Source organism: Streptomyces sp. NPDC002958 (assembly GCF_055563255.1).
This window is the reverse complement of record NZ_JBVHDS010000018.1, coordinates 1-56,569: the sequence shown is the minus strand read 5'-3', so window position 1 is coordinate 56,569 and position 56,569 is coordinate 1. Positions and strand designations below refer to the sequence as shown.

Annotated in this window: 47 protein-coding genes and 5 pseudogenes (1 of these 52 cut by a window edge); 30 read left to right on the top strand and 22 right to left on the bottom strand. The window is 69.8% G+C overall.

The window, feature by feature from the left end; all coding sequences use genetic code 11:
• Positions 1–3,223: the 3' portion of a HelD family protein gene (locus tag ACZ3IC_RS25475; RefSeq protein ID WP_467419583.1), read on the top strand. It extends 347 nt beyond the left edge of the window; only the last 3,223 of its 3,570 coding nucleotides appear in the window; the start codon falls outside the window, past its left edge; it ends in the stop codon at positions 3,221–3,223.
• 76 nt (positions 3,224–3,299) lie between these two features.
• Here ACZ3IC_RS25475 and ACZ3IC_RS25470 read toward each other — a convergent pair whose 3' ends face one another.
• Positions 3,300–3,467 (bottom strand): hypothetical protein, encoded by a 168-nt coding sequence (locus tag ACZ3IC_RS25470; protein ID WP_467419581.1) that lies wholly within the window; start codon positions 3,465–3,467, stop codon positions 3,300–3,302.
• 319 nt (positions 3,468–3,786) lie between these two features.
• Between ACZ3IC_RS25470 and ACZ3IC_RS25465 the strand changes: the two genes are divergently transcribed.
• The 3 genes from ACZ3IC_RS25465 to ACZ3IC_RS25455 all read left to right on the top strand — a co-directional run bounded on the left by ACZ3IC_RS25465 (position 3,787) and on the right by ACZ3IC_RS25455 (position 10,104).
• Complete coding sequence (locus tag ACZ3IC_RS25465) at positions 3,787–7,272, top strand: DNA polymerase III subunit alpha (protein ID WP_467419695.1); 3,486 nt, start codon at positions 3,787–3,789, stop codon at positions 7,270–7,272.
• On the top strand, positions 7,269–8,276 hold the full coding sequence (locus tag ACZ3IC_RS25460; RefSeq protein ID WP_467419579.1) for a DNA polymerase Y family protein: 1,008 nt from the start codon (positions 7,269–7,271) through the stop codon (positions 8,274–8,276). Before ACZ3IC_RS25465 ends, ACZ3IC_RS25460 begins: the two co-directional genes overlap by 4 nt.
• Positions 8,277–8,544: 268 nt before the next feature.
• Complete coding sequence (locus ACZ3IC_RS25455) at positions 8,545–10,104, top strand: methyltransferase domain-containing protein (protein ID WP_467419577.1); 1,560 nt, start codon at positions 8,545–8,547, stop codon at positions 10,102–10,104.
• Between the two features lie 128 nt (positions 10,105–10,232).
• Here ACZ3IC_RS25455 and htpG read toward each other — a convergent pair whose 3' ends face one another.
• Positions 10,233–12,167, bottom strand: a complete 1,935-nt coding sequence (htpG, locus tag ACZ3IC_RS25450) for a molecular chaperone HtpG (RefSeq protein WP_467419574.1) — start codon at positions 12,165–12,167, stop codon at positions 10,233–10,235.
• Between the two features lie 465 nt (positions 12,168–12,632).
• Here htpG and ACZ3IC_RS25445 point away from each other — a divergent pair, with 465 nt between their 5' ends.
• Positions 12,633–14,261, top strand: coding sequence for an IS200/IS605 family accessory protein TnpB-related protein (locus tag ACZ3IC_RS25445; RefSeq protein WP_467419572.1), 1,629 nt, complete (start codon positions 12,633–12,635; stop codon positions 14,259–14,261).
• A 192-nt stretch (positions 14,262–14,453) separates the two neighbouring features.
• On the opposite strand, the gene ACZ3IC_RS25440 is transcribed toward ACZ3IC_RS25445, so the two are convergent.
• Together ACZ3IC_RS25440 and ACZ3IC_RS25435 are read right to left on the bottom strand one after the other, a co-directional pair.
• Positions 14,454–14,981 (bottom strand): ribonuclease FAU-1 family protein, encoded by a 528-nt coding sequence (locus ACZ3IC_RS25440; RefSeq protein WP_467419569.1) that lies wholly within the window; start codon positions 14,979–14,981, stop codon positions 14,454–14,456.
• Positions 14,962–15,882, bottom strand: coding sequence for a GNAT family N-acetyltransferase (locus tag ACZ3IC_RS25435; protein WP_467419567.1), 921 nt, complete (start codon positions 15,880–15,882; stop codon positions 14,962–14,964). The genes ACZ3IC_RS25440 and ACZ3IC_RS25435 overlap by 20 nt, the downstream gene beginning before the upstream one ends.
• Before the next feature lie 69 nt (positions 15,883–15,951).
• Between ACZ3IC_RS25435 and ACZ3IC_RS25430 the strand changes: the two genes are divergently transcribed.
• Entirely contained in the window at positions 15,952–16,329 is a 378-nt protein-coding gene (locus tag ACZ3IC_RS25430) for a GntR family transcriptional regulator (RefSeq protein WP_467419564.1), read from the top strand.
• An 81-nt stretch (positions 16,330–16,410) separates the two neighbouring features.
• Here ACZ3IC_RS25430 and ACZ3IC_RS25425 read toward each other — a convergent pair whose 3' ends face one another.
• Positions 16,411–17,505 (bottom strand): DUF5925 domain-containing protein, encoded by a 1,095-nt coding sequence (locus ACZ3IC_RS25425; protein WP_467419563.1) that lies wholly within the window; start codon positions 17,503–17,505, stop codon positions 16,411–16,413.
• A gap of 215 nt (positions 17,506–17,720) precedes the next feature.
• Between ACZ3IC_RS25425 and ACZ3IC_RS25420 the strand changes: the two genes are divergently transcribed.
• Positions 17,721–18,530, top strand: coding sequence for an SGNH/GDSL hydrolase family protein (locus ACZ3IC_RS25420; RefSeq protein WP_467419560.1), 810 nt, complete (start codon positions 17,721–17,723; stop codon positions 18,528–18,530).
• A 269-nt stretch (positions 18,531–18,799) separates the two neighbouring features.
• The gene (locus tag ACZ3IC_RS25415) at positions 18,800–19,063 is read left to right on the top strand and encodes a hypothetical protein (RefSeq protein ID WP_467419558.1); all 264 of its coding nucleotides are present in this window, start codon (positions 18,800–18,802) and stop codon (positions 19,061–19,063) included.
• Between the two features lie 262 nt (positions 19,064–19,325).
• On the opposite strand, the gene ACZ3IC_RS25410 is transcribed toward ACZ3IC_RS25415, so the two are convergent.
• Both ACZ3IC_RS25410 and ACZ3IC_RS25405 read right to left on the bottom strand, forming a co-directional pair.
• Positions 19,326–20,153 carry an ABC transporter permease gene (locus ACZ3IC_RS25410; RefSeq protein ID WP_467419555.1) on the bottom strand — a complete coding sequence of 276 codons (828 nt, stop codon included), beginning with the start codon at positions 20,151–20,153 and terminating at the stop codon, positions 19,326–19,328.
• Entirely contained in the window at positions 20,150–21,127 is a 978-nt protein-coding gene (locus ACZ3IC_RS25405; RefSeq protein ID WP_467419553.1) for an ATP-binding cassette domain-containing protein, read from the bottom strand. The genes ACZ3IC_RS25410 and ACZ3IC_RS25405 overlap by 4 nt, the downstream gene beginning before the upstream one ends.
• Before the next feature lie 64 nt (positions 21,128–21,191).
• Here ACZ3IC_RS25405 and ACZ3IC_RS25400 point away from each other — a divergent pair, with 64 nt between their 5' ends.
• Complete coding sequence (locus tag ACZ3IC_RS25400) at positions 21,192–21,899, top strand: TetR/AcrR family transcriptional regulator (RefSeq protein ID WP_467419551.1); 708 nt, start codon at positions 21,192–21,194, stop codon at positions 21,897–21,899.
• 296 nt (positions 21,900–22,195) lie between these two features.
• Here the strand turns inward: ACZ3IC_RS25400 and ACZ3IC_RS25395 are convergent, their stop codons facing one another.
• Both ACZ3IC_RS25395 and hmgA read right to left on the bottom strand, forming a co-directional pair.
• Positions 22,196–22,963 (bottom strand): GntR family transcriptional regulator, encoded by a 768-nt coding sequence (locus ACZ3IC_RS25395; RefSeq protein ID WP_467419549.1) that lies wholly within the window; start codon positions 22,961–22,963, stop codon positions 22,196–22,198.
• An 83-nt stretch (positions 22,964–23,046) separates the two neighbouring features.
• Positions 23,047–24,375, bottom strand: coding sequence for a homogentisate 1,2-dioxygenase (gene hmgA / locus ACZ3IC_RS25390; RefSeq protein WP_467419547.1), 1,329 nt, complete (start codon positions 24,373–24,375; stop codon positions 23,047–23,049).
• Positions 24,376–24,497: 122 nt separating this feature from the next.
• On the opposite strand from hmgA, the gene ACZ3IC_RS25385 reads away from it, so the two are divergent.
• From ACZ3IC_RS25385 to ACZ3IC_RS25355, 7 genes and pseudogenes are all read left to right on the top strand, one after another.
• Entirely contained in the window at positions 24,498–26,669 is a 2,172-nt protein-coding gene (locus ACZ3IC_RS25385) for a right-handed parallel beta-helix repeat-containing protein (RefSeq protein WP_467419544.1), read from the top strand.
• Entirely contained in the window at positions 26,666–27,526 is an 861-nt protein-coding gene (locus tag ACZ3IC_RS25380; protein WP_467419542.1) for a cupredoxin domain-containing protein, read from the top strand. Before ACZ3IC_RS25385 ends, ACZ3IC_RS25380 begins: the two co-directional genes overlap by 4 nt.
• Positions 27,523–28,806 (top strand): hypothetical protein, encoded by a 1,284-nt coding sequence (locus tag ACZ3IC_RS25375; protein ID WP_467419539.1) that lies wholly within the window; start codon positions 27,523–27,525, stop codon positions 28,804–28,806. The genes ACZ3IC_RS25380 and ACZ3IC_RS25375 overlap by 4 nt, the downstream gene beginning before the upstream one ends.
• Positions 28,807–28,853: 47 nt before the next feature.
• Complete coding sequence (locus tag ACZ3IC_RS25370) at positions 28,854–29,474, top strand: TetR/AcrR family transcriptional regulator (protein WP_467419536.1); 621 nt, start codon at positions 28,854–28,856, stop codon at positions 29,472–29,474.
• A gap of 130 nt (positions 29,475–29,604) precedes the next feature.
• Positions 29,605–29,759: pseudogene (locus ACZ3IC_RS25365) on the top strand (MFS transporter); the annotation flags it as partial.
• 74 nt (positions 29,760–29,833) lie between these two features.
• A complete protein-coding gene (locus tag ACZ3IC_RS25360; protein ID WP_467419535.1) occupies positions 29,834–31,720 on the top strand; it encodes an ABC transporter ATP-binding protein in 1,887 nt (628 codons plus the stop codon).
• A gap of 416 nt (positions 31,721–32,136) precedes the next feature.
• Positions 32,137–32,601, top strand: coding sequence for a TRADD-N-associated membrane domain-containing protein (locus ACZ3IC_RS25355; RefSeq protein WP_467419532.1), 465 nt, complete (start codon positions 32,137–32,139; stop codon positions 32,599–32,601).
• Positions 32,602–32,646: 45 nt separating this feature from the next.
• On the opposite strand, the gene ACZ3IC_RS25350 is transcribed toward ACZ3IC_RS25355, so the two are convergent.
• Genes ACZ3IC_RS25350 through ACZ3IC_RS25340 form a run of 3 tightly spaced genes read right to left on the bottom strand, consistent with a single transcriptional unit; the run spans position 32,647 to position 35,578 of the window.
• Positions 32,647–34,110 (bottom strand): hypothetical protein, encoded by a 1,464-nt coding sequence (locus tag ACZ3IC_RS25350; protein ID WP_467419530.1) that lies wholly within the window; start codon positions 34,108–34,110, stop codon positions 32,647–32,649.
• Entirely contained in the window at positions 34,107–34,433 is a 327-nt protein-coding gene (locus tag ACZ3IC_RS25345) for a helix-turn-helix domain-containing protein (protein ID WP_109383696.1), read from the bottom strand. The genes ACZ3IC_RS25350 and ACZ3IC_RS25345 overlap by 4 nt, the downstream gene beginning before the upstream one ends.
• Complete coding sequence (locus ACZ3IC_RS25340; RefSeq protein WP_467419526.1) at positions 34,433–35,578, bottom strand: tyrosine-type recombinase/integrase; 1,146 nt, start codon at positions 35,576–35,578, stop codon at positions 34,433–34,435. The genes ACZ3IC_RS25345 and ACZ3IC_RS25340 overlap by 1 nt, the downstream gene beginning before the upstream one ends.
• 340 nt (positions 35,579–35,918) lie before the next feature.
• Between ACZ3IC_RS25340 and ACZ3IC_RS25335 the strand changes: the two genes are divergently transcribed.
• Both ACZ3IC_RS25335 and ACZ3IC_RS25330 read left to right on the top strand, forming a co-directional pair.
• Positions 35,919–37,931, top strand: a complete 2,013-nt coding sequence (locus tag ACZ3IC_RS25335; RefSeq protein WP_467419524.1) for a DUF4158 domain-containing protein — start codon at positions 35,919–35,921, stop codon at positions 37,929–37,931.
• A 10-nt stretch (positions 37,932–37,941) separates the two neighbouring features.
• Complete coding sequence (locus ACZ3IC_RS25330) at positions 37,942–38,388, top strand: Tn3 family transposase (protein ID WP_467419521.1); 447 nt, start codon at positions 37,942–37,944, stop codon at positions 38,386–38,388.
• Between the two features lie 2 nt (positions 38,389–38,390).
• Here the strand turns inward: ACZ3IC_RS25330 and ACZ3IC_RS25325 are convergent, their stop codons facing one another.
• Positions 38,391–39,086, bottom strand: a complete 696-nt coding sequence (locus ACZ3IC_RS25325; RefSeq protein ID WP_467419519.1) for a flavin reductase family protein — start codon at positions 39,084–39,086, stop codon at positions 38,391–38,393.
• Positions 39,087–39,142: 56 nt separating this feature from the next.
• Here ACZ3IC_RS25325 and ACZ3IC_RS25320 point away from each other — a divergent pair, with 56 nt between their 5' ends.
• Positions 39,143–39,871 (top strand): ArsR/SmtB family transcription factor, encoded by a 729-nt coding sequence (locus ACZ3IC_RS25320; RefSeq protein WP_467419516.1) that lies wholly within the window; start codon positions 39,143–39,145, stop codon positions 39,869–39,871.
• A 119-nt stretch (positions 39,872–39,990) separates the two neighbouring features.
• On the top strand, positions 39,991–40,869 hold the full coding sequence (locus ACZ3IC_RS25315; RefSeq protein ID WP_467419515.1) for a recombinase family protein: 879 nt from the start codon (positions 39,991–39,993) through the stop codon (positions 40,867–40,869).
• Positions 40,870–41,130: 261 nt separating this feature from the next.
• Here ACZ3IC_RS25315 and ACZ3IC_RS25310 read toward each other — a convergent pair whose 3' ends face one another.
• Positions 41,131–41,805 carry a TetR/AcrR family transcriptional regulator gene (locus tag ACZ3IC_RS25310; RefSeq protein ID WP_467419513.1) on the bottom strand — a complete coding sequence of 225 codons (675 nt, stop codon included), beginning with the start codon at positions 41,803–41,805 and terminating at the stop codon, positions 41,131–41,133.
• Positions 41,806–42,019: 214 nt separating this feature from the next.
• On the opposite strand from ACZ3IC_RS25310, the gene ACZ3IC_RS25305 reads away from it, so the two are divergent.
• Both ACZ3IC_RS25305 and ACZ3IC_RS25300 read left to right on the top strand, forming a co-directional pair.
• A complete protein-coding gene (locus ACZ3IC_RS25305; protein WP_467419511.1) occupies positions 42,020–42,310 on the top strand; it encodes a YiaA/YiaB family inner membrane protein in 291 nt (96 codons plus the stop codon).
• Between the two features lie 73 nt (positions 42,311–42,383).
• Entirely contained in the window at positions 42,384–43,007 is a 624-nt protein-coding gene (locus ACZ3IC_RS25300) for a TetR/AcrR family transcriptional regulator (protein ID WP_467419509.1), read from the top strand.
• A gap of 36 nt (positions 43,008–43,043) precedes the next feature.
• Here the strand turns inward: ACZ3IC_RS25300 and ACZ3IC_RS25295 are convergent, their stop codons facing one another.
• Positions 43,044–43,505, bottom strand: a complete 462-nt coding sequence (locus tag ACZ3IC_RS25295) for a MaoC family dehydratase (protein WP_467419508.1) — start codon at positions 43,503–43,505, stop codon at positions 43,044–43,046.
• A gap of 133 nt (positions 43,506–43,638) precedes the next feature.
• On the opposite strand from ACZ3IC_RS25295, the pseudogene soxR reads away from it, so the two are divergent.
• Positions 43,639–43,983, top strand: a pseudogene (gene soxR / locus ACZ3IC_RS25290) (redox-sensitive transcriptional activator SoxR); the annotation flags it as partial.
• A 27-nt stretch (positions 43,984–44,010) separates the two neighbouring features.
• On the opposite strand, the gene ACZ3IC_RS25285 reads toward soxR, so the two are convergent.
• Complete coding sequence (locus tag ACZ3IC_RS25285; RefSeq protein WP_467419506.1) at positions 44,011–44,622, bottom strand: hypothetical protein; 612 nt, start codon at positions 44,620–44,622, stop codon at positions 44,011–44,013.
• Between the two features lie 226 nt (positions 44,623–44,848).
• On the opposite strand from ACZ3IC_RS25285, the gene ACZ3IC_RS25280 reads away from it, so the two are divergent.
• Positions 44,849–47,674, top strand: a complete 2,826-nt coding sequence (locus tag ACZ3IC_RS25280) for a penicillin acylase family protein (RefSeq protein WP_467419504.1) — start codon at positions 44,849–44,851, stop codon at positions 47,672–47,674.
• Between the two features lie 81 nt (positions 47,675–47,755).
• Here ACZ3IC_RS25280 and ACZ3IC_RS25275 read toward each other — a convergent pair whose 3' ends face one another.
• Entirely contained in the window at positions 47,756–49,033 is a 1,278-nt protein-coding gene (locus tag ACZ3IC_RS25275) for an exo-beta-N-acetylmuramidase NamZ family protein (RefSeq protein WP_467419501.1), read from the bottom strand.
• 185 nt (positions 49,034–49,218) lie between these two features.
• Here ACZ3IC_RS25275 and ACZ3IC_RS25270 point away from each other — a divergent pair, with 185 nt between their 5' ends.
• The 4 genes and pseudogenes from ACZ3IC_RS25270 (at position 49,219) to ACZ3IC_RS25255 (ending at position 51,157) form a co-directional block, all read left to right on the top strand.
• Positions 49,219–49,983 (top strand): SDR family oxidoreductase, encoded by a 765-nt coding sequence (locus ACZ3IC_RS25270; RefSeq protein ID WP_467419499.1) that lies wholly within the window; start codon positions 49,219–49,221, stop codon positions 49,981–49,983.
• 10 nt (positions 49,984–49,993) lie between these two features.
• Positions 49,994–50,164: pseudogene (locus ACZ3IC_RS25265) on the top strand (AMP-binding enzyme); the annotation flags it as partial.
• Between the two features lie 57 nt (positions 50,165–50,221).
• Positions 50,222–50,815: a TetR/AcrR family transcriptional regulator gene (locus ACZ3IC_RS25260; RefSeq protein WP_467419693.1), complete on the top strand. Its 594-nt coding sequence runs from the start codon at positions 50,222–50,224 to the stop codon at positions 50,813–50,815.
• A 177-nt stretch (positions 50,816–50,992) separates the two neighbouring features.
• Positions 50,993–51,157, top strand: a complete 165-nt coding sequence (locus tag ACZ3IC_RS25255; protein ID WP_467419497.1) for a hypothetical protein — start codon at positions 50,993–50,995, stop codon at positions 51,155–51,157.
• A gap of 331 nt (positions 51,158–51,488) precedes the next feature.
• Here ACZ3IC_RS25255 and ACZ3IC_RS25250 read toward each other — a convergent pair whose 3' ends face one another.
• Positions 51,489–52,703: an acyl-CoA dehydrogenase family protein gene (locus tag ACZ3IC_RS25250; protein ID WP_467419494.1), complete on the bottom strand. Its 1,215-nt coding sequence runs from the start codon at positions 52,701–52,703 to the stop codon at positions 51,489–51,491.
• An 8-nt stretch (positions 52,704–52,711) separates the two neighbouring features.
• The gene (locus ACZ3IC_RS25245; protein ID WP_467419493.1) at positions 52,712–53,734 is read right to left on the bottom strand and encodes a phosphotransferase family protein; all 1,023 of its coding nucleotides are present in this window, start codon (positions 53,732–53,734) and stop codon (positions 52,712–52,714) included.
• Positions 53,735–53,974: 240 nt separating this feature from the next.
• Here ACZ3IC_RS25245 and ACZ3IC_RS25240 point away from each other — a divergent pair.
• Positions 53,975–54,763 (top strand): annotated as a pseudogene (locus ACZ3IC_RS25240) (enolase C-terminal domain-like protein); the annotation flags it as partial.
• Positions 54,764–54,822: 59 nt separating this feature from the next.
• Positions 54,823–54,930: pseudogene (locus ACZ3IC_RS25235) on the top strand (NADP-dependent oxidoreductase); the annotation flags it as partial.
• Positions 54,931–55,067: 137 nt separating this feature from the next.
• Here the strand turns inward: ACZ3IC_RS25235 and ACZ3IC_RS25230 are convergent.
• The 3 genes from ACZ3IC_RS25230 to ACZ3IC_RS25220 all read right to left on the bottom strand — a co-directional run.
• On the bottom strand, positions 55,068–55,382 hold the full coding sequence (locus ACZ3IC_RS25230; RefSeq protein WP_467419492.1) for a DUF202 domain-containing protein: 315 nt from the start codon (positions 55,380–55,382) through the stop codon (positions 55,068–55,070).
• Positions 55,379–55,774 (bottom strand): YidH family protein, encoded by a 396-nt coding sequence (locus tag ACZ3IC_RS25225; protein ID WP_467419489.1) that lies wholly within the window; start codon positions 55,772–55,774, stop codon positions 55,379–55,381. Before ACZ3IC_RS25225 ends, ACZ3IC_RS25230 begins: the two co-directional genes overlap by 4 nt.
• A 174-nt stretch (positions 55,775–55,948) precedes the next feature.
• On the bottom strand, positions 55,949–56,569 hold a 621-nt coding region (locus tag ACZ3IC_RS25220; protein ID WP_467419487.1), incomplete at its 5' end, for a transposase.

The following is a 56,569-nucleotide window of genomic DNA, read 5'->3' as shown; positions in this document are numbered from 1 at the left end:
GGCGCAGCCGCACACGCCGGGCGATGTCGTCCTGCGGCGGCAACTACGCTGCGCACAGCAGGTCGTTGAGGACTACTTCGACGACATCGCCTCGGCGACTCCCGTGCCCGTCGCCCCTGTGCTGGAAACCGTCCCGGAACCGCGGCCCGCCGGGGACGACGCGATCACGGCGGAGCCCGCCACCGCCGACGAGGCCGGGGCGGAAGCACCGCCCCGAGCCGCGAAGCAGCCGGAATCCGGCGAGCACGGAAAACGTACATCGGCCCACACGCCCGCCGACGTGGCCCGGTTCCAGCGCCGCAAGCCCCTGCAACCGGACGACTTCCTGCTCCGCGAGCTCCAGCGCTCGCGCAGCGGCCGCATGCGGGACATCGTCGAGACCATCCGTCGCGACCAGTTGGACCTGGTCACTGGTTCCCCGTCCGACATCCTCGTCGTGCAGGGCGGCCCGGGCACGGGCAAGTCCGCCGTGGGTCTGCACCGCGTGACCTGGCTCGTCAACAACGACCACTTCAAGGCCCAGGACATCCTCGTCATCGGCCCGCACCAGCGGTTTCTCGACTACGTCGGCCAGGTCCTGCCCACTCTCGGTACCCGCGAGGTCAACGCCGTTCAGCTCTCCCGCCTGTGGGACGGCGAGATCCTCGGCACCGACACTCCGCGGGCGCGGCTGGTGAAGTCCGACGAGCGTATGGCGGCCGTCCTGCGGCGCCGCGTCGAGCACGAGTGTCGCCCCGAGGCCCTCGACGGCCACCTCACCCCACCCTCCTTCGAGGACGACGAACCGGCGTTCACCGTCACCGCCGGCAGCACGACCCTGCGCGTCCCGCGCTCGGAGGTCCGCGCGCTCTTCGATGAGGTGCGCGGCGGTGATGGCGCCCACCGCGAGCGCCGCGACCGCTTCCGCAGCCTGCTCGTCGACCGGCTGCTGCGGGAACTCGTCGCCCTCGCCCCGCGTCGCGGCGCGGACGGCACGATCCGCCGCAGTCTGGAACGCAACCGCCGGGTGGAGCGCCTCCTCGAACGTGTCTGGCCCTCGCCGGGCGCCCGGGAGGCCCTGCGCAGCCTCTACGACTCGCCCGACCTCCTGCGCGCTTGTGCCGACGGCCTCCTCGACGAGGAGGAGCAGGCTGCTCTGCACCGTTCTCGGGCCGACAAGGCCGAGGACGAGCTGTGGACCCTGGACGACCGTGTCTGCCTGGAAGAACTCCGCTACCTCATCACGGGCGAGACGACGCGGCGCTACGGCCACATCGTCGTCGACGAGGCCCAGGACCTCACCCCCATGCAGGCCCGCGCCCTGCGCCGTCGCGTCGCGAGGGGCGGCTCGATGACCGTCCTCGGTGACCTCGCCCAGGCCACCGGCCCTTATCCGTACGCCGGGTGGGACCGCCTGGGCACGCTCCTGTCCGACCACGGTGACTGGCGCGTGGAAGAGCTGACCACCAGCTACCGCGTACCCGCCGAGATCATGGAGTTCGTCGCCCCCCTGGCCCATGCGGTCGCCCCCTCGCTGCCCTACCCGCGGGCCGTGCGCGAGGCCGGTGGGGAGGCGGTACGCACGATCGCGACCGAGCCGTGGAAGCTGCTCGGCGACACCGTTTCCCAGGCTGTCCGCCTCGTCGGCACCAGCGACGGGCGTACGTTGCGATCCGTGGCCGTGATCGTTCCCGACGACTCCGGCTGGCTCGACGAGATCGGCCGCCACCTGGAGGCCGACGGCATCAGCGAACAGGAACGCGCGGCGGTGTCCGTCCTGGCCGCTGCCCAGGCCAAGGGCATGGAGTACGACCACGTCCTCGTCGTCGAGCCTGCCACCATCGCCGACCGCGGCCCGTCCGGCCTGCGCCAGCTCTACATCGCGCTGACCCGCAGCACCCAGAGCCTGACCGTCCTGCACACCGCGCCGCTCCCCAAGGCCCTGACGGACACCGCCGACACCACGAAGCAGCCGCTCCGCGCCATCGACGCCGACCCCGGCTTCACCGACCCGGGCTTCACCGACCCCGGCAGCAGCACCGACACCGGTGCTGCCCCGGTGGCGGAGGGAGATATTCCGGAGATCGGCACCGACATCCGGGTCCGGGTGATCGGCCACACCACCGGTGGCAACTACAAGGTCGAGGCCGTCTCGCCCGGCACGGACCGCCCGCTGCTCATGGCCGTGCGCCACGGCTCCACTCCTCCCGCCCCAGGCGCGCAGCTGGATGCCTGGGTGCTCCGCCACGCCTCCAGCGTCAGCTTCGTCACGGTCGACGAACGGGGCCGCCGGCCCATCTCGCCCACGATGGCCACGCGGTACGCGGACGCGCTCGGCGTCGTCGAGGAGCTGGCCGACGGGAACGTCCCCGATGACGTCCGCGCCCGGCTCTCGGAGCTCAAGGGCATGGCCAACCGCTGCCTGCGGCTGGACCAGCACGACTGGCTGGACGTCTGGCGCGTACTCGGCTCCCCGGACAGGCCACGCCTGAACCTGCTGCGGGACCTGGCGGCCAACGCCAACCGCGCGTCGGCCTCCGGCACACCGGACCTGGACCGGTTCCGGGCCGAGCTGGAGCTCAGCGGCTGGGCCGAAGACCTGGCCGAGGCGCGGCGGACCATCGAGCGGCGCATCGGCGCCGCAGCCGACCCTGCGGCCAAGGACGAGCAGGACCGCGCAACTCCCGCGCACCGGTCCGGGACACCCGCTCCGTCCGCACAACTCGGTGCACGCGAGGTGCCCGGGCAGTCCGAGCCGAAGGAATCCGAACCCATGACCACCACCGCAGCCGCCCCCACCACATCGAACGAGGCGGATCCGAGCGCGGGCTTCCGTCACGTCCTGGAGACCTCGGTCGCGGTGGACCGCACCTGCAAGACCCATGAGGCGGTGCGCTTCGAACTGATGGCAGCCCTCCTGCGGGCGGACCGGCAGCCGAAGTCCGACTCCCCGGTGGCCGACGTCGACTGCGTGACCGAGGACGGTCATGTGCTCTACGAAGTACTCGGCGCCGGCCTCTCCACGTACGCCGACCTTCGCTCGGGAGCGGCCCGCCTCCACGAGGTCAACCACACCCTGATCACGCCTGCCGACCGCCTCTGCCTCGTCCTGGCCGGGCCCCCTGCCGAGGACTGGTCGGCCGCCACCGTCCACGACATCTTCGGCGTCCACGTTCTGTGGCGCACCCCGCAGGGCTGGGCCGGCCGGGACGCCGACACCGCCCTGGGTGCCGGCCCCGCTTGAGCGGGAACGACGGGCGCAGTTCCAGCTCGGCCTCGGGGATGTCGATGCCGTCGATCTTGTTGAGTCGCTGAGAAGGTCAGTCGATATTCGAGCCGAAGGGCGCGGTATCACCGGCGACATCATCCGGCTTGCGGCGCATGGCCACCAGGAGTGTGACGAGTGTGCCCGCCACCGCCCACGTGGAGAGCACCAGCAGCGGTCCGGTGACCGCGTTGCCCTTGAAATACGCGATCGAGCGTGCCACCCAGGTGCCCGCCCCGGGCTTGTGCAGTGCCCCGACGTAGGACGCGATGAACAGGAACTACAGCCCGAGCACGCCGATGACGAGCAGTGCGGCCCGTGGAGTGACGGCGTTCTTCACCTCGTCAGCGAAAGTCATGCCCCAACGGTCCGGGGCGTCGGCCGTTCGTGCAGGTGGAGTCGGGCCGAATGGCTGACCGGAACTCCGGTCCGGGGTCGGTTGCATGTACCTGTTCCGCACCCCAGGTATCGTACGAATGTTCGAAACTTGGTCTATGGTGGAGGTGAGGGGTGGTGAGTACGGATCGGTCCAGGAGGTGCAGATGTCAGGGTTCACGCATCTGCATACCGTTTCCGGGTTTTCCCTGCGGTACGGGGCCTCGCACCCGGAGCGGCTGGCGGAGCGTGCCGCGGAGCGGGGGATGGACGCTCTCGCGCTGACCGATCGCGACACGCTCGCGGGGGCGGTCCGTTTCGCCAAGGCCTGCGAGAAGGCCGGGGTGCGGCCGCTCTTCGGGGTGGAGCTCGCGGTGGGTCCCGCGATGGCGGAGCATGCGAGAGAGGGCGGGCGTACGCATCGGCTGCGGGCCCCGGTCCGCGGCGGTGCCTTCGTCGATGAATCGGCGCCCCGGGTCGCTTTCCTCGCCCGGGACGGTGCGCAGGGCTGGGCGGAGCTGTGCCGTCTCGTCACCGCCGCCCACGCCCCCGCCGGTGCCGGACAGCCTCTGGCCGACCGGTCCGAGCTGCCCGCCGAAGGGCTCACCGTGCTGCTCGGCCCCGCCTCCGACGTCGGCAGGGCGCTGGTTGCGGGACGCCCGGACCGGGCCGCCGCGCTGCTCGCTTCCTGGCGGGAGATCTACGGCGACGACCTGCGCCTCGAAGCCGTCCACCACGGACGCGAAGGCACCGGACCCGGATCGTTGCGGCTCGCCGCCCGTACCGTCGGCTTCGCTGCCGATCAGGGGGTACGGGCCGTGCTGACCAATGCCGTCCGGTACGCCGACCCCGGACAGGGCCCGGTCGCCGATGTGCTCGACGCGGCCCGCGGGCTGGTCCCCGTCGACCCCCGCCGCGCCCCGCTCGACAGCGGCGAGCGCTGGCTGAAGGATGCCCGCGCGATGACGGAGACCGCCGAGCGGATCGCCTCCGCCGCCGGACTCGGCCGGGACGCCGGAGCACGGCTGCTCGCGGAGACCCGGCGCACCGCCGACGCCTGCGTCGTCGACCCCGAGGCCGACCTCGGTCTCGGCACCGTCCACTTCCCCGAACCGCATCTCGTCGGTGCCGGGCGGCGCACCGCCCAGCGGGTGCTGGCCTCCCGCGCCGCCGCCGGAATGGTGCTGCGCGGCTACGACCGCAGGCGCGACTACTGGGAGCGGATGCACCAGGAGCTGGACATCATCGCCTACCACGGTTTTGCCTCCTACTTCCTGACGGTCGCTCAAGTCGTGGATGATGTAAGGGCGATGAAGGTACGGGTCGCCGCCCGGGGCTCCGGTGCGGGCTCCCTGGTCAACCATCTCCTCGGAATCGCGCACGCCGACCCGGTCGAGCACGGGCTGCTGATGGAGCGCTTCCTCTCCAAGCGTCGTGCCGTGCTGCCCGACATCGACATCGACGTCGAGTCCGCCCGCCGGCTCGACGTCTACCGCGCGATCATCGGACGCTTCGGCACCGAGCGGGTCGCCACCGTCGCCATGCCCGAGACCTACCGGGTGCGTCATGCCATCCGGGACGTCGGCGCCGCGCTGTCCATGAACCCGGCTGAGACCGACCGGCTCGCCAAGGCCTTCCCGCACATCCGGGCCCGCGACGCCCGCGCGGCCATGGAGGAGCTGCCCGAACTACGAGAAGTGGCACGGGAGAAGGGCCGGTACGGGCGGCTCTGGGAGCTGGTGGAGGCGCTGGACGGCCTGCCGCGCGGCATTGCCATGCACCCGTGCGGGGTGCTCCTCTCGGACGCCTCCCTGCTGCGCCGGGCGCCTGTCGTGCCCACCCGCGGGGAGGGCTTCCCGATGGTGCAGTTCGACAAGGAGGATGTGGAGGATCTGGGGCTGCTCAAGCTCGATGTGCTGGGTGTGCGGATGCAGTCTGCGATGGCCCACGCGGTCACGGAGATCAGGAGGGCCTCGGGGCAGGACGTGGACCTGGACGCCGTACCGCCGGGCGACCCGGAGACGTACCGGCTGATCAGGAGCGCCGAGACGCTGGGCTGCTTCCAGATCGAGTCGCCGGGCCAGCGCGATCTGGTCGGCAGGCTCCAGCCCGCCACCTTCCACGATCTGGTGGTCGACATCTCACTGTTCCGCCCCGGACCGGTCGCCGCCGACATGGTGCGTCCGTTCATCGAGGCCCGGCACGGCCGTGCGCCCGCGCGCTATCCGCATCCCGATCTGGAGGGGCCACTGCGTGAGACGTACGGGGTGGTCGTCTTCCATGAGCAGATCATCGAGATGGTCGACATCATGACCGGCTGCGGCCGGGGCGAGGCCGACCGGGTGCGGCGCGGGCTCTCCGACCCCGGGTCGCAGGGCCGGATCAAGGTGTGGTTCGCACAGCAGGCGGCGGCGAAGAAGTACAGCGCCGAAGTGATCGCCAGGGCCTGGGAGATCATCGAGGCGTTCGGCTCGTACGGCTTCTGCAAGGCGCACGCGGTCGCCTTCGCCGTGCCGACATACCAGTCGGCGTGGCTCAAGGCGCACCACCCGGCGGCCTTCTACGCCGGACTGCTCACCCATGACCCGGGGATGTACCCGAAGCGGCTGCTGCTCGCGGACGCGCGGCGGCGCGGGGTGCCGGTGCTGGGGCTGGATGTGAACCGGTCGGCGGCCACCCATCGAATCGAACTGATGTCTGATCATGAGGGGAGGGGAGAGGTCTGGGGGGTCCGGTTGGCGCTCTCGGACGTCCGCGGCATCAGTGAGGCCGAGGTCGCCCGGATCGAGGCCGGGCAGCCCTACACCTCGCTGCTGGACTTCTGGCAGCGGGCCAGGCCGGGAAGGCCGACCGCCGAACGGCTGGCCCAGGTCGGTGCGTTGGACGCGTTCGGTGCCAACCGGCGTGATCTGCTGCTGCATCTGTCCGAACTGCACCGCGCCCAGCGGGGCGCGGGTTCCTGCGGTACCGGTGCGCAGCTCCCGCTCGGCGGCGGACACCGGACCGGCTCCATCGGGCTGCCCGACCTCAACGAGGCCGAACGCCTCAGCGCCGAGCTGGGCGTCCTGAGCATGGATGTCTCCCGTCACCTGATGGGCGATCATCACGCGTTCCTGAAGGAGCTCGGCGCGGTCTCCGCCAAGCGGCTGCGCGAGGCACGGCACGGGGAGACCGTGCTGGTCGCGGGCGCCAAGGCGGCAACCCAGACCCCGCCGGTCCGCTCCGGCCACCGGGTCATCTTCACCACCCTGGACGACGGTACGGGCCTGGTCGACCTGGCCTTCTTCGACGACAGCCATGCCGCATGCGCGCACACCGTCTTCCACTCCTGGCTGCTGCTGGTGCGCGGAGTGGTGCAGCGGCGCGGACCGCGGAGCCTGAGCGTGGTCGGCGCGGCCGCCTGGAATCTGGCGGAGCTGGCCGAGCTGCGGCGTACCGGCGGACTCGACGCGGTCGCCGCCCGGCTGGCGGAGGAACCCTCGTCGGAGGAGGGCGCTCCCGAGGCTCCCGAGCCTGCTCCCGCCGACAAAGGCCGTCGCATCCAGATGTCCACCGGGTACGAGATGAACCCCTGGTCCGACCTCCAGCCGCCCGGTGAAGGTGTTGCCACCGGAAGGAAGTTGTGGCACCAGAGCCCGGGGAGTGCGGGATGAGCACTGCACGCGAGGAGCCGGGAATCCTGTACCTGCGATTCCGCAAGGTCGGCGGCGGCCTCTTGGACAGCGTCGGTTACGAGGGGCTGCTCGCCCTTCTCGGTGCGTTCACCCCGGTGGTCGAGGCGGTCCCGCCCGACGGGGCGCTCGCCGATGTGCGCGGCGCGCTGCGCTACTTCGGGCAGGACGCGAAGGGGCTGGCCTCGGTGATCCGGATCCGCGCGCTCGCCCTGCACGGCGTGGACTGCGCGATCGGGGCCGCGGAGAACCCGATGCTGGCCCGGATGGCGGCACGGCAGGCCGCGCCCGGAACGACCTTCGTGGTGCCCGGGGGCGGGGGAGCGGGGTTCCTCGCGGCCAAGCCGGCCGCGGCGCTGGACGGAGTCGGGGCGGCGACGGCCCGCACCCTGTGCGGATACGGGCTCGACTCCGTCGGCCGGATCGCGGCGGCCCCGCTCGGTACCCTGCAACGGATCACCGGCGTACGGACCGGGCGCGAACTGTGGGAGCGGGCGCACGGCATCGACCGTACGAAGGTCGTGCCGGGCGCCGCCGCCCGGTCGATCGCCGCCGAACGGTCCTTCCCGCGCGACGAGTTGGACCGGGAGCGGCAGCGCCGCGCGCTCATGTCGCTCACCGAGGAGCTGGGGGGCAGGATGCGCGAGGACGGGCAGGTGTGCCGGGGGCTCGCGGTTTCCGTGCGCTATGCCGACCGGACCGGATACTCGACGCTGACCCGCAGCCGTACGCTCCCGGAACCCACCGCCCACTCCGCGGCGCTCACCGAACTCGCGTACCGGATCCATGACTCGTTCGCTCTGCAGCGGGCCCGGGTGCGGGGGATCGCGCTGCGCGCGGAGGGACTGACGGACGGTGAACGGGCCGCGCACCAGCTGTCGTTCGACCCGGCGGACGAGCGGGCGCGCAGGATCGAGGCGGTGGCGGACCGGCTGCGGGCCAAGTACGGCCCGCGGGCCGTGATGCCGGGGCGGCTCGGGGCCTGACCGGCCAACGGCGCGGCGGTGATGAAGGACAACCGGGCCGCAGGGCGCGTCCATGACGGCCGGCGCGTACACCCGCGGCCCCGGCCTTCCCGCGATCCGGCCGCGCACCGACGTCGACGTCCCGGTGCGGGAGGACCGGAAGCGCTGCCCGCACTGCGGGTACACGCCTGGTGGAGCGGCGCGTGGACGGCGTGTACCACCGTTTCCGCCACCGCGAGTGGCTGACCGGCTGATCGACTCTGTCAGTGGCGGATGGCACGATCGGCTCATGACGACGATCGACTGGGATTCCGCAGCCGACTCCTTCGATGAGGAGCCCGACCACGGACTGCTCGACCCGGCGGTCCGGCACGCCTGGGCGCAGCGCTTGGAGAGCTGGCTGCCCGGCGAGCGCTCCGACGTGCTCGACCTGGGGTGCGGCACCGGAAGCCTCGCACTGCTCGTCGCCGGGCAGGGGCACCGGGTCACCGCCGTCGACCGGTCGCCGCGCATGCTGGAGCAGGCGCGGGCCAAGCTCGCCGGGACCGGTACCGGGGTGTTTCTCGGCGACGCGGCCCAACCACCGGTCGGCAAGCAGAAGTTCGATGTGATCATGGCCCGGCACGTCGTGTTTCTGCTGCCCGATCCGGCGGCGGTCCTGCGCCACTGGTTCACCCTGCTGCGGCCCGGCGGCCGGCTGATCCTGATCGAAGGCGTCTGGGGAGGCGTCGGCCTCTCCGCCGAGCGGCTGACCGGATTTCTCTCGGGACTCACCGAACGCATCCACCACGAGCGGCTCTCCGACGACCCGGCCCTGTGGGGCAGACAGGTCGACGACGAGCGCTACGCCCTGGTGGTCCGTGCCGAACCTCCGCGGCGGCACACCGAGGTCGTCGATGTGCATCTGCTTCTCCGCCGCGGCCCCGACGTCCTGCTCGCCCGCCGGGCCAATACGGGGTACGCGGACGGGCTGTTCCACGGCCCGTCCGGACATGTCGAGGACGGTGAGGACGTCCGCGAGGCAATGATTCGTGAGGCCGCCGAGGAGATCGGCGTCGAACTCGGCCCGGACGAGCTGCGGGTCGCCCTGGTCATGCAGCACCGCGGCCCCGGCGGCAGTCCCAGGACCGGCTGGTTCTTCGAGGCGGAGTACGACCCGGGCCGCCCGCCGTGCAACCGTGAACCGGACAAGTGTTCCGAGCTGGCGTGGTTCCCGCTGGACGCACTCCCGGACGACATCGTCGCCTACTGCCGGGCGGGCCTCGACGGCTACCGAGCGGGGGAGCACTTCCTGATCCACTGGCACGAGGACGGCGACACCGTGGCGTACCAGCCGCACGGCATCCGCCGCGCCGTCCCGCTGCCGGCCGGCGGGGCCCGCACCGGTGGGGTGCACCACATCGAACTGTGGGTGCCCGATCTTCCGGCGGCCGAGCAGGGATGGGGCTGGCTGCTCGGCGAGCTGGGCCATGTTCCGTACCAGAGCTGGGAAAATGGGCGGAGCTGGCGGCGCGGCGACAGCTATGTGGTGGTCGAGCGGTCACCCGACCTGACCGGAGGGACGCACGACCGCCGCCGCCCCGGGCTCAACCACCTGGCGTTCCACGTCCGGGACCGGGCCACCCTCGACGCACTGGTGGCCAGGGCCCCGGAGCACGGCTGGCGGCAGCTCTTCCCGGACCGCTACCCGCACGCGGGCGGGGACGGGCACGTCGCCGCCTACCTGGAGGACGCGGCCGGGTACGAGGTGGAGCTGGTCGCGGGAATCCGGCAGGCCCGACCCGCGCCGGAGGAGCCGGCGCCGCACACCGACATATGGGCGCGGCGCCGGGATCAGGGCCTGTTCTGAGTTGTCCCGCGGCGTCGCGGGACAACTCAGAACACCTGAAGCCGGTCCGCCGGATCAGATCCGGTCCGGCCGGCAGGTACGGTCCTGCGGATCAGGGGCCCAACAAGCCGGGGATTCGTGGCCTTCGCTCACAGAGTGCGCTCAAGGCGGTCGGCCATCAGCCTGACGAAGCGCGACGGGTCGCCCAGTTCGCCGCCTTCGGCCAGCAGTGCCAGGTCGTGGAGGAGTTCAGCCGTCTCCTCCAGTCCCGTGCCGGTGTCCTCACCGCGTTCGACGTGGGCCCGGTTGAGGCCGCTGACCAGCGGGTGCTCCGGGTTGAGTTCGAGGATGCGCTTGACGTGGGGGACGGGCTGGCCCATGGCGCGGTACATGTTCTCCAGGGCCGGTGTCACGTCGTGCGTGTCCGAGACGATGCAGGCGGGCGAGACGGTGAGGCGCGAGGAGAGCCGTACCTCCTTGACTGTCTCGCTCAGCCGGTCCGTCATCCAGCCGAGCAGACCCGCGTACTCCTGCTGCCGGCTCTCGCGCTCGGTCGCGGCCTCCTTCTTCTCCTCCTCGGTGCCGAGGTCGACCTCCCCCTTGGCGACGGACCGCAGCCGCTTGCCGTCGAACTCGGGCTCAGCCTCGACCCACACCTCGTCGACGGGATCGGTCAGCAGCAGCACCTCGACGCCCTTGGCCCGGAATGCCTCCATGTGCGGAGAGTTCTCGATGGCCTGCCGGGACTCACCCGTGAGGTAGAAGATGTGCTCCTGCCCGTCCTTCATCCGCTCCACGTACTGCCGCAGAGTGGTCGGCTCGTCCTTGTCGTGCGTCGTGGCGAAGGAGGAGACACCGAGGATGGCGTCGCGGTTCTCGAAGTCGCTCAGCAGCCCCTCCTTGAGGACGCGGCCGAACTCCCGCCAGAACGTGGCGTAGCGCTCCGGGTCGGCGGACATCATGTCCTTGACCGTCGACAGCACCTTCTTCGCCAGACGCCGGTGCATCAACTGGATCTGGCGGTCCTGCTGGAGGATCTCGCGCGACACATTGAGCGACAGGTCCTGCGCGTCGACGACACCCTTGACGAAGCGCAGGTACGGGGGCATCAGCGCTTCGCAGTCGTCCATGATGAAGACGCGCTTCACATAGAGCTGGACACCGCGTTTGTACCCCTGCCGGAACAGGTCCTGGGGCGCGTGCGACGGGATGAAGAGCAGCGCCTGGTACTCGAACGTGCCCTCCGCCTGCAGACGGATGGTCTCGAGGGGGGCGATCCAGTCGTGGCTGATGTGCTTGTACAGCTCGTGGTACTCGTCGTCCGTGACCTCGTCGCGCGAGCGCGCCCAGAGGGCCTTCATCGAGTTGAGGGTCTCGGGTTCACGCGGGGCGTCGTCGGCGTTCTCCCCTTCCCCGGTGGCCGCGGACGCAGTCTCCGCGGCCATCCTGACGGGCCAGGTGATGAAGTCGGAATACCGCTTGACGATCTCCCTGATCTTCCAGGGAGAGGTGTAGTCGTAGAGCCGGTCATCGGTGTCCTCCGGCTTGAGCCGGAGTGTGACCGTCGTGCCTTGGGGAGCGCTGTCGACGGTTTCGATCGTGTAGGTGCCCTCGCCGGTCGATGTCCAGCGGGTGCCCTGGCTCTCGCCGGCGCGCCGGGTCAGCAGCGTGACCTCGTCGGCCACCATGAAGCTGGAGTAGAACCCGACACCGAACTGGCCGATCAGCCCTTCGGCCGCGGCGCTGTCCTCGGCCTCCTTGAGTTCCCGCAGGAACTTGGCGGTGCCCGAGTTCGCGATGGTCCCGATGAGCTGGACCACTTCGTCGTGGGACATCCCGATGCCGTTGTCCCGCACGGTCAGCGTACGGGCCTGCTTGTCGGTCTCGATGTCGATGTGGAGGTCGGACACGTCCGCGCCGAGCGAGTCGTCGCGGAGTGCTTCGAGCCGCAATTTGTCGAGCGCGTCGGAGGCGTTGGAGACGAGTTCGCGCAGGAACACGTCCTTGTTCGAGTAGATCGAGTGGATCATCATCTGCAGAAGCTGGCGCGCTTCCACCTGAAACTCGAACGTCTCAGTGGGCATAATCCGTGATTCCTTCTCAGGCCACCGGGTGGAGAACTGACCTGAGAACTGTAGATCAACTGGTCATCACGGAAACTGCGTTCCGCCGGTCAGGAGTGTCCTTTGTGCGGCTCGTGCGACAGGGCCGTACCGAACTCAGGGAAATTCAGTACGAATCGGGCGCGCTCTTTCTGGATGCGTCGCCAAGACGGAGCACAGGCTCGCCATCGGGGGTGCAGCTGATGCCTTCGCGGACGAGCAGGGGCTTCGGCCGGTACGCCCAGGATGTCGGCGTCGCTACACGGCGGAGGGGGTTATGAGCTGCTGTCGGTTTACTGAGCTGGAGTGCGCTGTGGTGAGCAGGAGTGAGTCCTGTCGGCGGCTTCGCGGGGCGGGAACGGTAGTTCTGGGGCCGAATGGGTGACCTTGGCGGCTGTTGCTCGTTGGGCTGGGTGGCAGGCGTCCGGCCTGGTGGGGGGTGTTGTGGTGGGTGGTGTGCGGGAGGTGGCCGCGCCCTTTGTGGTGCCGGGGCCTTGCGGGGTGGCGGTCCGGGGCCGTCTGAAGCACCTCACGCCCCGGGACGAGACGGTTCTGCGTGCGGTCGGTGAGCATCAGGGCGCGCTGGCATCCCGTGATCTCAGGGCTCGTTGTGCGGATGGTCTGGAGCACAGCGCGGACACCTGGGCGTCGCGTAAGCGGGGCCTGACGCCGCTGTCGTCGTCGCGGATCGCGGGTGCGATCACCAAGGCCACGCACGATCAGTGGGCGCTGGCGCGCCGTTGTCAGGCCGCGCACATCCAGACGCTGGAATCCGGGATCAGGGCGCTGCGGTACCGCCTGTCCCTCCCGATCGGTGAACCCGGGACGAAGCGGGCTGCGGGCGGCTACCGCTCCAAGGGCGAGTGGTTCCACAAGTCCCGCCGTCTTGCCGCGCTGGAGGCACGGCATGCGGCCGTTGTTGCCGACCGGCAGGCCGGGCGGGTGCGGGTGGTGCGGGGCGGCAGACGTCTCCTCAACACCCGCCACCACCTCACCCAGGCCCAGCTGACCGAAGACCGGTGGCGGGAGCGTTGGGAGGCGGAACGCTGGTTCATCGCCGCCGACGGCGAGTCGGGCAAGCGGTTCGGGAACGAGACGATCCGCGTCACCCCGGACGGTGAAGTGTCGATCAGGCTGCCTGCCCCGCTCGCACACCTGGCCAACGCCCCTCATGGCCGGTACACCCTCACCGTCCGTATCGGCTTCGCGCACCGGGGCGCGGAGTGGGCCGACCGCATCGAAACGAACCGGGCCGTCGCCTACCGCATCCACCTCGACACCGAACGCAGCCGCTGGTACCTCACCGCCTCCTGGCAACGCCCCGTCGTGCACACCATCCCCTTGGAGGCCGCCCGCGCCCGGGGCATGATCGGCGTCGACACCAACGCCGACCACTTCGCCGCCTACCGCCTCGACCCACACGGCAACCCCATCGGCGAGCCCCGGCGGTTCTTCTACGACCTGTCCGGCACCGCCGCTCACCGCGACGCACAGATCCGCCACGCCCTGACCCGCCTGATCAACTGGGCCAAGCAGGCCGGTGCCACCGCGATCGCCATCGAAGACCTCGACTTCACCACCGAGAAGACCCGCGAGAAGCACGGCCGCAAGAAGCGGTTCCGGCAGCTGATCTCCAGCATCCCGACCGGGAAGCTCAAGGCCCGGCTGGTCTCCATGGCCGCCGAACAGGGCCTCGCGATCATCGCGGTCGACCCCGCCTACACCTCCTTGTGGGGTGCCCAGCACTGGCAGAAACCGCTGGCCACCCCCAAGCGAAAGATGTCCCGTCACGATGCCGCCGGTATCGCGATCGGACGACGCGCCCTCGGACACCCGATCCGGCGTCGGACGGCACCGCCCCCACACGACCGGAGCGATCGTGCGAGGCATCGGACCGCCCAGGCCGGACCAGGCACCCAAGGGCGTGAGGGAACCCGCCCACCCGCAACGGACCACGCCCCCGGAGACGTGCCGCCGAACGGGACGAGAAAGCGGCAACCCAGCGCATCCAAAACCGTTCGGGATGCGCCCAGAACGCACCAGTGGGTCCAGGACTCACTTACGCACACTGGCTAGGAACGGTGTTGCCTTCGATCTGCCTTCCTCGATGAAGGAGGTCGAGGCTTCCTTCGAGAACGTCCCGTTCAGCATGCCGAACGCCCTGTTCCGCTGCGGTCATCGCGCCGAGGGTTGACGGACGCGGGTGGACGGGCTCCGGGCGGACCGCACAGGGCCCGGCCGGAACCCGGAACGAATGCCTTTGCGCGGTCAGGCCGAAAGCGCCGCGAGGCCCTCCGTGCGGGCCAGGTGTTCCAGCTCGTCCAGCGCCCGACGGGCTGCCTCGGCCGCCGCCGGATCGCGAGCGGCGAGACCGCTCTCCTCGAACTCGTCCTCGTCCAGCCGGAGTACGGACGAGCCGTCCGCCGACACCCACAGATCGAGGTCCAGGTCCTCGATCAGAAGCTCCCCGTCCCGCAGCTCGGCGGGACAGGTGATGTCGCAGTACCAGCCCTTGAGTTCGCCCGCGCCGGTACGGACCTCCTTCACGGCGAACGAGGGGGCACCTCCCATGCCCTTAAGGCTATGGGGGAGGTCGCGCCAATAGTGCTCGGTGAACACGTCACCGGGCTCGAACCGTACGAAGCCGAAGTCACGGACCCCCGGCGCCGCCCAGGGCGCACGCACCGTCACACGAGTGCCGTCGTCGTGGATCACATCCGCCGGGTAGCGGATCTTGGTCCGCCCGGCCTTCACCAGAGTGACCACCAGTGTCGTCTCAGCCAAGCTTTCGGACATACCGCACCTCCGTCGCACAGATCTCGTAGCCGAACCATCGGTTGACCGCCAGCATCGGACCGTTGTCCGCGTCATTGCCGGTGTACGCGTCCGTGTACCCGGCGGCGCGTGCCCGATGCAGCGAGTCGTTCTTCGCGAGCCTGGCCAGGCCGCGGTTGCGGTACGCCCGGCGGGTGCCGGTCATCCCCGACATGTAGCGGGTCAGACCATCGGTCTGCGCCGCGCTGAACGCCGCCACCTCTCCGTCGACCATCACGACCGAGGTGAGCTCATGGTCGAATCCGGGCCGGTGCCAGATCTCCTTGAGCCAGTCCTCGTAGTCGGACAGTTCGGCCGGGGTGTCGCTCGGCTCGTCGGCCGTGGTCTCGGCGTCCGCCTCGAAGAGCGGGCGCGGGTCGGCCGCGAAGTCCGCGGCGGTACGCAGCTCGACATCCGCCGACAGTTCCTGACGGGGCGGCAGAGAGTCGCCTGCCAGGTCGAGATGGAGGAAGTGCGCCGAGCGGCTCGGCGCGTAGCCGCGCTTCTCGGCGAATGCGCGGTTCGACGGGGTGTCGAGCACCCAGGTGTAGAGCGCGAGCGCGCCCTCCCGCGCCAGGTACTCCTCGGCCGTACTCAGCAGCAACCCACCTGCCCCGTGCCCGGTGCGGTCCGGATGTGTGTACGGATTGCAGAACGCCTGGCCGGGTTCGGGGCTGTCGTGGAGGAGACCGGCCTGTGCGGTCCCGATGAGCTCACCGTCCTCCTCGGCGACCAGCAGCCGGTAGCGCTTGTCGGGATGGGCGGAGGCCAGATCGAAGGTGACCTGCTCGGGAGTCGTCACCATGTAGGGCAGTGCGGCACGCCGGACCTGCACCCAGGCCTCTGCGTCGGCGGGCAGGAAGTCGCGAACGAGGACAGTCATGGGCCGGACGTTACGCGTGGACCCGCACGGGGCGCCGCTGATTTTCCGGCGGTGGGGGACAATCAGCGCGTGACTCTGAAGATCGCCCTTGATCCGGATGCCGGTACCGCCCCGTACGAGCAACTGCGGACGCAGATCTCCGAACTGGCCCGCTCCGGCGCGCTGCCCGTCGGTTTCAGACTTCCGACCGTACGCGGCTTCGCCGAGGAGCTCGGCCTCGCCGCAAACACCGTCGCCAAGGCGTACCGGGCGCTGGAGGCCGACGGGGTGATCGAGACCCGTGGCCGCAATGGCACGTTCATCGCCGCTGCCGGTGATGCGGCGGACCGTCATGCGGCGGCCGCGGCGCAGGAGTATGCGGAGCAGGCCCGTCGGCTGGGCCTGTCCCGGGCCGAGGCGCTGTCCCTGGCCGAGGACGCGGTGCGGGCGGCGTACGCGGCGCGGTGAGTCGGGGCCGGGGCCGTCCGGCGGCCGGTTCGTCCTCCATCGCCGGACGGCCCGGTCTTCCCGCCCGTCCGGCCACCGGGCTCAGAGATACAGGCCCGCGTCCGCACCGGAATCCTGCTTCGGCACCGACGCGGGACCGCTGCCGCGCCGCAGCGCGAACAGCTCGGCGAGCGTGGCACCCTCGCGGCCGAGCCCTTCCTCCGTACCCAGCCAGGCCACCGCCTCCTGGCGGGTCAGTGAGCCCACCTCGATCCTGGCGAGGCAACGGCCCGGCCTGACCACGGCCGGGTGGAGCCGCTCCAGGTCCTCGTTGGTGGTGACGCCCACCAGCACATTGCGGCCCTGGCCCAGCAGCCCGTCGGTGAGGTTCAGCAGCCGGGACAGTGCCTGGCCCGCCGTGTGCTTGGCCTCGCCGCGGATCAACTCGTCGCAGTCCTCCAGGAGCAGCAGCCGCCAACGGCCCTTCGCCGTGCCGTCGTCCTCGCCGATCGCGATGTCCATCAGATAGCCGACGTCGCTGAAGAGTCGCTCCGGATCGAGCACACAGTCGACCTGGCACCAGTCCCGCCACGAGCGCGCGAGCGTGCGCAGCGCGGACGTCTTGCCGGTGCCGGGCGGGCCGTGCAGCAGGAGCAGGCGGCCGGCGATGTCGTCGGGTGTGACCTTCATCAGCCGGTCCATGGCATCGGCCACCGGTGCCGTGTAGTTGTTACGGACCTCGTCCCAGGTGCCGGCGGCGATCTGACGGGTGGTGCGGTGCGGGCCGCGGCGAGGGGACACGTACCAGAAGCCCATCGTCACGTTCTCGGGCTGCGGCTCCGGTTCGTCCCGGGCGCCGTCCGTCGCCTGGTCAAGGATCTTCTGCGCCAGCTCCGGGCCGGTCGCGGTGACCGTGACATCGGCGCCGCGGTTCCACCGGGAGATGAGCAGTGTCCAGCCGTCGCCCTCGGCGAGCGTGGCACTGCGGTCGTCGTCCCGGGCGGCGCGCAGCACCTTGGCGGCCGGGGGCAGCAAAGTGGCCCCGGCCTTGACGCGGTCGAGGGAGGAGCTGTGCGAGTACGGCTGCTCGCCCGTCGCGAAGCGGCCGAGGAACAGCGCGTCGACGACGTCGGACGGGGAATCGCTGTCGTCGACGGTGAGCCGGATCGGCAGAGCGGACTCAGGGTTGGCAGACATGGCGCCCATGATCCGGCAAGGGGCCACCCGGCGCACCCGGGTTTCACCACCTTCCTCCCGGCAGTGGGCCGGGGACATGACGCGACCTCAGGGGGGCGCACAGGCGAACTCATTGAGGCAACTTGGCATGGACACTTCCAGTAGGGGTGTGGGTACTGCTACCACGGACATGGCAGTCCGGCGGACAGCCTGCCGGTCGGTCCAAGGGAGGTTCCATGAAGATGTCCAGACTCGTGGCGTTCTCGTCCTCGCTCCTGCTCGGTGCCTTACTCGCTCTGACCGGAGCGGCGACCGCCAACGCCGCACAGTCTGTCCAGGCCGTCGACTACGTCGCTCTCGGGGACTCGTACTCCTCGGGTGTCGGATCCGGCAGTTACGACAGCGCCAGCGGTGACTGCAAGCGCAGCACCAAGGCCTATCCCGCACTCTGGGCCGCCGCCAACTCGCCCTCGTCCTTCTCCTTCACCGCTTGCTCGGGCGCCCGTACGGGTGACGTCAAGGCCGGTCAGCTCGGACCGCTGACCGCCTCGACCGACCTCGTCTCGATCTCCGTCGGCGGCAACGACGCGGGCTTCGCCGATGTCATGACCACGTGTGTCCTCCAGTCGGAGGCCACCTGCCTCAGCCGGATCGCCACGGCCCGCGGCTATGTCGACACCACGCTGCCCGGCAACCTCGACTCGGTGTACTCGGCGATCCGCACCAAGGTGCCGTCCGCCCATGTCGTCGTCATCGGCTATCCGCGCTTCTACAAGATCGGCGGCAGCTGTGTCGTCGGACTGAGCGACAAGGTGCGCACTGCGATCAACGGCGCCGCCGACTACCTCAACGCGGCGACCGCCAAGCGCGCCGCCGACCACGGCTTCACCTTCGCCGATGTCACGGGGAACTTCACCGGGCACGAGATCTGCTCCGGAAGCGCCTGGCTGCGCAGCCTCAACTGGCTCAACATCGGTGAGTCGTACCACCCCACCGCGGCCGGACAGTCGGGCGGCTATCTGCCCGTCTTCGACTCGGCCGCCTGACCCCTCCCCGTGCATGTGCCGGACCCGTTCAGTCGTCTGACGGGCAGGAGGTCCCGTCCGTAGGGATCTCCGTCCGGCACTCCGGCGATACGTTGCGGGAGGAGTGCTTCCGTTCTGTCCAACTCGCCCTGGAATCGGGTGGATTCGGGGGGCGGTTATCAACCTCCGTATGTGTGTGCTCATCCTGCGACCGGGATACACGGGTGTCGTCGCGGGGGGATAGGGTTAACCTGCCCGGGCCGAGTGCCCTCGTACGGGTGGGGAGTGACATGGAACAGATAACGATGCGCAGCAGGCCGCGTGTGCCTGCCATCACATGCGGGAGCAGTGCGACGAGTTCGCGCCTCGACCGCCATCTCGCGGTGCTGGGCGGCCCTGCCGTCCCGCGGCGGGAGGTCGCGGAGGCGACGCTGCTGATGCGTGAGCTCACCTCGCGCGATGCCGCCCACAGCCATCGGAGCAAGAGTGCGCGGGTCTCGCTCTTCGCGCCGCTACGGCGACTACAACGCTCGCTCTTCGGCAGTCGCCACTGACCCGACGGCCCGTCACGACCGCGCATCAGGTCCACCGCCCGGCTACCCGGCCAGGGACCGTCGCCCAGGCCCCCCGCTCGGGGCCGATCGCACCATCCCTACGCTGCGCTGCTGTCTGCTCTCCTGTCTCCCCAGGGCCCGCAGCAGCGCTTCGGTGTGCTCGCCGAGCGCCGGAACGTCGAGCGCTGGAACGCTCAGCGCCGGAACAAGCCTTTCGGCCGCCGCGACTCGCGCGACGAGCGCGTCCCGGTGAGCGCGGCGGTCACTCGCCGCCGCGCGCGTAACGCCGTACGGACAGCGGCACGAACACCGCGAGGAGCACCACCGACCAGGCGAGCGTCCCGGCCACCGGGTGGGCCACCGGCCAGGCGGCATCGGCGGACGGGGACGCGTTGCCGAACAGCTCGCGGGCGGCCGAGGCCATGGCGCTGATCGGGTTCCACTCCGCAACCGTCCGCAGCCAGCCCGGAAGATTGTTGGTCGGGATGTACGCGCTCGACAGCAGCGGCAGGATGAAGGTGGCGCTGCCCAGCTGGCCGGCCGCCTCCTCGTTGCGGATCAGCAGGCCCAGCCAGCAGCCCATCCAGGACGTGGCGAACCGGAGGAGCAGCAGCAGCCCGAAGGCACCCAGGGCGGCGAGCGGGCCGCCCTCGATCCGCCAGCCGACCGCGAGTGCGACCAGGATCAGCGGGACCATGCCGATGGCGGTGGTGAGCAGATCGGCGGCAGTCTGGCCGAACGGTACGGCGGTCCGGCTCATCGGCAGCGTACGGAACCGGTCCATCACCCCGCGGTGGCAGTCCTGCGCGGACTGGAACATCCCGATCATGAGGCCGTTGGCCGCTGTCGCCGCCAGGAGACCCGGCACCAGGAACGCGCGGTACTCCTGGCCGGGCATGGCCAGGGCGCTGCCGAACACGTACCCGAAGAAAAGCAGCATCGTGATCGGCATGGTCTGGGTCAGGATCATGACGCCCGGGGCTGCTTTGATCCGCTGCAGATGGCGGCCCAGCACGGCCAGGGCGTCGGCGACCGGCGCGTGCGTGGCGGGCACGGTGTGCTGCTCGTGGACCAGTGCGGTGCTGCTCATGCTGCCGTCTCCTTCAGGGGCGGGGAGGTGCGGCCGTCGCCGCGGTCGGTCAGGCGGAGGAAGACCTCGTCGAGCGTCGGCGGGCGCAGGCTGGCGTCGATCACCGGTACGCCCGCCGCGTCGAGTTCGCGGACGATACGGGGCAGGGTGAGCGTGGCGTCGGTCGCGACGGCGCCCACGGTGCGGCGCTCGTGGTCGAGCACCGGTTCGGTGCCGGTGAGCTGATCGAGGACGCCTGCCGCCGGGACCAGCGCCGATTCATGGGAGACGACCACTTCGGCGTAGCTGCCGATGCGGGCCTTCAGCTCGGTGGGGGTGCCGCGATGGGCGGCCCGGCCGTGATCGATCAGCACGATGTCGTCGGCCAGCTGATCGGCCTCCTCCAGATACTGCGTGGTGAGCAGGACGGTCGTGCCCCGGCCGGCCAGTTCCCGTACCGCCGCCCAGATCTGGTTGCGGCTGTGCGGGTCGAGTCCGGTGGTCGGCTCGTCCAGGAAGAGCACCCGCGGGCGGGTCAGCAGGCTGGCGGCGAGGTCGAGGCGGCGGCGCATGCCGCCCGAGTAGGTGCGGGCCGGACGGTCGGCGGCCTCCGTCAGCTCGAAGCGTTCCAGCAGTTCGTCGGCGCGGGCGCGCACGGCCTCGCCGCGGAACCGGAGCAGCTTCGCGAAGAGGCGCAGGTTCTGCCGGCCGGACAGCTCGCCGTCGACCGAGGCGTTCTGCCCCGTGACACCGATCGCCGCGCGCACCGCGCCCGCCTCGCGCACCACGTCGTGGCCCGCCACCCGGGCGCTTCCGCCGTCCGGGGCCGTCAGCGTGGTGAGGACCCGGACGGCGGTGGTCTTGCCCGCGCCGTTCGGACCCAGCACTCCGCAGACGGTGCCCTCGGCGACCGCGAGATCGAGTCCGCGCAGCGCGTGGACGTCGCCGTATCGCTTCTCCAGACCTTCACTAAGTACAGCGTACGTAGTTGTCATGCGACCTACCGTATCGCACTACGTACGGCGTACGTAACTACGATGGTGGGAGAGGTGGTGATCAATGGTGGGGCGACCCGCTGTACCCGAAGTGATCTGGGCGCGCCCCGAGCGTGCGGGCCGCGGCCCCAAGCCCGCGTTCAACCGCGCCGACATCGCGGCAGCCGCTGTCCGTATCGCTGATGCGGAGGGCTTCGACGCGGTGTCCATGCGGAAGGTCGCGGCGGAGCTGGGCTGCGGCACGATGTCGCTCTACAACTACGTGCCGCGCAAGGAGGACCTGTACGAGCTGATGCTCGACGCGGTCAGCGGCGGGTACGACTTCCCGGAGCCCTCCGGCGACTGGCGCGCCGATCTCATCGCACTGGCCCGTCAGGCCCGGGCGATGATGCACCGGCACCCCTGGGTGCCCCGGCTGATGTCACCCGTGTACGGCTTCAGCCCGAACTCCCTGCGGTATCTGGAGTACTCGCTCAGCTGTCTGGACGGGGTCGACGCACGGTTCGGCGAGAAGATGGAGCTCATCGCCATGGTCAATGGTGTGGTCACCACCTATGTGGCCAATGAGATCGCCACGGCGGAGCGCAGCCGGTCGCTGCCCTGGTCCGAGGAGCAGGAGCACGCCGCGCGCACCGGCTATCTGATCAGCCAGATCGCGACCGGGAAGTATCCGCGGATGGCGGCGGGCTTCGCCGAGGACCCCGGGCCGATCGATCTGGACGGGGTCTTCGACCGGGCGCTGCACAGGGTGCTGGACTCCTTCGATCGGTAGCGCGTAGTCCCCGCTACCAGGCGCTGCACAGGGTGCCGGTCGCTCGCGGTCGTCGTTCGGGCCCGCATCAGTCGCTCCCGGCGCGCTTTCGGTGAGGCGGCATCAGGGGCGATCACCCAGGGGCGTCCGGGGCGCAACGGCCGTACGGGCCAGGGCACCAGGTCGTCGAGGAGCGGAGCGCCCCCGGCCCGGGTGTCGCCGGAGCCGCCCACCGCCCGCGCTGCCACCGTGCCGTCCTCCACATCGCCACGTCCGCCCGCTTCCTGGGCATCGTGGCCGCGCGCAGCGAGCGGAAGTCAGTGCGCTTCCACGGTGACGGAGAAGGAGAACCGGTCGCCCCGGTAGCGGATTTGTGCCACGTCCACCACCCGGCCGCTCTCGTCGTACGTCACGCCCGTGTAGAACAGGATCGGGCTCAGCAGCGGGACCTGGAGGAGTTCGGTGGTAAGCGGGTCGGCGAGGCGCGCCTCGACCGTGTCGGTGATGCGCGCGATCCGGACACCGACGCGGTCGCGCAGCACCTTGGTCATCGGCCAGCGTTCGAGATCGGCGACATCGAGCCGGACCGCGACCTCGGGATGCACCGTGTTCTGCGCCCAGTTGGTGGGCTCGTCGCTCTCCCCGTCGCGGCGCAGCCTGCGGTAGCTGACCACCTCCGCGCAGTGAGGGAAGTGCTCGGTGAGGTCGCCCGGCACGGCGACCGGACCATGGCCGAGGACCACGGTCCGCTCGCCCGACTGCTGGGCGACGATCGCGTCGATCGAGCCCAGCAGCCGGACCGGTGACACCCGGCGGGCGCGTGGCTCGATGAAGGTGCCGCGGCGCCGGTGCCTGCTGATCAGCCCTTCCGTCTCCAACTCCTTGAGCGCCTGGCGCATCGTGAGGACGCTGACGCCGTAGTGCGCGGCGAGCTGTTCCTCGGTCGGCAGCCGCGCCGAGGCGTCCTTGGTACGGCCCAGTATCGAGGCGCGCAACGACTGCGAAACCTGGTACCACAGCGGCAGTTTGCGGTTCAGGACCAGCGAATCGGGGGCGAAGGCCGGTCCCTGGGGCAGCTTGGGCATCTGAGGCACCTGGGTCACCTGGTCTCTCCGTACTGCGACACAGCGGACGCGACGACGCGGGGGCCGAGAAGCGGCGTCGTTGCCTACGGCCTGAAGTTGCGGCTCAGACCCTGCCACACGTCGTCGTAGCCGCGCTGCAGATGGTCGGCGCCCGCCGCCTGCCCGGTCGCCGTCACCGGCCAGCGGGTCTCGAACATGAAGGCGAGACCGTCGTCGATCTTCTGCGGTTTCAGCTCCGCCTCGCTCGCCCGGTCGAAGGTCTCCCGGTCCGGGCCGTGCGCCGACATCATGTTGTGGAGCGAGCCGCCGCCCGGGACGAAGCCGCCCTTGCCGGCCGTCTTCGCGTCGTACGCGCCCTCGATCAGGCCCATGTACTCGCTCATCACATTGCGGTGGAAGTACGGCGGCCGGAAGGTGTCCTCGCCGACCAGCCAGCGCGGCGCGAAGACGACGAAGTCGACGCCGGCCAGTCCGGGGGTGTCGGACGGCGAGGTCAGCACCGTGAAGATCGACGGGTCGGGGTGGTCGTAGCTGATCGAGCCGATGACATTGAAACGGTGCAGGTCGTAGACGTACGGGACGTGGTTGCCGTGCCAGGCGACCACATCGAGCGGCGAGTGGTCATAGGTCGCGGACCAGAGGTTTCCGCAGAACTTGTTGACGACTTCCACCGGGCGTTCGTCGTCCTCGTACGCGGCGACGGGGGCGAGGAAGTCCCGGGCGTTCGCCAGGCCGTTGGCGCCGATCGGGCCGAGGTCGGGGAGGGTGAACGGCTGGCCGTAGTTCTCGCAGACATAGCCGCGGACGGTGGCGTCGAGCAGCTCCACGCGGAAACGGATGCCGCGCGGGATCAGTGCGATGTGTCCCGGTTCGGCGCGCAGCAGGCCCAGTTCGGTACGGAGCAGCAGGCCGCCCCGCTCGGGGACGATCAGCAGTTCGCCGTCGGAATTGCTGAACACCCGGTCGGTCATGGACGCGTTGGCGTGGTAGAGGTGTACGGCCATGCCGGTGCGCTGCGTCGCGTCGCCGTTGCCGCCGAGGGTCCACAGGCCGGTCAGGAAGTCCGTCCCGGCCGCAGGCTCGGGGAGCGGATCCCAGCGCAGCCGGTTGGGGTCGGGCACGGATTCGGTGAACGGGGCGGTTCGGATCGCGCCGTTGTCGATACGGACGAACGGGGGATGCGCGGCGGACGGGCGGATCCGGTAGAGCCAGGAACGGCGGTTGTGCACCCGTGGTTCGGTGAAGGCCGAGCCGCTCAACTGCTCCGCGTAGAGCCCGAGGGGTGGGCGCTGGGGCGAGTTGCGGCCGTGCGGCAGTGCCCACGGCACCGCCTCCGAGCTGTGTTGATTGCCGAAACCGGCGGAATGCGCAAGCCCTTCCGCCGTCTTCCTCGCCTGCTCGATGCCGCTCATGTGCGCTCCCGGTGCCGAAGGAATCCTATGGGTAACCGTAGGAATCGAATCGCGGTGCGTCAACGGCATCCGTGACGCACAAGGGGGTTCCAAAAGCTGAACAATGCTCTACTCTCGCGCACATGTCGTGGACACGAAGACTTCTGGTGGTCCTGGCGGCGCTCGCCGTCGCCCTCCTCGCGGCTCCGGCCGCCCAGGCGCACGAGGAACGTCCGGTCACCCTGCCCGACGGAACCGGCAGTGTCCCCGAATACCGCACCGGCGAACCGGATCTGCTGGTCTGCAAGAGCGACCGGGCGGACTTCGAGCGCCGCATATCCGGCTTCCCGAACGGGCTGAAGGACCGGAACCTGAAGCTGTTCGACCGGTGCCGGCAGTCCGGCTACCGCCATCTGCAGCAGGCCGTCGAAGCGGTCGGCAGGCCCGGCATGACCATCGCGATTCTGCCCGGCCTGTACGAGGAGGAGCCCTCACTGCCTGAGCCGACGGGCAAGTGCGCCCGGCTGAAGGCGCCCAACTCCCAGCTCGGCTACCAGATCCTGTCCTACGCGCAGCAGACGCAGTGCCCGCACAACCAGAACCTGGTGGCGATCCTCGGCAAGAAGAACCTCCAGATCGAGGGGACGGGCGCCGAGCGTACGGATGTCGTCATCGACGCCAAGTACCAGAAGCTCAACGCGATCCGCGCGGACGGATCCGACGGCGTCTACTTCAAGAACTTCACCGCGCAGCGCACCACCTTCAACTCCCTCTACATCCTGGCGCAGGACGGCTTCGTCATCGACGACGTCCTCACCCGGTGGAACGACGAGTACGGCTTTTTGACCTTCGCCAGCGACCACGGGCTGTACAAGAACTGCGAGTCGTACGGAAACGGCGACTCCGGCATCTACCCCGGCAGCGCGTCTGACATCAACGACGCGTACGGCTACGAGGTCCCGCGCTACTCGATCGAGATCACCGGCTGCCGCAGCCATCACAACATGGTCGGCTACTCCGGCACCGCGGGCGACTCTGTCTATGTCCACGACAACGAGTTCGACCACAACATGGGCGGCGCCTCGATGGACAGCGCCTTCCCCGGCCACCCCGGACTGCCGCAGAATCATGCCCGCTTCGAGCGCAACCTGATCCACGACAACAACGCCGACTACTACCCGTACGTCGCCGACGGCACCTGCGCCAAGCCGCCCGTGGACCGCGGCTACGAGCAAGGGGTCGTCTGCCCGCAGATCTCCATGCCTCCGGGCACCGGCATCATCACCGCGGGCGGCAATTGGAACCTGTACGAGAACAACTGGATCTACGGGCAGAAGCGCGCCGCCTTCTTCCTGAGCGCCGTCCCCGCCTTCATCCGCGGCGAAAGCGCGCTTTCGAAGCAGACCGACACCTCCCACCACAACCGGTACGCGGGCAACCACCTCGGTACGGACAAGGCGGGCAACTCCCGGCCCAATCGCACCGATGTGTGGTGGGACGGCCAGGGTGAAGGCAACTGCTGGCAGTCGGACGCCGGGCCGTCCTCCCCACGCGCCCTGCCCATCTGCGGGTCCGAGCGCGGCGCCGTGTCCGGACGCACCGACCGGCTCGTCGGAGAACCGGTCAAACTTGCCCACCTGCTGGTCTGCGCCGACTACAACGTGCAGGCGCGGCGGCTGCCGGCCGGTTGCGACTGGTACGGGGCGCGGGGCATCGAGCGCATCGAGGTACAGATGGTGCTGGCGGTCGCGGTGGTGCTCGCGCTGGTCGGCGGGGTGCTGTGGTGGCGCAGACTGCGCGGCAGCGGGCTCGCCACCGCGGCCACGGTGCTCGGTGCGATCGGCCTCGGGCTGGATGTGGCCGGATCGACGATGGGGCTGGCCTCCACCTATGTGCCCGCGCTGGCACTGCTGCTCATCGGGGTGTGGTGGACCGGAATCGGGCTGGTGCTGCGCGGCGAACGGCCCTGGCTGGGCTGGACCACGGTCGTCCTGGGCGCCCTCACCCTGCTCGACGCCGTCGACAAGGCCGTGTTCATGATCCCGTGGATCCCGCTCAGCCCGGCATGGGTGCGTGGACTGCTCGGCGTGATCTGGGTGCTGTGGGCCGTGGTCGCCGCCGCCCGCCACGGCGAACGGGGCGCGCCGGGTGAACGGGATGCGTCGGGTGAACGGGATGCGTCGGGTGAGGAAGGTGCGTCGGAGGAGGGCCCTGCCCCGGACGCGGGCGTGGACGCCATTGTCACCCCGGCACCCGCCCCCGCACCCGCTCCCGCACCGGCACCCGCCCCCGCTCCGGAAGGAGACGGATCGTGAAGCGGTCCCGTAAGCAGCCGCAGCCGCAGCCGAGGCCTGCCCGGTCGGTCGTCGCAGCACTCACCGTGCTCACCGCAGGCGCTCTCGTGTTCGGTGCGAGCGCCTGCGGCGGGCGGGCCACCACCCACCACAAACCCGGCACCAGCCACGAGCAGGCCGGCGGCAGCGTCGGCCGGCTCCTCGCCGCCGACGACGGCTCCGGCCACCGGCTGCGCCAGGTCGACGCGAAGGGTGCCCCCGCGGTGACGGTCGTCGTGCGGCCGGACTCCGAGGACGGGTGGAACGTCCATCTCTCCGTGCAGAACTTCCGGTTCACCCCGGACAGCGTGGGCGGCGCCGCTCTCCTCGGGCGCGGCCACGCCCGACTGTTCCTCGACGGGCACCCCCTCGCCCGGGTCTACGGCTCCTGGTACCACCTTCCCGGCTCCCTCGTCCGCAGCGCCGACGGCGGCACCCGCCTCACCGCCCGGCTCTATGCCGACGACCACACCGCCTGGGCCGTCAACTCCGCCCCGATCCAGGCCACCACCTCCCTCACCACTGCCTCCGCACAGCCCACCGTCCCCGAGGAGCGCCAACCCGAAGCGCCCCGGCCCGACGCGACGCTCGAGATCGTCGTCTCCCACGGCAAGGTCAGCCCGGCCCCCGGCCGCACCGAGATCAAGAAGGGCCGGCCCGTCGAGCTCCGGGTCCGCAGCGACCGAGCCGACACCCTCCACGTCCATGGCTACGACAAGGAGGCCCGGCTGCCCGCAGGGAAGACCGTCACCCTCACCTTCACCGCCGACCGCAGCGGGCTCTTCGAGGTCGAGACACATGAGTCCGACCTGCTCCTGACCCAACTCGTCGTACGGTGAGCGTCCTCGCCCATGGCGTCGGAGCCCAGCACGACCTTCCGCTGTCGCCCTTCTACGCCTTCGCCGGAGCCTTCGCCGCGCTCTTCGCCTCCTTTCTCGCGCTCGGCCTGCTCTGGTCCGCCTCCCGATTCCGCGGCGACCGGGCGGGCCGCCCGCTCCCGGTCGCCGTCCAGCGCCTCGCCGACGCCCGCACCACCCGTATCGCCGTGCGGGCACTCGCCCTGGCCGCCACACTGTTCGTCACGCTTCACCTCCTCCTCGGTCCGGACGACGCGGACCGCAACCCGGCCCCCGGAGCCGTCTACGTACTCCTCTGGGTCGGGCTCGTCCCCGCCTCACTCCTTCTCGGCCCCGTCTGGCGACTGCTCAACCCGCTGCGCACCATCCATCTCCTCGTCTGCCGTGCGCTCGGCCGCGACCCCGCCGCAGGCCGCCCGCTTCCCGTACGCCTCGGTCTGTGGCCCGCCGCGGCGGGGCTCCTCGCCTTCACCTGGCTCGAACTCGTCGCCCCAGACCCCGCATCGACCACCGCCCTTCTGCTCTTCCTCTCCCTCCATGCCGCCGTCCACCTCGCGGGCGCCGCCCGCCACGGCGCCGGATGGTTCGAACGGGCGGACGCCTTCGAGGTCTACTCGGGGCTGCTCGCCCGGCTCTCCCCGCTCGGCCGCCGCCCAGCCGACCGCCGCCTCGTACTCCGCTCCCCGTTCAACGGACTCGACGCCACCCCGCAGACCCCCGGGCTCGTCGCCACCGTCTGCGTCATGCTCGGCTCCACCGCCTACGACGGCTTCTCCGACGCCCCCTCCTGGATCACCGCCGTCCAGACCTCACCCCTGGGCCGCACCACCGCGGCCACGCTCGGACTCCTGGGAGCCGTCGCCCTCGTCGCCACCCTCTATGCCCTGTGCACCGGCGCCACCCGGCTGATCTCCGGTCAACTCCGCCACCCCCTCACCTCCTTCGCGCACTCGCTCGTCCCGATCGCCCTCGGCTATCTCATCGCCCACTACTTCACGCTCTTCGTCACCGAAGGGCCACGCACAGTAATGGTGGCATCCGGCACTGACAGTCCCGCCCCGCCCGAGCCGCCCCTGGGTCCGGGCGGCGTCGCCACGCTCCAGGTCACCGCGATCGTCCTCGGTCACGTACTCGGCGTCATCGCCGCCCACGACCGGTCCGTACGCCTCTTTCCGCCCGGCCGCGCCGTCGCGGGGCAACTCCCGCTGCTGGTCCTGATGATCGCGTACACCATCGGTGGGCTGTCCCTGCTCATCGCCTGAGGGCCACATCAAACACCCGCCCGCCCGCAGAGGAGACCCACGGCATCATGGAGCCCGTGCCTCATGCGAACACCAACCTCCGCCGCGCACCCGTGCAGCAGCGCAGTGCCGAACGCCTCGTCCGGATACTCGATGCCTGCGCCGAACTCCTCGACGAGACCGGCTACGAGCAGCTCTCCACCCGGGCCGTCGCCGTCCGCGCCGAGGTTCCCATCGGCTCCGTCTACCGGTTCTTCTCCAACAAGCGCGCGCTGACCGACGCACTCGCCCGGCGCAACCTGGACAGCTACGCCGAACGCATCACCGCCCGCCTCGCCGCCATCCCAGCCGCCGACTGGCGCAGCGCCATCGATGCCGTCCTGGACGAGTACCTGGCGATGAAGCGCTCCGTACCCGGCTTCGCCCTCGTCGACTTCGGCGCACCGGCCCCCGACGACGACCCGGCCGGTGATGCCAACCGCCGGGTCGCGGGCCGGCTCACCGAACTACTCTCCGGGCATCTCGGCCGCGCCCCCGACGGGGATCTGCTCCGGACGGTCCTGGTCTGCGTCGAGGCCGCCGACGCCCTCCTCCAACTCGCCTTCCGCACTGACCCGTCGGGCGATGGGGCCATCGTCGCCGAGACCCGTGTCCTGCTCCGGGCCTACCTCGCACACGTGCTGGAGTGACCGCGAGGGCCGCGTTCCGCGCACGAGTTCTGGGCCAGACCGTGAGGTCCCCCGTCCCCCGTCCCGCGGCTGTGAGGCGCGCCCCGGCGTCATCCGCGCCGCCGACTCCGGTGGGAGTTCAAGGGTGAGCGGGCTGCTGCTCAGTCTGCGTGCCGCCGCCACCATCGCCTGCCGCCTGGTGATGACCCGATGCTTCGCGTCCTCGGCCGCACGGCGCTGCTCACCACCACCTGTCTGCCGCCCGGATTGCTCTGCGCGGGCATCTCTCTGCCCAAGGACATCCCGGGCCGCGACGTCCAGGAGCACCGATTGAGGCCGGGCGTTGACCTCAAGCCCGCTGGAGGTCGTACGTTCCTCCCATGAGCATGGAAACCACCGCGTGGACGCAACTCCACAACGTCATGAACGCGCAAGCGGACCGACGCCCCTTCGACCGGGCCACCCTGCGGCGCATCGCCGCGTTCGCCCGCCCGCACCTGCGCCGGGTCGCCCTGTACCTGATGCTGAGCGTGGCGACGGCGCTGCTCGCGGTCGCCACCCCCGTCCTGGCCGGCCGGGTCGTGAACGAGATCGTGGCGGGCGAGGACGAGGGCACCGTCATCCGGCTGTCCCTGCTCATTGCCGTGATCGCCGTCGCGGAGGCGGCACTCGGCCTGGTCAGCCGTTGGCTCTCGGCGAATCTCGGCGAAGGGCTGATTCTCGACCTGCGCACCGCCGTCTTCGACCATGTGCAGCGCATGCCGGTCGCGTTCTTCACCCGCACCCGCACCGGCGCGCTCGTCAGCCGCCTCAACAACGACGTGATCGGGGCCCAGCGCGCCTTCAGCAACACCCTCTCCGGCGTCGTCAGCAACGTGGTGATGCTGCTCCTCACCCTCGCCGTGATGCTCTCCATCTCCTGGCAGATCACCGCGCTCGCCCTGGTGCTGCTGCCGGTGTTCGTGCTGCCCGCGCGGCGCATGGGTGCACGGATGGCGAGGCTCCAGCGGGAAGCCGCGGCCCACAACGCCGCGATGGGGACCCGGATGACCGAGCGCTTCTCCGCACCCGGCGCCACCCTGATCAAGCTCTTCGGCCGGCCCGCCGACGAGTCCGCGGAATTCGCCGCCAGAGCGATCAGGGTGCGCGACATCGGGGTACGCACGGCCATGGCCCAGTCCGCGTTCATCACCGCCCTCACCCTCGTGTCCGCGCTGGCGCTCGCTCTGGTCTACGGGCTCGGCGGGTTCTACGCGCTGCGCGGACAGCTGGACGCCGGCGCCGTCGTCTCCCTGGCCATGCTGCTGACCCGGCTGTACGCACCGCTCACCGCTCTCGCCGGGGCGCGCGTCGAGGTGATGAGCGCCCTCGTCAGCTTCGAGCGGGTCTTCGAGGTCCTCGACCTCAAGCCGCTCATTGCCCAGAAGACGGACGCGCGGGCGGTCCCCCCGGGCCCCGTGTCCGTGGAATTCGACCAGGTCCGGTTCGGCTACCCCTCCGCCGACAAGGTCTCCCTCGCCTCGCTCGAGGATGTCGCGACCCTCGACACCCGCGGCGGCGGCGAAGTGCTGCGCGGAGTCTCCTTCCGCGCCGAGCCCGGCCAGACCGTCGCGCTCGTCGGCTCGTCCGGCGCGGGCAAGTCGACCATCGCGCAACTGCTGCCGCGCCTGTACGACACGGACGAGGGCTCGGTACGCATCGGCGGCATCGACGTACGCGACCTGTCCGCCGAGACCCTGCGCGACACCCTCGGCATGGTCACGCAGGACGGTCACCTCTTCCACGAATCGGTCCGCGCCAACCTCTTGCTCGCCCGCCCGGAAGCCACCGAGGAGGACCTCTGGGACGCACTGCGCCGCTCACGCCTGGATGATCTGGTCGCCTCGCTGCCCGACGGGCTCGACACCGTCGTCGGCGAACGCGGCTACCGGCTCTCCGGCGGCGAACGACAGCGGCTGACCATCGCCCGGTTGCTCCTGGCCCGCCAGCGCGTCGTCATCCTCGACGAGGCCACCGCCCATCTGGACAACACCTCCGAGGCGGCCGTCCAGGAGGCGCTCACTGAAGCGCTCGCGGGACGCACCGCCGTGGTGATCGCGCACCGGCTCTCCACCGTACGGGCGGCCGGCCTCATCCTGGTCGTGGAGAACGGGCAGATCGTGGAGCGGGGCACGCACGAAGAACTCCTCGCGGCCGGCGGCCGGTACGAGGAGCTGTACCGCACCCAGTTCGAGAGCCCCGGCACGGAACCCGCACCGCTCGGCTGACAACGGCCGCCGCCACGGCGACGGAACGACAGTCAGCCGGGGAATCCGGAAGGGGTATCGAACTGGCGACCTCGCGTAATCGAGAGTCGTGTATTCCTCGACTGTTGGGCGGCTATGATCACCGTGAGTAGTCATGGCGACAGGTCCTCGGGATTGGCGGGTCATGCCTGGACTTCTGTCTTGGGGCACGCGGCCGACCGGTAGCCTGTCAGCTCGACTGACGAACGGGGGCGGTAGTGGCGGATCCCTTCACGGCGATTGCGGCAGCAGCGGCGAGCACTCTTGCGTCGGCGGCGGGCACTGAGGCTTGGACAGCGGCGGTCAACCGTCTGCGAGCCAGGACCCAAGCTGAGACAGGTGTTCCTGAACCAGGAGCAACGGAGGCACCACCCGAGGGGACACAAGCCCCAGCGCAGGTGGCTCTCTCGCAGCTTCTGGAGACCTACTACGTCAAGGTCGGCCGACGAGCCGATGTCAGCTTCTTCGCTGCGATCGGCGCAGCGCTCCTAGGATATGTGATCATCGCGGCTGGGGTTTTGGTCGGCATCTATCGTTCGGATGACCTGGTGTTGGCTGTGGTCATGACTGCTGCTGGAGCCCTCTCCCAGGTCTTGTCGTTCTTCTTCTTCCGTAACCGTGCGGAGGAGCGAAGGATGATGATTCAAGTACTGGCTGACCTTCGTGAGGACGCAGAGCAGAATGCTCGGGCAGTACGGGCCCTAGACCTCATCGAGCAGGTCCAGCAGCCACTACTCAGGGATAACCTGACGGCAGCCGTTGCTCTGGAACTTAGCGGCGCCGCAGCAGATCTCAAAAGCATTCACGCCTCACTGAAGCTCTTTGAGGCCAACGGGGACCAGAATCGGCCCGGTTCTGCTTGAGCGTTGCGGCGACCGCCGCCGGAACGCAATGAGGTGGCATGAGAGTCACCGTGAGTGGTCGCCAGGGGCGTAGTGACGCCAGGTTCCTCCGGCCTCGGCGGCAAGCTGGGCGGTGGTGTCGTCGTGGTAGCCGAGCATCCGGGCGACCACCGGAGCGGGGGCCTGGAGGACGAGGTGGCGGATCGCCGCGGTGCGTCCCCGCTGGGTCGGGAAAGCCAGGTGACGGAGTCGGAGCTCCAGAGTTTCCGGGGTCATGGGCTGTCCAGCCTGGCGGCCGGGGAAGAGCCATCGGGCGTCCGGATTGGTCGCGGTCATGGTATTCGGCCGCTGCCCCAGGTAGTCCAGCAGCATTCCGGCGAAGGGGGTCGGGACGGGCGACGGCGGGTTGCCGAGCCGGACCAGGACCTCGCCGTCCCCGTGCAAGACGTCGTCGATGCCGAGCCGGGCGATCCGGGTGAGCGGCTGTGCGTAGAGAAGGACGAGCACGGCGGCGACGCGGTCCTGGAGCGGCACGTCGTCGTGGTTTACGAGTTGTCGCAGCAGTGCGAGCCGCTGGTGCTGGGCGAGCGGAGCGGGATTGCTTGTGGAGCGGTGCGGGACGGCGACCTTCGGCATGTGTTTGCACCGCATCGCCCACCGCAGGAAGGCGTGAGTGAGGCGCCGGGCGGTATAGCCGCCGGCGTACCAGGCATCGACATCGGCCTGCGTGCAATCGGCGAGAGATCGTCCACGCTCGGCAAGGTGATCAAGGAAGGCGGTTGCGAGGCGGATCTCGTCGCGGGCTTGCTGGACCTGTTTGCCGGTGAGCGGGCCGCGGCTGGCCAGGGTGTGCAGGCGGTGCTGGACGTGCCAGGCGGCGAAGAGCTCCAGCAATTTCCGGTGCCCGGCATCGTCGATGGCGGGCAGCTTCTCCGTGAGCCATCGCTGGAACAGCAGCAGTTGCCGGTCAGCCGGTGGCAGGATCCCGGCCTGGATGAGCAGATCACGCAGGTAGGTCACGGAACGCCAGGGGGTGAGCCGGCTCAGGCCCTCGTGGGTGAGCGGGACTTCGTCGCGGGCCAGGGCCCGCAGGTTCCGCTGGACGTGGGGCTTGCTGGTCCAGGTCAGGGCGCCCTTCGGGCGGCGCGTCTGCCCCAGGGCGTCGAAGAGCGGGAGGAGTTCGGCCCGGATGGAGCCGGTGCCGTTGTCGAGGAGTTCGCCAAGGCGCTCAGCCAGCACGCATTGGCCGCAGACTCCGCGCCGGTAGCGCCTGGCTTCGCGTCCGCACCGTTCACAGGTGAAGTCGCCGAGGCCACCGGCGCAGTCGGTGCAGAGCTTGCCGCCGTCCGGCGCGAGGCCGGGCGTCAGCCGCTCGGTGCCGCAGCCGGTGCAGGTCCCGTAGGTCTCCAGCGCGTGGTCGTAGCAGCGCGGGCAGAGGTAGCCCTCGGGCCAGTGCGCCGCCCCGAGACGCACCGCCCGACAGCATCGCGCGCAGAACAGGTCTTCGGCGCGGACGCGGGTGCGGCTCATCCTTCGGGCCGGATGCGGGCGCGCTTGGGACGGACCGCCGACAAGTCGACCACCGCATCGCCGGTGGCGACCTTGCGGACGGCGGCGTTCTCCGCCTTGGTGGCGATCAGGTCGGCCGGGGTGCACTCGAAGATGTCGCAGAGCGCGGCCAGCACCGGCAGCGACAGTCGCTCGGGGGTGCCGGTGACCAGGCGGTGGACCTGGGAGAGGGAGAGGTTGATGCCGCGCTCGGCGAGCGGTGGGGCGAGCTCGCTGGTGGTGAACATCCCTGCGGCGGCCATCCGCTCGCGCAGCCGCCACTGGTAGCTGACCTGGCGTTTCATCACGCCCTCCTGACGGGTTTGAGCGCGGCCTCGACTGTGGCGTCCAGCGCCCGTCGCAGCGTGCGGGTGCGGAAGTCGGAGGAGACGCAGGTGTAGATCGAGGTCGTGCTGGCATGGTCGTGGCCGGCTTGCTGCTGGACAAATAGGGCGTCCCAGCCGTCTTCGATCAGGTGGGTGACGTAGGACCTTCGTAGCGAGTGAAAGTCCAGGACCGGGTCCAGGCCGAGGTCGTCGCGGTAGGCGGCGAAGCGGGAGTCCAGCCGTTGCAGGCCAACGCGCCGACCGCGTTCGGACGGCCACAGGGCGGTCCCGTCCGCGTGCCGCATGGTGGGTCTCACCTCGCTGACCCACTGGTCGAGGATCTCGGCCGACCAGTCGAAGACGGTCAGCACGCTGCGGCGCTTGGGAGGTGAGCCCTTCTTGGCCTTGCCGTGGCGCACGTAGCAGATGCCGTACTCGCCGAACTCCGCCCCCTCGGGGTTGCGGCCGAAGTCGGCTGTGTCCAGCATCCGCGTCTCGTTGCGCCGCAGCCCGTAGGCGTACGCGGTCTTGAACAGCATCGCGTCACGGAAGGCGGGGAGCCATCCCTTGCGGCCTCTGCCTCGAACCCGGCTCACCTCGTCGTCGGCGTGGTCGAAGAACGCCTGCAATTCCTCCCGGGTGAAGGCCCGCTTCGGCGACTCGGCCTCGCACTCCTGCATGTGCATGGCGGTGTTCCACTCGTGGCATACCTGGATCGGGTGGGTGCCGAAGCGTCGCTCACACTCGGCGGCCCAGCCGTAGGCGGGATCGGTGGCGTAGTCGCAGAACAGCCGCACCGCCTCCTGGTAGCCGCGCAGCGTCGAGCGGACGCAGCCGCGGACTGCCCGCAGGTCGCCGAACCACTCGTCTGCCAGCTGCGAGGACCAGGTCCACGGAAAGGCGTCCGCGTGCGTGGCGAACGCCCGCACCTTCCGCTCACGGCCGTTGATGGTCGACAGCGCCAAGTTCCGGGCCAGTTGCTGGTTGCGCCAGCTGTCCAGCATCGCCTCGAAGACCTGCTCTTCCGGCCGCAGCAGCGGCACCCCGTCGGCCAGGTGCAGCCGCACAGCCCCCGGTGCCGTCCTCTCCTTGCCCGCCAATTCGTCACGCTCCGTAGATCGCATCCAGCGCGAGAATCTCGCATCAGATGCGAAGGCCGGAAGGGAACGGCAGGTCAGCCATCCGATCGAGTGAAGCGGGACGACACCGGCCCGGCCATCGGCTACCGTCTCAACGGCCCACGGCAGACCCTGTATCTGCTGATCAGCGGCTTCCCGATGCCCGCCCAGACAATGCGGCGCAAGATGGCGCCAGTTCGCATCAGATGCGATTCGCGCCGGTTCCGAGGTAAGCCCAAAAGGGGCCATGGGATGATCTTGGACCCCTGAGGACCCGGCCCGTCACCCGTTCGGCTCAGTGTCGTTGGTGGTGATGTTGAGTGTCGTCTGGGGCCTGGGGTGGGTTGTGACCTCGATCGAGCGGACCGCGTATCCGCGGTTCAAGCGGCTGATCACCGCGCATGAGCTGCACCTGTTCTTCTCGCCGACTCGCGATGAGCTGAAGTGGGCCGCCGACCGTACGGACAGCGATGAGCATCTGCTGGCCCTGCTGCTGACGCTGAAGTCGTATCAGCGCATGGGGTGCTTCCCGAAGGTGGAGGACATTCCGGAGGCGGTGGCGGATTTCGTGCGGCGGGCGGTGGAGCTGCCGGAGGGCACGTTGCCGGTGTACCGGGCGGCGAAGACGATGAAGAATCACCGGGGGCTGGTACGGCAGTGGGTTGGCGTGGCCTACGACCAGGGCAGGGCTCGGCGGATCGCCGAGGAGTCGATCCGCAAGGAGGCGGCGTCGAAGAACCGGCCTGCGGATCTGATCAACATCGCGCTGGAGAAGGTGGTGGAGGCCGGGCTGGAGCTGCCGGCGTTCTCCACCTTCGACGCGATGGCCTCGACCATCCGCAAGGAGGTGAACGCCGCGATCTGCGGGGGCATCCACGACCGGATGAGCGTGCCGGAGCGGGCGGGCCTGCTGCGGCTGCTGGAGGAGCGCGAGAGTGACGGCACGACGCTGTTCACCCGGCTGAAGAAGCCCACCCAGGGCCCGACCTGGTCGCATTTCAAGAGCCTGGCCAAGCGGCTGGAATGGGTGGACGGGCTCGGCGACACGGGCGTGTGGATGGACGACGTCGCGGCCGGGAAGATCACGGACTTCGCCGGGGAGGCGGACGCGGCCGACGTGGCGGAGCTGCGGGACTACAAGCCCGTCAAGCGCCTCGCGCTGGTGGCGTGCCTGACGCACAAGGCGCGGATGCGGGTCCGCGACGACCTGGCGACGATGTTCTGCAAGCGCGTGGCGATGAAGATCAAGAAGGCGAAGGTGGAGCTGGAGGAGATCCGGCTGGCCGAGCGGGAGATCGTCGAGGCCCTGATCGGGAACTACCGCACCGTTCTCAAGAACATCGACGAGGGAGGACCCGCCCAGGCAGCGCTGGAGAAGGCCGCAGCCATGACCGCCGAGGTCCGGGCGGCCCTGGACGGCCTGGACGAGCAGGCGCCCGCCGACGAGGTCGCGCGGCGGCTGGAGGGCAAGGTCTCCCCGGCGGTCCTGGCCCTTGCCAGGGCCCAGGCGGTGCAGGCGGGCGGGCTCGGCGCGGTCACGAAGGCGGTGGAGGGCTTCGGCGGGTTCGCCAAGCAGTACGAGCAGATCGAGAAGGTCTCCGCCCACCACGGCAACTTCTGGGAGGTGCTGCTGTACGGGCAGATTGGCAGGGATCGGGCGGTGATGTTCGACCTGGCCGAGAAGCTGGAGTTCACCGCCACGTCGGAGGACGGGCGGGTGCTGAACGCGCTCGCGCACGCCCAGCGGCACCAGGCGGCGCGCGGCGAGCACATCAGCGCCCTCGGCTGGGACGGCCGCGCGGTGGATATCTCCTTCGCCACGCAGAACTGGCAGAAGGCCGTGGTCGACAAGACCCGTCCGGGGCAGTTCGTCCGCAAACACTTCGAGGCGATGGTCTTCACCGCGCTCGCGGAGGAACTGCGCACCGGGGATGTGGCGGTGGTGGGCTCGGAGGAGTACGCGGACTGGTCCAAGCAGTTGCTGGCCTGGGAGGCCGTGCAGGAGAAGCTGGGCGCCTACCTGGTGGAGGTCGGCCTATGCGAGGAGGGCGAGACGGGAGAGTTCGACGCTGCCTTCTTCCGCCGGCAGCTAGAGGACAAGCTACGGAATGCCGCCGCGGCGGCGGATGCCGGCTACCCGGACAACGAGGGCCTGTTCATCGACCCGGAGACGGGCATCCCGTCACTCAAGGCGCACCGGGCGGAGGGGCAGCGGCCGTCCGCTAAGCGGCTGGAGGAGGAGATCAAGGCCCGGATGCCGGAGCGCTCCCTGATGGGGATTCTGGCCCGGACCGCGTACTGGGTGGAGTGGTGGCGCCGGTTCGGCCCGGCCTCCGGCAACGAGCCCCGCCTTCCGTGAGGTGGGCCGTGTGATCCGCACCGTGCAGTTGCTGCGCTACCTCTCGGACGCGCCGCTGCGTCGGCGGGTGACGGCGGCGACGAACAAGGTGGAGTCGTTCAACCGGTTCTCCCAGTGGATCGGCTTCGGCAACCGCGGCGTCATCGCCGACAACGACCCCATCGAGCAGGAGAAGGCGATGAAGTTCAACGCTCTGCTCACGAACGCGGTGATCTTCCATAACGCCCTGGACATCGCGGAGATCGTGCGGCAACTGTTGGAGGAAGGGTGGGAGATCGATCCGGAGGAGCTGGCGCACATCTCTCCGTACCTGACCGAGCACATCAACCGGTTCGGCGAGTACTCCACGCACGAGCTCGGCATCCAGCCCGACGCGTACGAGACGAAACTCGATGTCGACTTCACCCCGCTGCGCGAGCAGGACCTGACCGCCTCCGGCCTCGGCCAGGCCGCCTGAACTCAGTTGGGCGCGGTGCCAACGAGCGCGTGCTTTGCGGCAAGGCCCTCGGAGCTACGGGGTGTCTGGGTGCGGTAGGAATGGCCGCGTTCCGGGCCGAGTCCAAAGTAGTGGCGGAAGTTGTAGATGAGGGGGCTCCAAGCGGCGGGGTCGATGTGGTCGGTGCCGGGAACGACGATGCGGGAGTCGGCGTGGACCTTGTATACGACCGCCTCGACGATGACGAATCCTCCGGAGACGTCCGGCTGCACCCGCTCCGCGCGGGCCTCCAGCTGGATCGGACATTCGGCGACGCGAGGCGGCCGGACCAGGTGGGACGGTTTGCCGGTCAGGCCGGCTGCGGCGAACTTGTCCGGCTCGAAGCGACAGCCCTTGGCCTTGGTCGGGGGCACTGGATTCCGGCCGGTCAGTGGCGCCAGTCTCTCTACCGCCGGCCACTGAGCGGGGGCCGGCAGGCTGATCACCAGGTCGGGTCGGCTGCAGAGGTTATGCGCGGTCTGCCCCTCGCGGCCCAGTCCGATCACGACCGTCTGTCCGAGTGCCCATGCGGAGGATATCGGGGCAAGGTTGAACGAGCCGTCTTGATTCTCTGTCGACAGGAGTACCACTGGCGTCCCGAAGTACAAGATGCTCGGCTCGATCTCCAGGTGAGTGACGACAGTGTCTGCGGGCAGGGTGCTGGGAGGTGTTGTGTGCATGGTGGGCAGCCTAAGATCGGGTCGTTTCGGCAGGGGCCGAAGTGTCACGGGTGACAATGGACCGCATGGACATGCGGCGCGCACACGAGATCGGCCCTGATCTGGCCTCCGTGGCCAGGCTGCTGGCCGATGGCACACGGGCAACCTTCTGCCTGGCCCTGCTTGACGGCCGGGCATGGACGGCAACGGAACTGGCGCGTCATGCGGGGGTGGCGCCCTCGACCGCGACCGAGCACTTGCACGCGCTCGTGCGCGGAAACCTGCTTGCCGAGGAACGGCAGGGCCGCCACCGCTACGTGCGTCTGGCCAGTCCGCACGTAGCCGAGCTGATCGAGAGCCTCGCTGCGATGGCACCCGACCGCGCCCCGGCACCCCGTTCCCTGTCGGCGGCTGGCCGCCGACAGGCCCTCGCTCACGCCCGCACCTGCTACGACCACCTTGCCGGGACCGTCGGGGTCGCAATCACCGATGCCATGACCGAGGGACGGCTACTGGACCTCGAGCGCGGACTCAGACTCACCAGCGCCGGGGAGGCCTGGCTCGAAGAGCTCAGCATCACCGTCCCGACAGGCACGCGCCGACCGTCAGTGCGGTCGTGCCTGGACTGGACCGAACGCCGCCCACACCTGGCCGGCGCTGTCGGTGCCGCCCTGTGCCGCCACGCGTTCGACGCAGGCTGGATCACTCCCATCGGCACCACGCGCGCCGTGGCCGTCACAGCCGTCGGCCGACAGGCACTCCGCTGCCATCTCGGCTTGTCCGATGATCTCTTTTCGCAGAAATGAGTAGTTCTGAGAGACCTCGGAGCCTCGCCGAGCCGTGTCCGGTTTGCCCCCGATCCTCGTTCTCATAACTTCTCGCAAAACAGTCTTCGCACAATGCCCCTCGCGATAGGTTCTGCGACATGCCAGAGCTCGCCGAGCCGGCCGCCACCGTCGAACAGTTCGACTGCCCCACCTGCGAGGTGCCCGCCGGAAGCACCTGCCGCACCCGCGGCGGCAAGGTCGCCCCGAAGTACCACACCCCGCGCTTCATGCTCGTACCCCAGCTCCGCGCCGAGCTGGAGGTGAAGACCCCCGCCGACCGCGGACCCGGCCGCGCGTGGGAGAGGGGCCCGGCCATCGACGCCGCGACGCCGGAGGCCATCTCGAAGCCCACGAGAGTGGGATACGCCCGTTGCAGTACCGCCCAGCAAGAGCTCCAGAGCCAGCTCGACGCCCTCGCCGAAGCCGGGTGTAACCCGGTCTTCTCGGAGAAGATCAGCACCCGGATCAAAGTCCGCCCGGAGTTCGTCAAGGCGATGGACTTCGCCCGCACCATCAAGAAAGCTGTCCCGCACCAACGGGTGATCCTCACGGTGCACGAGATGAAGCGCCTGGGACGCGGCGCCGCCGAGCTCCTGGCCATCGCGGAGGACCTGCGCCACCACGACATCGAACTCGAACTCCTCACTGGCCCCCTCCAGGGGGTCTACGACCCGTCCGGGCACGGCGCCGCCCTGTTCGCGTTCTTCGCCGGCATGGCCGAATCCGAGCGCGAGTACATCCGTGAGAAGTCCCTGGAGGGCCAGGCGTCCGCCCGAGAGCGCGGCCGACACGGTGGGCGCCCCAAGGTCGTCGACGACGACATGGCCGACTACGCCCGCGCCCTGCGTGCCCAGGGCGTCACTGTTCCGCAGATCGCCCGCAAGCTGGTCATTCCCTCGGGCAAGAACAAAGGCGAGCACCCCTCGGTCGCCACCGTCTACCGCCTCCTCGCCGAACCCGACCGTACCGACGAGTGAGTTGGTGGCCACTCAGGGGTTCAAGATCATCCCATGACCCCTTTTGGGCTTACCTCGGCGATACCCCCGGAACGGGCGGCGGTCCAGTCCGCCCCAGCGGCCTCGTCCACCGCGAACGCCCCTGCGGGACAGGGGAGTTCACTCGCCAGGGCCGCCGCCCGCCCGACGGGCTGTTCGCACGGCGAGGAGCGCGGCCAGGGCGGCGAGCCGGGGCGCGGCCGGGTCAGGGTGTGCCAGGCGTGCCATGTGACCCAGGATGCGTCAGGAACGCTTCGGCGCCGGCCGAACGGTCCCGGCGGGCGCCAGCAGCTCGTACTGAAGGGAGAGGCCGTCGACCAGGGCCCGCAGCCCGGTCTCGAACGCCCCCTCGTCGACCTTCTGGCGGCGGTCGGCCAGCAGATGGGCCTGGCGGAGGTGCGGATAGTCGACGGGGTCGTACGCCGTCTCGTCGTCCACGAAGCCACGGGCGAACGAACCGAGGGCGGAGCCGGTGATGAAGTAGCGCATCAAAGCCCCGATGTACGTCGCCTGAGCGGGCGGCCAGCCGGCCCTGATCATCGCGCCGAAGACCGCGTCGGCGACCCGCAGACCGGCCGGGCGGCGGCCCGGGCCCTGGGCGAGCACCGGGACGATGTGCGGGTGCTCGGTGAGCGCCGCACGATAGGAAACGGCCCAGTCGTACAGGGCGGAGCGCCAGTCGCGGGTGTCCGACTCGTCGAACATCGACAGATCGACCTGGGCGGACACGGCGTCCGCGACCGCTTCCAGGATCTCGTCCTTGTTGCGGAAGTGGTTGTAGAGCGAGGGTCCGCTGACCCCGAGTTCGGCGGCGAGTCGGCGGGTGGAGACGGCGCCGAGCCCCTCGGAGTCCACGAGCGTGCTCGCCGTCTCGACGATGCGGTCTCTGCTGAGGAGGGGCTTGCGCGGTCGGGCCATGCGGCACATGGTAGGGCCTCCAGGCAAAAAACTAGCGGTGCTAATTAAAAGTGGAGAGTCGAAGGATGAAAGATCCAGAACCTCATCATCGGCCGCGCGCTGACGGGGGTCTCTGTCTTCTGACCGCTTTGCCGCTGCTCGAACAGGAGTCTGAGTACCGGACTGAGTACCGGGACGGATGCGGGGCACACCGCGCCGCCCGATGCTGGGCACCATGAGTGAGACAACATCCGTCAAGCAGCAGGGCACCGCGGCCTTCTACGGTCAGGCCGTCGCCTCGTTCGCGGTGGCACTGGGCGCGGTCGCCCTCGGTATTTACTTCCTGGACGCCGACTCCTGGGTCCGCGGATTCCTCGCGATCGGCGTCCTCTATCTCGTCACCTCCTGCTTCACCCTGGCCAAGGTCATCCGTGACCGTCAGGAGGCGGGGCGGATCGTGAGCCGGGTCGACCAGGCCCGGTTGGAGAAGATCCTCGCCGAGCACGACCCCTTCCAGAAGCTCTGACGAAACACGCCCTAAGCGCTTGCTCAGGTTCGGGGTATGGTGTTCGTCCTGCTGACGAGAGGGGCGAGTGACGATGAGCACGGCGGAGGAGACCGACGGCGACAGTGCGCCGTGGGCCGAGGTGACGCCCGAGGCTGCCAGACGGCTCCTCGTCGCCGCCGTCGACGCCTTCGCCGAGCGCGGGTACCACGCCACCACCACCCGCGACATCGCCGGCCGGGCAGGGATGAGCCCCGCCGCTCTCTACATCCACTACAAGACGAAGGAAGAGCTGCTCCACCGGATCAGCAGGATCGGTCACGACCGCGTCCTGTTCGTCCTGGAGGCAGCCGCCGACGGCGGGGGCACGGCCGCCGAGCGGCTGGCCGAGGCCGTGGGGTCCTTCGTCCGCTGGCACGCCGAACGGCACACCACGGCCCGTGTGGTCCAGTACGAACTCGACGCCCTCGGCGAGGAGCACCGCACCGAGATCGTCGAGCTGCGCCGCAAGAGCGACGCGGTGGTGCGCCGGATCATCAGCGAGGGCGTGCAGGCCGGGGAGTTCGACGTCCCCGACGTCCCGGGCACCACGCTCGCGGTGCTCTCCCTCTGTATCGATGTGGCGCGCTGGTTCAACGCGCAGGGCAGTCGGACGCCGGACGAGGTCGGCGAGCTGTACGCCGACCTCGTGCTGCGTATGGTCGCTGCCAAGCGGTAGCCGTAGTCGTATCGGGAGCGACGGACGGCCGTGCCGTCAGAAGTAGTAGCGCGACACCGACTCGGCCACGCACACCGGCTTGTCGCCGCCCTCGCGCTCGACCGTGACGACGGCGGTGACCTGCACGCCGCCCCCGGCCTCCTCGACGCTCTTCAGGACGGCCGTCGCGCGCAGCCGTGAGCCCACGGGCACGGTGGACGGGAAGCGGACCTTGTTCGCCCCGTAGTTGATGCCCATCTTCATGCCCTCGACCCGCATGATCTGCGGTACGAGCGCCGGCAGCAGCGAGAGTGTGAGGTAGCCGTGCGCGATCGTCGTGCCGAACGGCCCGGCCGCGGCCCGCTCCGGGTCCACATGGATCCACTGGTGGTCACCGGTGGCCTCGGCGAAGAGGTCGATCCTCTTCTGCTCGATCTCCAGCCACTCGCTGTGACCCAGCTGCTCGCCCACCCCGTCGCGCAGTTCCTGCGCGGACGTGAAGATCCTCGGCTCTGCCATGTCCCTGGTCCCTGCCCTTCCAGCTTCGGCCATCCGTCACCGCCTAGTGTCCAAGCGCTTGCTCAGCATGGTTGGCGGGTGCGTTCCTGTCAACGACAGACCGGCCGGGGGGCGGACACGTAGGGTTGGAGGGGTGCCCCAGATCCCGCAGACACTCCATGAACTCACGGTCGGCCAGCTCTCCGCGCGCAGCGGCGCCGCTGTTTCGGCCCTGCACTTCTACGAGGCCAAGGGCCTGATCAGCAGCCGCCGCACCAGCGGCAATCAGCGTCGCTACACCAGGGACGCGCTGCGCAGGGTCGCGTTCGTCCGTGCGGCCCAGCGGGTCGGAATCCCGCTCGCCACCATCCGGGACGCCCTCGCCGAACTCCCCGAGGGGCGCACCCCGAACCGCGACGACTGGGCTCGGCTCTCCGCGGCATGGCGCTCCGAACTGGACGAGCGCATCGAGCAGTTGGGGCGGCTGCGGGACCATCTCGGGCCCGCCGGACGTACTCGCCGCCCCTCATGCCGCCGACGCCAGATCCAGGCGCGATGCGCTCCGGGCCTTCGCCAGCGTTCCCGGTGTGAGTACCGGCTGCGGCACCACGATTCCGCACCCCGTGCAGAGCGGGCCCGACCGCGGCTCGCACTCCAGATCCGGCCGCCAGACGATTTCGGCGCCCGCGCACACCGGGCAGGCCGTGCCCGGTTCCGACTCCAGGGCGGCGATCAGCCGCCCGAGGACCTCGGCGAGCGGCGCCGAGGGATGAACCGCCGGGTTCTCGCAGCGGGCGACCCCGTGGCCGCCCCAGGTGCGCCGGTGCCAGTCGTCGAACGCGCCGGGCCTGCGTAGTCCGTCGTGCTTCTCCCGCCTGCGGCGCTCGGCGAACCCCGCCTCGTATCCGAGCCAGACGGCACGTGCCGCCTCCAGTTCGTCCAGTGCGCGCATCAGCCGCACCGGATCGGGGGACCGGTCCTCGGGCTCGATCCCGTGCCGGGCGCACAGATGATCCCAGGTCGCCCGATGCCCGTAAGGGGCGAACCTCTCCAGGCACTTGCGCAGCGAATACCGCCGCAGCGCCAGGTCACCCCGTGGATCGCGGACCTGTCTCGCAAGACTCCGGAATCCGGCCATTGCACCGCCACCTCCGTCGCTCGTACTTCGGCGTCAAGTAAGGGACGTACGGCTGCCCGATTTGGATCCCTCGCCACGAGGTGGCGTCCACCATTCGAGATGACTCGTCGTCATGAGGCTGCGTGTGGCGGCATGTGATGATTCGGCAAATGTGACTGTTGTTCACCTTACCGACGGGTCGTACCGCCAGTAACCTCCGGCGCATCGGTCTCTCGGAGGAGTACGCATGCCCCCACGCCCCGTCAAGTTCAGAGCCGTCAACGTCGCGGTGGTTCTCGCGCTCGGCGCCACCCTGACGGCGGCTGCGCCGCAGTCCGGCGCCGCGGCGGAACCCGCACCCGTCACCGACTACTGCCAGGGTCAGTGCGACGACATCCTGCCACCCGGCGAGAACGGCAACGCCACGCTCGTCGACATCCTCGGCAACAAGGCGTTCGGTACGCACCCCGCCCACAGTGACGACCAACTCGACCGCTACAACGGCCTGGTGGCCGGGCACACCGGTCTCACCGACCAGAAGCTGACCGAGTTCTTCAACGACGCCTCGTTCGGTGTCACCGAGGACCAGGTCGAGTCCGTCATCTCCCCGCGCGACGACGTCACCATCACCCGCGACAAGGCTTCCGGCGTCCCGCACATCAAAGGAACCACCCGTTACGGCACCGAGTTCGGCGCCGGATTCGCGGCCGGGCAGGACCGGCTCTGGCTGATGGACCTCTTCCGGCACATCGGACGAGGCGAACTGACCTCGTTCGCCGGCGGCGCGCTGGCCAACCAGGGCCTGGAGCAGCAGTTCTGGCCGCAGGCCCCGTACACCGAGGCCGATCTCGAAGCCCAGGTCGAGTACATCAGGACCCATGAGGGTGCCCGTGGCGAACAGGCCATGGCGGATGCCCAGGCGTATGTCGACGGCATCAACGCGTACCGCGAGAAGTCCAAGAAGGGCCGCTACTTCCCCGGTGAGTACGTCCTCACCGGCAAGATCGACGCCATCACCAACATCGGCGAGATCCAGCCGTTCAAGCTGACCGACCTGATCTCGATCGCCTCTGTGGTGGGCGGTCAGTTCGGCGGCGGTGGTGGCGGCGAGGTGCAGGCGGCGCTCTCGCTGCTGTCCGCCCAGCAGAAGTACGGTGTCGCCGAAGGCACCAAGGTTTGGGAGTCGTTCCGGCAGCGCGACGACCCCGAGGCCGTGCTGACGATCCATGACGGCACATCGTTCCCGTACGCCAGCAAGCCCGCCACGGCGCGCGGCACCGCGCTGCCCGATGCCGGCTCCGTCACACCCGAACCCCTGATCCATGACCGCACCGGCTCCGCGGGCACCGACAGGAAGGCCCCCGCCAAGGCACCGGCCACGCTCAAGAAGGCCCAGGGCATCTACGACGGCGGCGTCGTCCCCGAGGGCTCGCTGCCCGGCTCCGGCCCCGGCGCCCAGAAGCGTGGCATGTCCAACGCTCTGCTGGTCTCCGGAAAGCACACCGCGAGCGGAAATCCGATCGCCGTTTTCGGACCTCAGACCGGCTACTTCGCCCCGCAGTTGATGATGCTCCAGGAGCTCCAGGGCCCCGGCATCAGCGCCCGAGGTGTCTCCTTCGCCGGTGTCGGCATGTACATCCAGATGGGCCGCGGCCAGGACTACGCCTGGAGCGCCACCTCGGCCGGCCAGGACATCACCGACACCTACGCCATCGACCTGTGCGAGCCCGACGGCTCCACGCCCACCAAGGACTCCACGCACTACCTCCATCACGGCACCTGTACTGCCATGGAGACCCTGGAGCGCACCAACTCCTGGAAGCCGACCGTCGCCGACTCCACGGCGCAGGGCTCCTACCGGATGCAGGTCAGGCGCACCGACTACGGCATTGTCACCCACCGCGCGACCGTGGGCGGCAAGCCCGTCGCGTACACCTCGCTGCGCACCACCTACCGCCACGAGGCCGACTCGATCATCGGCTTCCAGATGCTGAACGATCCGGCGTACGTCAAGGACGCCGCCTCGTTCCAGCGGGCGGCGAGCAACATCGACTACGCCTTCAACTGGTTCTACGCCGACTCCCGCACCGCCGCGTACTACAACAGCGGCATGAACCCGGTGCGCGCGGCGGGCGTCGACCCGGCCCTGCCCGTCAAGGCCGAGAAGGCGTACGAATGGCGGGGATACGACCCGGTCGCGAATACCGCCGCCTACATCCCGTTTGCCGCGCACCCGCACTCCAGCGGCCAGGACTACTACGTCTCCTGGAACAACAAGCAGGCCGAGGGGTACGCCTCCGCGGGCTTCGGCCTCAGTGCGGTGCACCGGGCCGATCTGCTGGACGACCGGGTGGCGGAGCTGGTCGAGGAGGGCGGCGTGACCCGTGCGTCCCTCACCCGGGCGATGGCTGAGGCTGCGGTCACCGATCTGCGCGGCGAGCAGCTGCTGCCCGAACTGCTGAAGGTGATCCGCTCCCGGCCGGTCACCGATCCGGAACTGAACGGCGTCGTCCAACAGTTGGAGTCCTGGCGGGCTGGCGGATCGCAGCGCAGGGAAAGCAGCCCCGGATCGCATGTGTACACCCACGCCGACGCGATACGGATCACGGACGCATGGTGGCCGAAGCTGGTCGAGGCCGAGTTCAAGCCAGGTCTCGGCGACGGCCTGTACGGGGCGCTGACCGCGAACCTCGCCACCGACGAGTCCCCGGCGGCCAGTCACGGGCCGAGCGGGGCACACAGTGGTTCGGCGTTCCAGTACGGCTGGTGGGGCTTCGTGGACAAGGACCTGCGTCGGGTCCTGGGACAGCCGGTCAAAGGTCCGCTGGCCAAGACCTACTGCGGGAACGGCGATCTGGCCGGTTGTCGTGACGTGCTGCTGGCGTCCCTGAGGGCGGCTGCGGCGGAGCCGGCCGCGAAGGTCTACCCGGGTGACGACAGCTGCAAGGCCGGTGACCAGTGGTGCTCGGACTCGATCGTCCACCGGCCGCTGGGCGGGATCGCCCAGAAGTCCATCCACTGGCAGAACCGCCCGACATACCAGCAGGTGGTGGAGTTCCCCGCCCACCGGTAGGGCATTTCCAGCCCGTCCGGTGAGCGGGGACGGAACCGGTGCGCCGGGCGGGCCCGAACTCTCGGGCCCGCCCGGCCCGTCTCACCGGTACTGGAGATACCTCTTCCGCACGGTCCGGAACGCGGCGAGATCCTCCGCCCACGCCCCCACCACCTCATCCGTGTCCGCCCCCGCGTCGATCAACGTGCGGACCCGCGTGTTGCCGGTCAGCTTGTCGATCCAGTTGTCCGAGCGCCACGCGAACCCGCTCCACGTCCGCTTCGCCGTCACCAGCAGCGCGATCCCCGTGCGTACCGGATCGAAGGCATCACGGTCCTGGACGTGCAGCTGCACCCCGCCGACCGTCTTGCCCTGGAATTTGGAGAACGTCGGCGCGAAGTACGCCTCGCGGAAGGCCACCCCCGGCAGATCGAGCGCGTTCGCGGCCGCCGCCCACCGATGGTCGATGCCCTCCGCGCCGAGCAGTTCGAACGGCCGGGTCGTGCCGCGCCCCTCGGAGAGGTTCGTTCCCTCGAACAGACAGGTCCCCGGGTAGACCAGGGCCGTGTCCGGCGTCGGCATGTTGGGGCTCGGCGGCACCCACGGCAGCCCGGTCGCGTCGAAGAAGTCCGAGCGCTGCCACCCCGACATCTTGACGATGCGCAGGTCCACCGGCCGCTCGGCCAAAAACTCCGCGTTGAACAGCAGTGCCAGCTCGGTGACCGTCATGCCGTGCGCCTGGGCGATCTCGCGGCGGCCCACGAACGTGGAGAACGCCGGGTCGAGCACAGGACCGAGCGCCGCCCGCCCGGTCACCGGGTTCGGGCGGTCCAGGACGACGAACCGCTTGCCCGCGAGCGCCGCCGCCTCCATGCAGTCGTACAGCGTCCAGATGTAGGTGTAGAAGCGGGCGCCCGCGTCCTGGATGTCGAAGACGACCGTGTCCACACCGGACGCGGTGAAGACGTCGGCGAGCGGCTGTCCGCTCTTCAGATACGTGTCGTAGACCGGGAGGCCGGTCGCCGGGTCGTCGTACCGCCCCTCCGAGCCGCCCGCCTGGGCGGTGCCGCGAAAACCGTGCTCGGGCCCGAAGACCGCGATCAGGTTCACGCGCTCGTCCGGGTGCATCACATCGACGATGTGGCGGACGTCGGAGGTGATCCCCGTCGGGTTGGTGACGACCCCGACCTTCTGGCCCTCGAGCAGCGCGTAGCCGTCCGCCGCCAGTCGGTCGAAGCCGGTACGGACCCGGCCGTGCCCTTTGCCCCGCCCTGTGCCGGGCGCGGGGGCGGCGGTGGCGACCCCGGTACCGGTGGCCGTCGCCGCAAGGGCCCCCACCGCACCGCCGGCGGCCAGCAAACCACGTCTGGTCAGGCTCATTCAGCTACCTCCATGATCGCGACGTCTGTCATGGTCACGCACGCTAGCGCGCGTTCAGGCCATAAGGAATGAGCCGGAGGTGTCAGTTGTGACAGGAGTGCCGCCCGAGCGACGTCAACCCCTTTCACTCGGACATACCGACTGGTTAGTCTGCTCGTGCAGTCGGCTGAGAGAGGCGGGACCCGATGAGTACGGTGCAGGGCGCGGGCGTAGTGGTCACAGGGGCTGGAGGCGGCATCGGAGCCGCTCTGGCCCGCCGATTCGCCGCGGAAGGCGCGCGGGTCGTGGTCAACGACCTCGACGAGGCCAGGATCAAGCCGCTCGCCGAGGAGATCGGCGGCACCGCGGTCGCCGGTGACGCCTCGCAGATCGTGGACGCCGCCCGGGACGCGCTGGACGGCACCGTCGACATCTACTGTGCCAACGCGGGCCTGGCCTCGCCCGGCGACGTCTTCACCGACGAGGAGGTCTGGGCCGCCGCCTGGGACGTCAACGTGATGGCCCACGTCCGCGCGGCCAAGGCGCTGCTGCCGGACTGGCTGGAGCGCGGCAGCGGACGCTTCGTCTCGACCGCCTCCGCCGCCGGACTGCTGACGATGATCGGCGCCGCGCCGTACAGCGTGACCAAGCACGGCGTCGTCGCTTTCGCCGAATGGCTCTCGCTCACCTACCGTCACCGCGGCATCCAGGTCCACGCGATCTGCCCGCAGGGCGTGCGTACGGACATGCTCACCGCCGCCGGATCGGTCGGCGAGCTCGTCCTCACCCCCGGTGCCATCGAGCCCGAGGCCGTTGCCGACGCGCTCTTCGATGCCATGGCCGCGGACCGCTTCCTCGTTCTGCCGCACCCCGAGGTCGCCGGGTACTACCGGGCCCGCACCAAGGACACCGACCACTGGCTCGGCAATATGAACCACCTCCAGCAGAAATGGGAGGAGTTCGGCGCATGACCGGGTGGCCCGCGCCTACGTCAGCCCGCGGCCGGTCACCACGGTCGAACCCGAGGAACTGGGTGCGTACTGCAAGGAACGGCTGGCCGCGTACGAGTATCCGCGGGAAGTCGAGATCCTGGCAGAACTCCCGAAGACGGCGAGTGGGAAGATCCTCAGGCGGGAACTGCGTTCCCCTCGAGAGACCGTTTCACGCACAGCACGGATTCACGCACAACACGGAAGGAAGGTGGCGGCAATGGCCAAGGCGACGGACGGGGACACGGCCCCCGTCCCTCGGCGGCTGCTGGCCGCCGCCACCCGACTCTTCGCCGAGCAGGGCTACGACCGCACCTCGGTCCAGGAGATCGTCGAGGCGGCGGGCGTCACCAAGGGCGCGCTCTACCACTACTTCGGCTCCAAGGAGGACCTCCTCCAGGAGGTCTACGCCCGGGTGCTCCGGCTCCAGCAGGAGCGCCTCGACGCCTTCGCCGACGCCGAGGCCCCCGTCGAGCAGCGACTGCGCGCCGCCGCCGCCGACGTGGTCGTCACCACCATCGAGAACCTCGACGACGCCTCGATCTTCTTCCGGTCCATGCACCACCTCAGCCCGGAGAAGAACAAGCAGGTACGGGTGGAACGGCGCCGCTACCACGAGCGCTTTCGGGCCCTGGTGGAGGAGGGCCAGCAGAGCGGAGTGTTCTCCACGGCCACCCCGGCGGACCTGATCGTCGACTACCACTTCGGCTCGGTCCACCACCTGTCCACCTGGTACCGGCCCGACGGCCCGCTCAGCCAGCAGGAGGTCGCCGACCACCTGGCCGACCTGCTGCTGCGCGCCCTGCGTCCCTAGGGTGCGTATCGGGCGTGATCAATCTGCGGTGATCAATCTGCGGGTTCCCGTCCCCGCCCGCCGGGGGAGCGCCGTCGGTCAGCCGGTCGAGGAGGGCCTCCGCCGCCGCCGGGTTACGGGGGCGGGGCCCCGCCCCGCCGGTTGGACCGGCTGCCGGTACGGGGCGAAGCTGAATGTATGGCTCACATCCAGCCGTCCGCGCACGTCCCCGCACTCTGGGCCGCGGCGTACGGCCCGCGCCACACACCGGCCGTCCGCTTCGTCGCCCGGTGCCTGGTGCGGGTGAGGGCTTTCGTTCGCGACCTGGCGCTGGCGGATCATGTGCCGTTCGGCGGCTACTGAGGCGGCTACTCAGCTTGTGGTTCGACGTCCGTTGACGTCAAACCACAAGCTGAGAGGGAGGGGCGAATCCTGTTGGTGGAGCCTGACAGACCCCAGTTGGCATCCGACGGTGAAGACGCCGGCCGACGCACAGATCCACGATGCCCTGCGCCGGGGCGACACCGGCCGACTGTCCGGGCTGCTGGACGCGCAGGACTGTCCACCTGCGGTCCTCGGACGTCCGATCCGGCAGCCGGCCCGGCAACCATCGAGCCCGTCCGACGATCGAGGACAAAACGGCGACCGGGCGGGCCCCCGCACCCACCCCAGCCCGTCCTGCCCAGGCCGCCGACTACATGTACCGCTTCATCTCCCGCCGCGCCAACGACCGCTGATGTACCTCGTCCGGCCCGTCCGCCAGCTGCAACGTCCGTGCCGCCGCCCACAGTTCGGCCAGCGGGAAGTCCTGGCTGACGCCTCCCGCACCGTGCAGCTGCACCGCCCGGTCGAGGATGTCGACCACCGCGCGCGGGGTGGCGATCTTGATGGACTGGATCTCCGTGTGCGCGCCCCGGTTGCCCACCGTGTCCATCAGCCACGCCGTCTTCAGCACCAGCAGCCGCAGCTGCTCCACCGTGACCCGCGCGTCCGCGATCCAGTTCTGTACGACGCCCTGCTGGGCGAGCGGCTTACCGAAGGCCGTACGGGACACCGCCCGCCTGCACATCAGCTCGATCGCCCGCTCGGCCATGCCGATCAGCCGCATGCAGTGGTGGATCCGGCCCGGTCCCAGACGTGCCTGGGCGATGGCGAAGCCGCCGCCCTCCTCGCCGATCAGGTTCGCGGTGGGCACCCGTACATCCGTGAAGACGACCTCGGCGTGACCGCCGTGGTAGTGGTCCTCGTAGCCGTACACCTGCATGGCGCGCTTCACTTCGAGGCCGGGGGTGTCGCGCGGGACGAGGATCATCGACTGCCGGCGGCGGATGTCGGCGCCTTCGGGGTCGGTCTTGCCCATCACGATGAAGATCTGACAGTCCGGGTTCATCGCTCCGGAGATGTACCACTTGCGGCCGGTGATGACGTACTCATCACCATCGCGCGCGATCCTGGTCTCGATGTTCGTCGCGTCCGACGAAGCCACCTCGGGCTCCGTCATCGCGAACGCCGAGCGGATCTCCCCGGCGAGCAGCGGCTCCAGCCACTGCTTCTTCTGCTCGTCCGTGGCGAACTGGAAGAGCACCTCCATGTTCCCGGTGTCCGGGGCCGCGCAGTTGAGTGCGGTCGGCGCCAACTGCGGGGAGCGACCGGTGATTTCGGCGAGCGGAGCGTACTGGAGATTGGTCAGCCCGGCACCGTACTCGGCATCGGGAAGGAACAGGTTCCACAGTCCCTGCCGCCGCGCCTCGGCCTTCAGGTCCTCGACGATCTGCGGGGTGTCCCACGGCGAGTCCAGGAGCGCGCGCTGTTCGTCCGCGGTTTTCTCGGCCGGGTGGACGTGCTCGTCCATGAAGGTGAGCAGCTTGCCGCGCAGCTGTTCGGTACGGGCGTCGAATGCGAAGTCCATGGGGGTGATCAGCCTTCCTGGAGGGTGGTGAGGCCGTGCTCGATGAAGACGGGGACGAGATCGCCGATGCGGTCGAAGCCTGCGCCGACGGTCCGGCCCAGGGTGTAGCGGTAGTGGATGCCCTCCAGGATCACGGCGAGCTTGAACCAGGCGAACGCCGTGTACCAGGAGATGGCGGAGGTGTCCCGGCCGGAGCGGGCGGCATAGCGCCCGATCAGTTCGGCGGGGGTGGGGTGGCCGGCCGCGCCACTGGTGGTGGAGACCGGGGACTTCGCCAGGCCGAGGTCGGAGCTGTACATCACCAGCAGGCCCAGATCGGTCAGCGGGTCGCCGAGCGTCGACATCTCCCAGTCCAGGACGGCCTTGATCCGGTCGTCGGAGCCGATCAGGACGTTGTCCAGGCGGTAGTCGCCGTGTACGACGGTGGGCGCGGGGGAGGCGGGCAGGTCACGGCCGAGCGCGGCATGCAGTTCGGCGATGCCGGGCAGCTCGCGGTTGCGGGAGGCGTCCAGCTGCTTGCCCCAGCGGCGCAGCTGCCGGTTGAGGAAGCCCTCGGGGTGCCCGAAGTCGCCGAGCCCGACGGACTCGGGGTCCACGGCGTGCAGTTCGACGAGCGTGTCGACAAGACCGAGCACGGCCTTCCTCGTGCGCTCGGCGCCCAGTGGGGCGAGTTGCTCGGCCGTGCGGTACGGCGTGCCCTCGACGTACTCCATCACGTAGAAGGGCGAACCGATCACGGAGTCGTCCTCGCAGAGCAGTACCGGTTCGGGTACGGGAACGGCCGTCGGGTGCAGGGCACTGATCACCCGGTGCTCGCGCTTCATGTCGTGCGCCGTCGCCAGCACATGGCCCAGCGGAGGCCTGCGGACGACCCGGCGGCCGGTGCCGTCCGTGACGATGTACGTCAGATTTGAACGGCCGCCCTCGATGAGCCGGGCTTCGAGCGGTCCGTTCACCAAGCCCGGCCGCTCGCGGTCGAGATGTCCGCGCAGCCGGTCGAGGTCGAGACCTGGCGGGTGAACTGGGCCCATCGTGCGCACCTCCGGTGTGAAAGACAGTTCCGGTGTGAAAGACAGTCGGTGTTCATGATGCCGACCAGTCGGTATGTCGTCCAGAGAACTCCCGGAATCCGGCGTGCGGACTCCCGTCCGAGGTGGTTCGGAGTCTGGCATTCAGTCGTATCGCTGAATAAGGTTCATGTATGAATACAGACTGCTGATCGACGAAGTCCGGCTGACCCCGATCCTGATAGCCGACCCGCCCCTGTTCAACGGGACGACTGGGGCGCCGCCGTCGAGCCGGCCGGAGTCGTCGCCCAGGCCCGGCGCTTCGCCCGCGAGCACGGCTTCTCGTCCTTCAAGCTCAAGGGCGGCGTCTTCGAACCCGACCAGGAGATCGCCGCGATCCGCGCGCTGGCCGAGGAGTTCCCCGGCCGGCCGCTGCGCCTCGACCCCAACGGCGCCTGGTCCGTCGAGACCTTGCTGTACGTCGCCGAGCAGCTGAAGGGCGTACTCGAATATCTGGAGGACCCGGTGAGCGGCACGGATCTGATGGCCCAGGTTGCCGCCACCGACGTACCGCTCGCCACCAACATGTGTGTGACGACCCTCGCCGAGGTCCCGGAGGCTTTCGCCCACGGTGCCGTCCAGGTGGTCCTCTCCGACCACCACTACTGGGGCGGCCTGCACCGCACCCGCGAACTGGCCGGGATCTGCCGCACCTTCGGCCTCGGACTCTCCATGCACTCCAACACCCATCTCGGCATCAGCCTCGCCGCGATGACCCACGTCGCGGCCACGGTCCCCAACCTCGACCACGCCTGCGACAGCCACTACCCCTGGCAGACGGAGGACGTCATCACCACCCGCCATGTCTTCCGGGACGGCCGGCTCACTGTCTTCGACGCCCCAGGGCTCGGCGTCGAACTCGACCGCGCACGCCTGGCCGTACTGCACCGCCGCTGGCTCGACGACGACGGCACGATGCGCGAGCGCGACGACGCGGCCGCGATGCGCAAGGCCGAGCCCGGGTGGCGGACGCCTGCGATCCCGCGCTGGTGACGGGTTCCCCGGAGCCGCCACGACCTGAGTTGCGGGTGCCCCGCCCCGAGGGCCGGTACATGAAGGCGAGCAGCTACAGCCGCTACGGCGGGGCCGACGTCCTGAAGTACGGGCAACGGCCCGACCCCGAGGTCGGCCCCGACACCGTACTGGTGAAGGGGCGGGCCTTCCGGCCGAGGATCCGGGACGGCGAGACGGTCCTCGTCCACGCGGCGGCGGGCGGCGCGGGGACGCACCCGCGGAAAGATCGTCGTCACCGTCCCCTGGGGAACCCCCGACGCCTGACAGCCCCGACGCAAAGCCCTCAGAACACCATGGCCGCGGCGAACACCGCGAGAGCGATCGTGCACGCCCCCGCCGCCAGCGCGCCGTGCGCCGAGAGCGGCTGCGGTCGCGCGGTCCCCATCCCGATCACCCGCCGGTGCGCCACGAGCAGGAAACCCAGCCAGGCGAGCGCGCTCAGCGCCACGGCGAGGACCGCGGCCGGGCCCGTCCCGCGGTGCAGCGCCTGTTTGACCGCCAGTAGCGCCACCACCGTGCAGGACAGGGTCGAACGCCGCCACGCCAGCCTCGTCCGCTCGGGCTGCAGCCCGGGGTCGCGCTCGTCGGCCGTGGTCACCGGCCCTCCCACCCGAAGAGGACCACCACCACCATCACCACGGCGACGACGGCGACGGCGAGACCGAGCAGCGTCGGGAACCGGGAGGCCGGCAGGTCCTCCCCACGCCGCATCGCCCGCTCGCACCGCACCCAGTGATTGATCGCCCGCAGCGCGCACAGCACACCGGCCGCGAGCAGCGCCAGCGCCAGACCCGTGCGGACGCCCCACACCAGCTCCGGGAGGAACTGATCGACCGCGAAGCCACCGCCGATCAGCGCGAGAGCCGTCCGGATCCAGGCGAGGAAGGTGCGCTCATTGGCGAGCGAGAACCGGTAGTCGGGGGTCTCGCCCTCTTCACGGATTCGCTGCGGCGCGAACCACAGGCGCAGGCTCTGTACGAATTCGTTCACGCGTGAACCTTAGCCTCGATCCGCCGACGTGGTCTGGAAGTGATCTTCTGACGGGCTTCTGAGCCGGTTTTGGGTCGACCGATGGGCATGGGCGTGCTGCATCCGCTGGTCTGCCCAGCTTTCCCACGGTTTTGGTTCCGGTCGGGCCCTGGCGGGCGGGGTGGGCAGAGACTGTCAGGCGGGTTCGGGTGGGCGGTGGATGGTGTCGAACAGGTGCGTCCAGGCTTTTTGCCAGCGCCAGTTGCGCGGAAGGTGCAGGGTGACGCGCCGTGCGGAGCGGGCGATCCGGGCCGGGACCTGGACCAGGTGGGCGCGGAGGGTGGCGGTGGTGGCTTTGGCGTGGAAGGCGGAGGCCAGGGCGCCGGTGGCCCGCAGCAGGTTGTAGGTCATCGCCCACAGGGTGAGCCAGGCCGCGTTGGCGTGGAAGTGCCCGGAGGGCAGGTGGGCCAGGGCGGAGGCTTTGCTGTCCGCGATGACCTGCTCGATGACCGCATGGTGGCGGTGCTCGCGTTCGGCCTGGAGGGTCGGGGCGGGCTGGTCGGTGAAGAACGGGTGGTAGCGCCAGACGGGAAACAGTTCGCCCTGCTCACCCACAACGGCGGGTTTGGCCAGGTCACGGACTCGGCGCACGATCAGCCGGGCGGTGACCCGCTCGCTCTTTTTGCGGCTCGCGAACGCGGTGTAGGCGGGTATCTCGGCAACCTCGGCGTCCGAGATGAGTTCTCCGGTGGTGGGGTCGGGCATCGCGGTCGGGTAGCTGATGTGCTGCCAGGCGTGGTCGGGAATGCTGTGGAC

Coding starts and splice junctions, on each gene's coding strand:
- ACZ3IC_RS25340 (WP_467419526.1), bottom strand. CDS start 35,578: ATGCGATCTACGGAGCGTGACGAATTGGCGGGCAAGGAGAGGACGGCA.
- ACZ3IC_RS25260 (WP_467419693.1), top strand. CDS start 50,222: ATGGCCAAGGCGACGGACGGGGACACGGCCCCCGTCCCTCGGCGGCTG.
- ACZ3IC_RS25455 (WP_467419577.1), top strand. CDS start 8,545: ATGACGACGATCGACTGGGATTCCGCAGCCGACTCCTTCGATGAGGAG.
- ACZ3IC_RS25305 (WP_467419511.1), top strand. CDS start 42,020: ATGAGTGAGACAACATCCGTCAAGCAGCAGGGCACCGCGGCCTTCTAC.
- ACZ3IC_RS25275 (WP_467419501.1), bottom strand. CDS start 49,033: ATGAGCCTGACCAGACGTGGTTTGCTGGCCGCCGGCGGTGCGGTGGGG.
- ACZ3IC_RS25270 (WP_467419499.1), top strand. CDS start 49,219: ATGAGTACGGTGCAGGGCGCGGGCGTAGTGGTCACAGGGGCTGGAGGC.
- ACZ3IC_RS25400 (WP_467419551.1), top strand. CDS start 21,192: ATGGTGGGGCGACCCGCTGTACCCGAAGTGATCTGGGCGCGCCCCGAG.
- ACZ3IC_RS25435 (WP_467419567.1), bottom strand. CDS start 15,882: ATGACTGTCCTCGTTCGCGACTTCCTGCCCGCCGACGCAGAGGCCTGG.
- ACZ3IC_RS25295 (WP_467419508.1), bottom strand. CDS start 43,505: ATGGCAGAGCCGAGGATCTTCACGTCCGCGCAGGAACTGCGCGACGGG.
- ACZ3IC_RS25285 (WP_467419506.1), bottom strand. CDS start 44,622: ATGGCCGGATTCCGGAGTCTTGCGAGACAGGTCCGCGATCCACGGGGT.
- ACZ3IC_RS25425 (WP_467419563.1), bottom strand. CDS start 17,505: ATGTCTGCCAACCCTGAGTCCGCTCTGCCGATCCGGCTCACCGTCGAC.
- ACZ3IC_RS25280 (WP_467419504.1), top strand. CDS start 44,849: ATGCCCCCACGCCCCGTCAAGTTCAGAGCCGTCAACGTCGCGGTGGTT.
- ACZ3IC_RS25410 (WP_467419555.1), bottom strand. CDS start 20,153: ATGAGCAGCACCGCACTGGTCCACGAGCAGCACACCGTGCCCGCCACG.
- ACZ3IC_RS25440 (WP_467419569.1), bottom strand. CDS start 14,981: ATGTCCGAAAGCTTGGCTGAGACGACACTGGTGGTCACTCTGGTGAAG.
- ACZ3IC_RS25385 (WP_467419544.1), top strand. CDS start 24,498: ATGTCGTGGACACGAAGACTTCTGGTGGTCCTGGCGGCGCTCGCCGTC.
- ACZ3IC_RS25345 (WP_109383696.1), bottom strand. CDS start 34,433: ATGAAACGCCAGGTCAGCTACCAGTGGCGGCTGCGCGAGCGGATGGCC.
- ACZ3IC_RS25460 (WP_467419579.1), top strand. CDS start 7,269: ATGAGCACTGCACGCGAGGAGCCGGGAATCCTGTACCTGCGATTCCGC.
- ACZ3IC_RS25300 (WP_467419509.1), top strand. CDS start 42,384: ATGAGCACGGCGGAGGAGACCGACGGCGACAGTGCGCCGTGGGCCGAG.
- ACZ3IC_RS25350 (WP_467419530.1), bottom strand. CDS start 34,110: ATGAGCCGCACCCGCGTCCGCGCCGAAGACCTGTTCTGCGCGCGATGC.
- ACZ3IC_RS25250 (WP_467419494.1), bottom strand. CDS start 52,703: ATGGACTTCGCATTCGACGCCCGTACCGAACAGCTGCGCGGCAAGCTG.
- ACZ3IC_RS25325 (WP_467419519.1), bottom strand. CDS start 39,086: ATGCACACAACACCTCCCAGCACCCTGCCCGCAGACACTGTCGTCACT.
- htpG (WP_467419574.1), bottom strand. CDS start 12,167: ATGCCCACTGAGACGTTCGAGTTTCAGGTGGAAGCGCGCCAGCTTCTG.
- ACZ3IC_RS25320 (WP_467419516.1), top strand. CDS start 39,143: ATGGACCGCATGGACATGCGGCGCGCACACGAGATCGGCCCTGATCTG.
- ACZ3IC_RS25255 (WP_467419497.1), top strand. CDS start 50,993: ATGGCTCACATCCAGCCGTCCGCGCACGTCCCCGCACTCTGGGCCGCG.
- ACZ3IC_RS25315 (WP_467419515.1), top strand. CDS start 39,991: ATGCCAGAGCTCGCCGAGCCGGCCGCCACCGTCGAACAGTTCGACTGC.
- ACZ3IC_RS25245 (WP_467419493.1), bottom strand. CDS start 53,734: ATGGGCCCAGTTCACCCGCCAGGTCTCGACCTCGACCGGCTGCGCGGA.
- ACZ3IC_RS25465 (WP_467419695.1), top strand. CDS start 3,787: ATGTCAGGGTTCACGCATCTGCATACCGTTTCCGGGTTTTCCCTGCGG.
- ACZ3IC_RS25415 (WP_467419558.1), top strand. CDS start 18,800: ATGGAACAGATAACGATGCGCAGCAGGCCGCGTGTGCCTGCCATCACA.
- ACZ3IC_RS25360 (WP_467419535.1), top strand. CDS start 29,834: ATGAGCATGGAAACCACCGCGTGGACGCAACTCCACAACGTCATGAAC.
- ACZ3IC_RS25420 (WP_467419560.1), top strand. CDS start 17,721: ATGAAGATGTCCAGACTCGTGGCGTTCTCGTCCTCGCTCCTGCTCGGT.
- ACZ3IC_RS25310 (WP_467419513.1), bottom strand. CDS start 41,805: ATGGCCCGACCGCGCAAGCCCCTCCTCAGCAGAGACCGCATCGTCGAG.
- ACZ3IC_RS25370 (WP_467419536.1), top strand. CDS start 28,854: ATGGAGCCCGTGCCTCATGCGAACACCAACCTCCGCCGCGCACCCGTG.
- ACZ3IC_RS25405 (WP_467419553.1), bottom strand. CDS start 21,127: ATGACAACTACGTACGCTGTACTTAGTGAAGGTCTGGAGAAGCGATAC.
- hmgA (WP_467419547.1), bottom strand. CDS start 24,375: ATGAGCGGCATCGAGCAGGCGAGGAAGACGGCGGAAGGGCTTGCGCAT.
- ACZ3IC_RS25395 (WP_467419549.1), bottom strand. CDS start 22,963: ATGCCCAAGCTGCCCCAGGGACCGGCCTTCGCCCCCGATTCGCTGGTC.